The sequence below is a fragment of the Haloarcula amylovorans genome, from assembly GCF_004681185.1.
Taxonomy (GTDB): Archaea; Halobacteriota; Halobacteria; order Halobacteriales; family Haloarculaceae; genus Haloarcula; species Haloarcula amylovorans.
Window position 1 is genome coordinate 49,726 of the sequence record NZ_SRIF01000007.1, and the last position, 57,671, is coordinate 107,396.

The 57,671-nt window shown below is 54.2% G+C and carries 47 protein-coding genes and 7 pseudogenes (1 of these 54 running past the window's edge); 24 read left to right on the forward strand and 30 right to left on the reverse strand.

Going from position 1 to position 57,671, the window contains the following annotated elements:
• Positions 1-780 precede the first annotated feature (780 nt).
• From E4S61_RS19245 to E4S61_RS19265, 5 genes and pseudogenes are all read left to right on the forward strand, one after another.
• Positions 781-2,028 carry an orc1/cdc6 family replication initiation protein gene (locus tag E4S61_RS19245; RefSeq protein ID WP_135305567.1) on the forward strand — a complete coding sequence of 416 codons (1,248 nt, stop codon included), beginning with the start codon at positions 781-783 and terminating at the stop codon, positions 2,026-2,028.
• A 169-nt stretch (positions 2,029-2,197) separates the two neighbouring features.
• Positions 2,198-2,983 (forward strand): annotated as a pseudogene (locus E4S61_RS26810) (DUF6036 family nucleotidyltransferase).
• A 213-nt stretch (positions 2,984-3,196) separates the two neighbouring features.
• Positions 3,197-3,460, forward strand: coding sequence for a hypothetical protein (locus E4S61_RS19255; RefSeq protein WP_135305568.1), 264 nt, complete (start codon positions 3,197-3,199; stop codon positions 3,458-3,460).
• 1,163 nt (positions 3,461-4,623) lie between these two features.
• Positions 4,624-4,917 carry a PTS sugar transporter subunit IIB gene (locus E4S61_RS19260; RefSeq protein ID WP_135305569.1) on the forward strand — a complete coding sequence of 98 codons (294 nt, stop codon included), beginning with the start codon at positions 4,624-4,626 and terminating at the stop codon, positions 4,915-4,917.
• Between the two features lie 12 nt (positions 4,918-4,929).
• On the forward strand, positions 4,930-5,307 hold the full coding sequence (locus E4S61_RS19265) for a hypothetical protein (protein WP_135305570.1): 378 nt from the start codon (positions 4,930-4,932) through the stop codon (positions 5,305-5,307).
• 16 nt (positions 5,308-5,323) lie between these two features.
• Here E4S61_RS19265 and E4S61_RS19270 read toward each other — a convergent pair whose 3' ends face one another.
• Both E4S61_RS19270 and E4S61_RS19275 read right to left on the reverse strand, forming a co-directional pair.
• A complete protein-coding gene (locus E4S61_RS19270) occupies positions 5,324-5,767 on the reverse strand; it encodes a PTS sugar transporter subunit IIA (RefSeq protein ID WP_135305571.1) in 444 nt (147 codons plus the stop codon).
• Between the two features lie 3 nt (positions 5,768-5,770).
• Positions 5,771-6,043 (reverse strand): HPr family phosphocarrier protein, encoded by a 273-nt coding sequence (locus E4S61_RS19275; protein ID WP_135305572.1) that lies wholly within the window; start codon positions 6,041-6,043, stop codon positions 5,771-5,773.
• A 98-nt stretch (positions 6,044-6,141) separates the two neighbouring features.
• Between E4S61_RS19275 and E4S61_RS19280 the strand changes: the two genes are divergently transcribed.
• On the forward strand, positions 6,142-6,822 hold the full coding sequence (locus E4S61_RS19280; protein ID WP_209309564.1) for a class II aldolase/adducin family protein: 681 nt from the start codon (positions 6,142-6,144) through the stop codon (positions 6,820-6,822).
• Between the two features lie 33 nt (positions 6,823-6,855).
• Here the strand turns inward: E4S61_RS19280 and ptsP are convergent, their stop codons facing one another.
• From ptsP to E4S61_RS19295, 3 genes are all read right to left on the reverse strand, one after another.
• Positions 6,856-8,565, reverse strand: a complete 1,710-nt coding sequence (gene ptsP, locus E4S61_RS19285; protein WP_135305573.1) for a phosphoenolpyruvate--protein phosphotransferase — start codon at positions 8,563-8,565, stop codon at positions 6,856-6,858.
• Positions 8,566-8,718: 153 nt separating this feature from the next.
• The gene (locus E4S61_RS19290; RefSeq protein WP_135305574.1) at positions 8,719-10,188 is read right to left on the reverse strand and encodes a PTS transporter subunit IIC; all 1,470 of its coding nucleotides are present in this window, start codon (positions 10,186-10,188) and stop codon (positions 8,719-8,721) included.
• A 145-nt stretch (positions 10,189-10,333) separates the two neighbouring features.
• On the reverse strand, positions 10,334-11,650 hold the full coding sequence (locus E4S61_RS19295) for a beta-ketoacyl-[acyl-carrier-protein] synthase family protein (protein WP_135305575.1): 1,317 nt from the start codon (positions 11,648-11,650) through the stop codon (positions 10,334-10,336).
• A 500-nt stretch (positions 11,651-12,150) separates the two neighbouring features.
• On the opposite strand from E4S61_RS19295, the gene E4S61_RS19300 reads away from it, so the two are divergent.
• From E4S61_RS19300 to pdxA, 3 genes are all read left to right on the forward strand, one after another.
• Complete coding sequence (locus E4S61_RS19300; protein ID WP_135305576.1) at positions 12,151-12,915, forward strand: IclR family transcriptional regulator; 765 nt, start codon at positions 12,151-12,153, stop codon at positions 12,913-12,915.
• Between the two features lie 352 nt (positions 12,916-13,267).
• Positions 13,268-14,515 carry a four-carbon acid sugar kinase family protein gene (locus E4S61_RS19305; protein ID WP_135305577.1) on the forward strand — a complete coding sequence of 416 codons (1,248 nt, stop codon included), beginning with the start codon at positions 13,268-13,270 and terminating at the stop codon, positions 14,513-14,515.
• 65 nt (positions 14,516-14,580) lie between these two features.
• The gene (gene pdxA / locus E4S61_RS19310; protein ID WP_135305578.1) at positions 14,581-15,585 is read left to right on the forward strand and encodes a 4-hydroxythreonine-4-phosphate dehydrogenase PdxA; all 1,005 of its coding nucleotides are present in this window, start codon (positions 14,581-14,583) and stop codon (positions 15,583-15,585) included.
• A gap of 8 nt (positions 15,586-15,593) precedes the next feature.
• Here the strand turns inward: pdxA and E4S61_RS19315 are convergent, their stop codons facing one another.
• Complete coding sequence (locus E4S61_RS19315) at positions 15,594-16,376, reverse strand: SDR family NAD(P)-dependent oxidoreductase (RefSeq protein WP_135305579.1); 783 nt, start codon at positions 16,374-16,376, stop codon at positions 15,594-15,596.
• A 117-nt stretch (positions 16,377-16,493) separates the two neighbouring features.
• On the reverse strand, positions 16,494-17,195 hold the full coding sequence (locus tag E4S61_RS19320; RefSeq protein ID WP_135305580.1) for a cyclase family protein: 702 nt from the start codon (positions 17,193-17,195) through the stop codon (positions 16,494-16,496).
• A 665-nt stretch (positions 17,196-17,860) separates the two neighbouring features.
• On the opposite strand from E4S61_RS19320, the gene E4S61_RS26575 reads away from it, so the two are divergent.
• From E4S61_RS26575 to E4S61_RS19330, 3 genes are all read left to right on the forward strand, one after another.
• Positions 17,861-17,995 (forward strand): hypothetical protein, encoded by a 135-nt coding sequence (locus E4S61_RS26575; protein ID WP_280663820.1) that lies wholly within the window; start codon positions 17,861-17,863, stop codon positions 17,993-17,995.
• A 20-nt stretch (positions 17,996-18,015) separates the two neighbouring features.
• Entirely contained in the window at positions 18,016-18,150 is a 135-nt protein-coding gene (locus tag E4S61_RS27015; protein WP_449405170.1) for a hypothetical protein, read from the forward strand.
• A gap of 228 nt (positions 18,151-18,378) precedes the next feature.
• Positions 18,379-19,335: an ArdC-like ssDNA-binding domain-containing protein gene (locus E4S61_RS19330; protein ID WP_245180865.1), complete on the forward strand. Its 957-nt coding sequence runs from the start codon at positions 18,379-18,381 to the stop codon at positions 19,333-19,335.
• A 751-nt stretch (positions 19,336-20,086) separates the two neighbouring features.
• Here the strand turns inward: E4S61_RS19330 and E4S61_RS19335 are convergent.
• From E4S61_RS19335 to ppsA, 4 genes are all read right to left on the reverse strand, one after another.
• Positions 20,087-20,647, reverse strand: coding sequence for a TATA-box-binding protein (locus E4S61_RS19335; RefSeq protein ID WP_135305660.1), 561 nt, complete (start codon positions 20,645-20,647; stop codon positions 20,087-20,089).
• A gap of 76 nt (positions 20,648-20,723) precedes the next feature.
• A complete protein-coding gene (locus E4S61_RS19340) occupies positions 20,724-20,888 on the reverse strand; it encodes a DUF1931 domain-containing protein (protein ID WP_135305581.1) in 165 nt (54 codons plus the stop codon).
• Positions 20,889-20,943: 55 nt separating this feature from the next.
• A complete protein-coding gene (locus E4S61_RS19345; protein WP_135305582.1) occupies positions 20,944-22,905 on the reverse strand; it encodes an archaea-specific SMC-related protein in 1,962 nt (653 codons plus the stop codon).
• 100 nt (positions 22,906-23,005) lie between these two features.
• Entirely contained in the window at positions 23,006-25,297 is a 2,292-nt protein-coding gene (ppsA, locus tag E4S61_RS19350; RefSeq protein ID WP_135305583.1) for a pyruvate, water dikinase, read from the reverse strand.
• Positions 25,298-28,068: 2,771 nt separating this feature from the next.
• On the opposite strand from ppsA, the gene moaA reads away from it, so the two are divergent.
• Together moaA and E4S61_RS19360 are read left to right on the forward strand one after the other, a co-directional pair.
• The gene (moaA, locus tag E4S61_RS19355; RefSeq protein WP_135305584.1) at positions 28,069-29,022 is read left to right on the forward strand and encodes a GTP 3',8-cyclase MoaA; all 954 of its coding nucleotides are present in this window, start codon (positions 28,069-28,071) and stop codon (positions 29,020-29,022) included.
• Positions 29,023-29,234: 212 nt separating this feature from the next.
• Positions 29,235-29,998, forward strand: a pseudogene (locus E4S61_RS19360) (IS5 family transposase).
• Between the two features lie 230 nt (positions 29,999-30,228).
• On the opposite strand, the gene E4S61_RS19365 reads toward E4S61_RS19360, so the two are convergent.
• The 11 genes and pseudogenes from E4S61_RS19365 to E4S61_RS26315 all read right to left on the reverse strand — a co-directional run bounded on the left by E4S61_RS19365 (position 30,229) and on the right by E4S61_RS26315 (position 41,272).
• Positions 30,229-30,654, reverse strand: coding sequence for an EamA family transporter (locus E4S61_RS19365; RefSeq protein WP_135305585.1), 426 nt, complete (start codon positions 30,652-30,654; stop codon positions 30,229-30,231).
• Positions 30,655-30,891: 237 nt separating this feature from the next.
• Positions 30,892-31,185 carry a molybdopterin-dependent oxidoreductase gene (locus E4S61_RS26815; protein WP_135305586.1) on the reverse strand — a complete coding sequence of 98 codons (294 nt, stop codon included), beginning with the start codon at positions 31,183-31,185 and terminating at the stop codon, positions 30,892-30,894.
• Positions 31,186-31,264: 79 nt separating this feature from the next.
• Entirely contained in the window at positions 31,265-31,999 is a 735-nt protein-coding gene (locus E4S61_RS19375; protein WP_135305587.1) for a DUF1641 domain-containing protein, read from the reverse strand.
• A gap of 2 nt (positions 32,000-32,001) precedes the next feature.
• Positions 32,002-34,293, reverse strand: coding sequence for a formate dehydrogenase subunit alpha (fdhF, locus tag E4S61_RS19380; RefSeq protein WP_135305588.1), 2,292 nt, complete (start codon positions 34,291-34,293; stop codon positions 32,002-32,004).
• On the reverse strand, positions 34,290-35,240 hold the full coding sequence (locus E4S61_RS19385) for a 2Fe-2S iron-sulfur cluster-binding protein (RefSeq protein ID WP_135305589.1): 951 nt from the start codon (positions 35,238-35,240) through the stop codon (positions 34,290-34,292). The genes fdhF and E4S61_RS19385 overlap by 4 nt, the downstream gene beginning before the upstream one ends.
• Before the next feature lies 1 nt (position 35,241).
• Entirely contained in the window at positions 35,242-36,732 is a 1,491-nt protein-coding gene (locus E4S61_RS19390; protein WP_135305590.1) for an NADH-ubiquinone oxidoreductase-F iron-sulfur binding region domain-containing protein, read from the reverse strand.
• Between the two features lie 471 nt (positions 36,733-37,203).
• The gene (locus E4S61_RS19400) at positions 37,204-37,860 is read right to left on the reverse strand and encodes a helix-turn-helix domain-containing protein (RefSeq protein WP_135305661.1); all 657 of its coding nucleotides are present in this window, start codon (positions 37,858-37,860) and stop codon (positions 37,204-37,206) included.
• Between the two features lie 167 nt (positions 37,861-38,027).
• The gene (locus E4S61_RS26820; protein WP_135305591.1) at positions 38,028-38,342 is read right to left on the reverse strand and encodes a dihydropteroate synthase; all 315 of its coding nucleotides are present in this window, start codon (positions 38,340-38,342) and stop codon (positions 38,028-38,030) included.
• A gap of 386 nt (positions 38,343-38,728) precedes the next feature.
• Positions 38,729-39,046 (reverse strand): glutamate ligase domain-containing protein, encoded by a 318-nt coding sequence (locus E4S61_RS26825; RefSeq protein WP_394346462.1) that lies wholly within the window; start codon positions 39,044-39,046, stop codon positions 38,729-38,731.
• A gap of 559 nt (positions 39,047-39,605) precedes the next feature.
• Complete coding sequence (locus E4S61_RS19410) at positions 39,606-40,583, reverse strand: formyltetrahydrofolate deformylase (RefSeq protein WP_135305592.1); 978 nt, start codon at positions 40,581-40,583, stop codon at positions 39,606-39,608.
• A 227-nt stretch (positions 40,584-40,810) separates the two neighbouring features.
• A pseudogene (locus tag E4S61_RS26315) lies at positions 40,811-41,272 on the reverse strand (GTP cyclohydrolase I).
• A gap of 544 nt (positions 41,273-41,816) precedes the next feature.
• Between E4S61_RS26315 and E4S61_RS19425 the strand changes: the two are divergent.
• Positions 41,817-42,011 carry a hypothetical protein gene (locus E4S61_RS19425; RefSeq protein WP_135305595.1) on the forward strand — a complete coding sequence of 65 codons (195 nt, stop codon included), beginning with the start codon at positions 41,817-41,819 and terminating at the stop codon, positions 42,009-42,011.
• Between the two features lie 517 nt (positions 42,012-42,528).
• Here the strand turns inward: E4S61_RS19425 and E4S61_RS19430 are convergent.
• A complete protein-coding gene (locus E4S61_RS19430; RefSeq protein WP_135305596.1) occupies positions 42,529-44,121 on the reverse strand; it encodes a BCCT family transporter in 1,593 nt (530 codons plus the stop codon).
• 869 nt (positions 44,122-44,990) lie between these two features.
• Between E4S61_RS19430 and E4S61_RS19435 the strand changes: the two genes are divergently transcribed.
• From E4S61_RS19435 to E4S61_RS25635, 4 genes are all read left to right on the forward strand, one after another.
• Positions 44,991-46,259, forward strand: a complete 1,269-nt coding sequence (locus E4S61_RS19435; protein ID WP_135305597.1) for a hypothetical protein — start codon at positions 44,991-44,993, stop codon at positions 46,257-46,259.
• 230 nt (positions 46,260-46,489) lie between these two features.
• Positions 46,490-47,626: an aromatic ring-hydroxylating oxygenase subunit alpha gene (locus tag E4S61_RS19440; protein WP_135305598.1), complete on the forward strand. Its 1,137-nt coding sequence runs from the start codon at positions 46,490-46,492 to the stop codon at positions 47,624-47,626.
• Between the two features lie 280 nt (positions 47,627-47,906).
• On the forward strand, positions 47,907-49,064 hold the full coding sequence (locus E4S61_RS19445; RefSeq protein WP_135305662.1) for a glutathione-independent formaldehyde dehydrogenase: 1,158 nt from the start codon (positions 47,907-47,909) through the stop codon (positions 49,062-49,064).
• Positions 49,065-49,133: 69 nt separating this feature from the next.
• Positions 49,134-49,286: a hypothetical protein gene (locus tag E4S61_RS25635; protein ID WP_167768585.1), complete on the forward strand. Its 153-nt coding sequence runs from the start codon at positions 49,134-49,136 to the stop codon at positions 49,284-49,286.
• Between the two features lie 10 nt (positions 49,287-49,296).
• Here the strand turns inward: E4S61_RS25635 and E4S61_RS19450 are convergent, their stop codons facing one another.
• The 3 genes and pseudogenes from E4S61_RS19450 to E4S61_RS26830 all read right to left on the reverse strand — a co-directional run bounded on the left by E4S61_RS19450 (position 49,297) and on the right by E4S61_RS26830 (position 52,106).
• On the reverse strand, positions 49,297-50,418 hold the full coding sequence (locus E4S61_RS19450; RefSeq protein ID WP_135305599.1) for a CobW family GTP-binding protein: 1,122 nt from the start codon (positions 50,416-50,418) through the stop codon (positions 49,297-49,299).
• A 137-nt stretch (positions 50,419-50,555) separates the two neighbouring features.
• Positions 50,556-50,841 (reverse strand): annotated as a pseudogene (locus tag E4S61_RS19455) (winged helix-turn-helix domain-containing protein); the annotation flags it as partial.
• 96 nt (positions 50,842-50,937) lie between these two features.
• A pseudogene (locus E4S61_RS26830) lies at positions 50,938-52,106 on the reverse strand (anion permease).
• Positions 52,107-53,484: 1,378 nt separating this feature from the next.
• Between E4S61_RS26830 and E4S61_RS19465 the strand changes: the two are divergent.
• Positions 53,485-53,586: pseudogene (locus tag E4S61_RS19465) on the forward strand (IS6 family transposase); the annotation flags it as partial.
• A gap of 25 nt (positions 53,587-53,611) precedes the next feature.
• Here E4S61_RS19465 and E4S61_RS25980 read toward each other — a convergent pair.
• Entirely contained in the window at positions 53,612-53,938 is a 327-nt protein-coding gene (locus E4S61_RS25980) for a hypothetical protein (RefSeq protein ID WP_209309565.1), read from the reverse strand.
• 323 nt (positions 53,939-54,261) lie between these two features.
• Positions 54,262-54,591, reverse strand: coding sequence for a hypothetical protein (locus E4S61_RS19475; RefSeq protein ID WP_135305600.1), 330 nt, complete (start codon positions 54,589-54,591; stop codon positions 54,262-54,264).
• A gap of 660 nt (positions 54,592-55,251) precedes the next feature.
• Between E4S61_RS19475 and rdfA the strand changes: the two genes are divergently transcribed.
• Positions 55,252-55,866, forward strand: a complete 615-nt coding sequence (rdfA, locus tag E4S61_RS19480; RefSeq protein ID WP_135305601.1) for a rod-determining factor RdfA — start codon at positions 55,252-55,254, stop codon at positions 55,864-55,866.
• Positions 55,867-55,948: 82 nt separating this feature from the next.
• On the opposite strand, the gene E4S61_RS19485 is transcribed toward rdfA, so the two are convergent.
• Positions 55,949-56,131: a hypothetical protein gene (locus E4S61_RS19485; RefSeq protein WP_135305602.1), complete on the reverse strand. Its 183-nt coding sequence runs from the start codon at positions 56,129-56,131 to the stop codon at positions 55,949-55,951.
• A gap of 125 nt (positions 56,132-56,256) precedes the next feature.
• Between E4S61_RS19485 and E4S61_RS25640 the strand changes: the two genes are divergently transcribed.
• The 3 genes and pseudogenes from E4S61_RS25640 to E4S61_RS26615 form a co-directional block, all read left to right on the forward strand.
• On the forward strand, positions 56,257-56,430 hold the full coding sequence (locus tag E4S61_RS25640; protein WP_167768586.1) for a hypothetical protein: 174 nt from the start codon (positions 56,257-56,259) through the stop codon (positions 56,428-56,430).
• A gap of 215 nt (positions 56,431-56,645) precedes the next feature.
• Positions 56,646-57,140 carry a dihydrofolate reductase gene (locus E4S61_RS19490; RefSeq protein WP_135305603.1) on the forward strand — a complete coding sequence of 165 codons (495 nt, stop codon included), beginning with the start codon at positions 56,646-56,648 and terminating at the stop codon, positions 57,138-57,140.
• A gap of 115 nt (positions 57,141-57,255) precedes the next feature.
• A pseudogene (locus E4S61_RS26615) lies at positions 57,256-57,463 on the forward strand (aminomethyl transferase family protein); the annotation flags it as partial.
• On the opposite strand, the gene E4S61_RS25645 reads toward E4S61_RS26615, so the two are convergent.
• A protein-coding gene (locus E4S61_RS25645) for a hypothetical protein (RefSeq protein WP_167768581.1) crosses the window boundary here: on the reverse strand, positions 57,408-57,671 show its 3' portion. It continues 6 nt past the right edge of the window; 264 of the gene's 270 nt are visible here — the last part of the coding sequence; its start codon lies beyond the right edge, outside the window — the gene reads right to left on this strand; the stop codon is at positions 57,408-57,410. The pseudogene E4S61_RS26615 and the gene E4S61_RS25645 overlap by 56 nt on opposite strands.

Consider the following 57,671-nt stretch of genomic DNA (forward strand, 5'->3'; position numbering starts at 1 on the left):
GTGGATTGCGGGTCCACCACTCGAAGTTGCTGAGTGGGACATTTACGACTGTTAGATTTCACCGGTCTAGAGACTCTAGCAACTGTATTCATTCTAGTGGCTGTTGCTGTTGTTATTCTCTGTTTGTTCCTAGTTTACTAGTCTAGTAACTAGTACGGACACACCTAGTTCCGAGTTAGTACAACCCTCTTAGCCAGTCACCCTGTCAACATTCCCCCAACTAACTCGGAATCAGGTGTGTGTCTCTAGGCATTCGTCTCTAGGATTCGATATACAGAGGATGAGACTCAGTCTTCACTCGTGACATCCTACTCTACTAACTCGGAATCTGGTGTGTGGGTGCAAATCCCCTCGGGACCAGTCCGAGGTCTTCACCGCGACACCGAGAACTCGGTCTGATTCGTCGCACTGTGCTTACTCGTTCCACTCTACGGATATCCGAACCCTCTCAAAACTATCTCTCCCTAGTGATTGAGCTTGGTCAAACTCTATTCGGATTATTTCACTCTAACTCTCACTTTGAAAACTAACTCGGAATCGGGTGTGTCTTTGTTTCGTCGACTGTGCCAGTGTCAATGGATTTCCAACAACTATTTGCATCAATGTGGGAATCGCTCTCAACTACCGTCCTGACACCTCTAACTCGGAAATAGGTGGGTCTACACTGGATTCAAAGTTATCCTCTCTTCCTTTCTCACGGTCGAATTCACTGTGTAGAGACCATCTCTAACTCGGAGTCAAGTCCCAAGGCTTTTGATGTGGTTTGGTGAAACAACCCTCATGGACGGTAACGAGAGCGGTGACCTGGAGGAGCCTGATGAACTCTTCCAGACCGTCGATGAAACCGGAGGGGACGATATTTTTGCGAATCGTGAACTTCTCAATATCGACCACGTCCCCGACGAGAATCGAATCGTCGGCCGGGACAAACACATCACGGAACTCGCGAACGAGGTCGGCCCTGCGGTGACTGGCTCTCCCCCCAACTCTGTCATTCTGTATGGAAAAACCGGCTCTGGGAAGTCACTCGTCGCAAACCACGTCATGGAACGTGCTCGGAATGAAGCTGACCGACGGGGAAAGCGGTTAGCGACGGTAACAGTTGACTGTGCGCAGGCGAAGGGGGAAGCCGACACGATCCAGACGATCGCCGAATCGATCAACAAACCATCCTCTGGTGTGAAGGTACCGACACGAGGGATTTCTACAAACGAGTATTATAACCGTCTCTGGAATATCCTCAACCAAGAGTACGACGCAGCACTCATCACACTTGACGAGGTGGATCGGCTCGGCGACGATAACGTGTTGATGCTTCTTTCCAGGGCTCGCGAAGCCGGGAAAGTCGACGTCCCTATCGGCATCATTTCCATCTCGAACAAGGTGAATTTCCGCGAGCAGATGACTGAACGGGTCAAGAGTAGCCTCGGTCATAATGAAACCATCTTCGACCCGTACGATGGCGAGCAGCTCCGGGAAATCCTCGAAAACCGCAAGGATGCATTCCACGACGGGGTCCTCAATCCCGGAGTCATCCCGAAAACGGCTGCGTTGGCAGCCCAACGGCACGGTGACGCTCGGAAAGCGATTCGTCTCCTCCGTCACGCAGGTGACTACGCCAAAAACAATAACATCGGTGAAGTAACAGAAGATCACCTTGAACTTGCCCAAGAACAAGCCGAAGTCGAACGGCTGAAAGAACTAATCGCCGGGCTTCCACCACACAGTAAGTACATCCTTTACGCGCTCGCAAATCTCACTAACAACGCCGAAGACAATGTCTGGTTCCGGACGACTGTTATTTACGATATCTACAAGAAGGTCTGTAACGTCGAAGGGACAGACACGCTCACGACTGATACAATTCGAGGGTTGCTCAGTGAGCTCGCATTCCTTGAGGTGACGGAATCGAACCAAGAACACGGTGGGATGGGCAAGGGGACCTACAAGGAGCATCGTCTCCTCTGGGAACCCAATGTCGTCTTCAAGATGGATCCTGATCCAGCGCATGTCGACATTGACCAGTAGCTCACTATCGTCCACACCCCCGTTATCGAAGTGAAAACACCAGTGAGGATGTTTATCAACTTAAATCTCAGACCGGTAGCTGGGCTACTCATCTGGACTGACAGGTTCCTTATATCTTGATTTGATTTTGTCGCCTTCCCGCCACTGCCAGTAGTAGTACCGGTTTTCGTTGATACAGACCGATAGCGCATACCTCCGTCTTCAGGCGGGGCTATCTAAACCGCTCACCGTCTACCTGATTGGTGGTGGCGCGATGTCGCTGCGCGACCTCAAGGGGGCGACGAAAGATATCGACCTGGTTGTCCCGGATGGCGACGCGTACGGCCAGCTGTGGGCCGTTCTGATGGACCTCGGGTATGCGGAGGTCCAGTCGTTGGATCCAGATTATCGGGCGCTGGGCGCGACCAGCTGCGTCGAGAACGACGATGGGTGTCGCCTCGACATCTTCAACCAGCAGGTCGCGAACAAGCTCGTGCTCACCGACGGGATGCAAGAGCGCAGCGAGCCGTTCCTCAGCACGGATCGACTGACGGTCCGGCTGGTCAGCAACGAGGATATCTTCCTGTTCAAACTAATCGCAGGCCGCGACGACGACATCGAGGACATGAATATGCTTGTGCAAGCCGGCCTCGATTACGACGTCGTCTGAGATGAACTCGAAACCCAGATCGAACGCCTGGGTGACGATCAGTTCGCCACGTTCGCGAACGAGGCCCTGGTCGAACTCGAGGAGCGGTACGGGGTGACCACGCCGATCGAAGACCGCGTCCAGGAGCTCACGAATAGGTACTACCGGGGGCTCGAAGTTCTCCAGGCACTCGACGAGCCGATGACCGTCGACAAACTGGCCGCTGAACTGGAGCTGGATACCGACGAGGTTCACGACCGGATCGCGTATCTCTCAACGTTCGACCGGGTCCGTCGAGATGGTGATACAATTCGTCCCGTGGAGTAGTACGGTTACGACTACGCACCATTCCCCGACGCCGAGGGCGTCTGCCAGTTCATGATCGCACCGAAGCTGCCGACCTGACCGCGTTCTTGATCGAAAAGCTCCGGACAGAGTGGTGTGTCGCTAACCAACACTCCGGTGGCTATCTCGTCGGCTGTTGGTTAGTCGGTTTTTCTGAACCCCTACTGGAGTGAGGGGGCGACCTCCCGTGACACGATGAACGAGACGATTCCAGATTACGAACGATTCGAGCGCCGCCAGCTAGCCACCGACCGCGACAGAGGAACGGATCCACTGTGTATCGACGAGTCGCTCGCACACGATCTCGTCGAGGACCTCCGTGCCGAGGGAGTAGTCGACGCTATCCCAGCGGAGCAGCTGCTCGCTCATTTGCCGTCGAGAGGAGTCTTCGAGTCGAATCAAGCGCTCGCGTACTTCCATATGGGGTTGGCAGTCGCAAGAGTACAGGACAAGGCGTAGATTCAGATTGACGATTCCTGCAGCTTGAGAAATGAGTACAGACCCGTGCTGAACGATTAGTGAATGCATGTGGCCAATTCTGAATAGAGAAATAGCAGATACGAACACAAAAATTCACTATATGGATTTATAAGCCGACGAATGATAGCAGATACATTGACATTCCTCTAAAAGTGCATACAGATGGGGCAATTAGGTAATATATACTAATGCATTTTCAAAATTTGCAGCAATATCTGGCATTCAATCCTTACATTGGCTGCTATTCGGCTATTTCCCCTCGATATAGATCTATAACCTCTGAAATACAAAAGCTAGCAGAGATCGCACCTCGCTTAAGTGAAAAGCTGAAACCACAGATAAGACAGAGAATGATGATTGGCAGTATAAGATGACTGTATTAGCTCTCTGTACGCTCGCCCTATTTTTCGGTATTTGCCGGCTTGCGCTTAGTTCAGTTGTTCCTGACCTCGCGACGGAGTTTCACACGTCCAATAAGTTGATCGGCGGGGCATTAACCGGGATGTGGGTAACATATGCCCTGACGCAATTCCCGAGCAGGATTCTCACCGATTTGGTGATAAATATCTTATTCTCATTTCGGTGGCGGGCACCGGTCTTCCGGCATTGCTTATCGTTGCTGCTCCAACGTTCGGTGTTTTTGTCTTAGGTGTCATCCTTTTACGAGCTGTCGCTGGACTTCACTATAGCGTCGCGACGGCGCTCATTACGCGGATATACGGCGGGATTGGGACCGCTATTGGGATCCATAATTCTGGGGCACTGCTTGCTGGTCTCTTAGCTTCAGTCGTTGTCTCATGGATTGCGGTCAGTTCGGTTGGCGGCCCGCGGTGGCGCTTGGGACGCTCGTTGCGATTCCGACTGCAGGATTAGTTGCGGCCGGAATTCGTCGTCTGAATCCCGCCAACCTGATCAGCCGATGCGCGACCAGGTCAACCGTGATGAGATCACAGAGATTCTCTCTCTTGTCCAGCGGTCGTTTTTACAGGCGTCATCGCAATCATCGTCGGATTCTCTTGATAGTGACTCACATCATTTCTTCCCGCGTTCTTCTTGCAATACCACGGCTACTCGCAGACGCTCGCAGGAATCCTTGGCGTTCTCCACAAAAGATAATAGGATGGAAATAGATGAGATGAACGATGCCGTACAAAGTACTAGCGGCCTGTGGTAGTGCATCCGCAACTTCCTCAGCTGCAAAGAGTAAACTCGAAGAGAACATGACCGACTACGGGTTCAATAAGAACGAAATCAGCATTTCTACCGCGCGAATCGGAGAGCTGCCGAGTCAGATCGATAATGCTGACGCCGTCGTCATCATGTCCGGTAATGCGCCTGACCTCGACAGCGACGTCCCCATCATAGACGGAGTGAACCTCATGACTGGATTCGGTGAAGATGAGGTATACGAAGAACTGGCCAACGAACTCAAATAGATCTCCAGTAGCATGGGACGCAAAGTTCGTTGTCACGTCACTGTCGAAGATCCGTCCTCGTTTCTAGCCGAGGTGAGACAGTGTTTTACCGACAACGAGTACGAACTCGATAGAGCAGGTAGCGATTCCGTCCTAATCTTCACTGCGGGTAGTCCGGCTTGGACCGTCGTCGGTACTCACAGTTGGAAGAAAACCAGCCGAACCGTCATCGTTTCGACCAGCACTGACGACAAGACAATAGCCGGAAACGTTGAATTTCTCTATGACGTCTCTTGGCTCTCAATCCACTACCGCCCGCAGGGAAAGGTGCTTACGGAGTTAGAGGAATTCCTCAGCTCGATGGGATACGGCGACCTCACGATTCACCATGAATACGAATCCGTAGTCTGAACTCTGAGTGAGCGAATCAGAGACAGGCATTTCTGATTTTAGCAACAATTTCGTCGCCGTTGCCGGCCTGAACCTCTTCGTAGAACGATTCCTCTTGGAAGAGAGGAACGAGGTTTGAGAGGAATTCCGAATAGCCATCAGTGTCTTTGACGACCAGTAGTAACACGAGTTCGGTGTCGACTGTTTCGTCGGGAGACTCCATACTGTTGAAGGCGACCGATGACTCTGGGAGGCCGACGATCAGCGCCTGCTCAGTGACTAAGTCTGCATCGGCATGTGGAATGGCGACACCGTAATCTAGCGGCGGGATGTAAATTCCAGTGGGGTATTCCACTTCCCGATCGAGGAGCGCTTCGCGATACGCATCCGTCACGTACTCGTTAGACTCTGCAACAGAGACAAGCGATTCGAGGGCTTCAGTCGAAGAATCGGCACCAAAATGAACGATGTCTGTTTCCATTTTCTAGGCCTCCGATTCGAGTTCGAAGTCATCACGAACGAGGGTTGCTAACCTCTCAACGGCTGCGTCTTCGTCGTCACCGTCTGCAGTAATGGTGATCTCATCACCCTCTTCAGCATTCAGTGAGAGAATCGCAACGCTGCTTTTTGCGTTAGCGGTTGCGCCATCAGCGTGGATCTCTATTGACGCGTCGTATTCCGATGCCGATTGGACGAACACAGACGCAGGTCGAGCATGCAATCCCTTTTCGTGCGTTAACGTGACAGTCTTTTCCATGGGTAGTAACGTCGTTACCCAGTTTTGTATCCTCCATAATATACGTGTTGCAACTCGTACGCGGATCGTCGCATTGGAATCACGAATTCTTATATAGAATGGACAAGTACCTGAATGACGTTATGGCGGAAGAGCTAGTCCTCGGTGAAGAGCGTGCTGCAGTTGCAAAGTTCGGCCGTGAAATGTTAGACAAGGGATTGACGGAAGGCGTTGGTGGCAATCTCAGTCAGCGAGGTGCGGATGGGAAAGTGGCAATCAGTCCATCCGGAATCCCCTATGGACGAATCGACGCAGAAGACGTCCCTATCGTCACAACGGACGCTGAACACGTCGAAGGTGAACTCGACCCGTCAAGTGAGACGCCGATGCACACAATGATCTACCGGGAACGCCCGGATGTCGGGGCGATAGTCCATACTCATTCGCCGTATGCGACGACGTTCGCTGCGCTGGGCGAGGAAATACCGGCCTCACACTACTTGGTGGAATTCGTTGGCACTGAGATTCCTGTTGCAAAGTTTGACCTGCCAGGATCTGAAGAGTTGGGGCAGCATGCTGTCGATGCGCTCGGCGATGAGTACAACGGATGTCTACTCCAAAACCACGGGGTCATCGCGGTCGGAGATACTGTCGAACACGCGCTCGAAACCGCGCAGATGATAGAGTACACTGCGCGAATTCACTATCAGGCACGCAACATCGGCGATCCGATAGTTCTAGATGACGAAGAAATCGAGGCCCTCATCGAAGGCCTCGATGAGTATCGAAACCTCAAGTAGTCCGGCAGTAGTCCGTAGCCCTATTTTCCGTTTTCAGGACCACTCGTCGATTAGCGACGCCACTTCCGTAGAACTCGACGCGGCGAGTGCGTCGTCTGCCAGCGACTCAGCAGCCTCGTCGTACAATCCGTCGACAACCGACTTCACTTCAGGAATCGTCACCGCACTCATGCTGAGTTCGTCGAGACCAAGACCGACAAGCAACGGCGCCATCTTGGGGTCGCCGGCCATCTCACCACACATTCCGACCCAACAATCGGTAGCGTGGGCCGCTTCGATAACTTGCTTGATAGCGCGCAGAACGGCGGGTGAGAGCGGGTCATGTAGCGACTCCACGCGCTCCTCTTCGCGCGAGGCAGCGGCGATGTACTGCGTGAGGTCGTTAGTACCGATACTAAAGAACTCGACACGGTCGGCCAGTTCGGGAGCAAGAAAGACAGCTGCCGGTGTCTCGATCATTACGCCGAACTCAGGAATCGCGTAGTCTATACCCTCTGCATCGAGTGTTTCTGCAACAGACTCGACGACCGCCAAGACCTCGTCTAATTCCTCTACCGAAGCGACGAGAGGAAACATTACTGCAAGGGCGTCTCCGTGTTCGGTCGCCGCGGCGCGTAGAAGCGCCCGTATTTGTGTCTTGAACAGCTCCGGGCGCGCGCCGGGAGCCAGTCGCACCCCACGGAGACCGAGGAAGGGATTCGTTCCGGCTTCGACATCGAGATAGGGGACGGGTTTGTCGCCACCCACGTCGAGTGTCCGAACGAGGACTCGCTGCCCATTGAACGTCGAAAGCGCTCGTTCGAAAGCTTCGAACTGTTCTTCCTCAGTGGGCGGAGCGTCACGTTCGAGGAAGAAAAACTCGGTACGGAACAGGCCGATCCCATCAGCACCAAAGTCGGCCGCACTCTCGACGGCCTGCAGCGAGCCGACGTTCGCGGCGACTTCGACCTGGTGATTGCCGATAGTTGAGACGCGGTCATCACGGACCTCTGCTGTTTCGTTTGCTTGTGCATTTTCGATAGCCTGTTCGTCCGGACTTCGAACGACTTCACCGTTGGTGCCGTCGACAAGTAGTGTCTCGTCATCAGCGATAGCGTCGAGACTATCGCCAGTGCCGACGACTGCCGGAATCCCCAGTGACCGAGCGACAATGGCGGCGTGTGACGTTCGACCGCCTTCAGCCGTGACGAAGCCTGCGACCTCATCGGGATCCAGCGCGACCGTTTCGCTCGGCGTGAGACGCTCTGCGATGATTACGACGCCGGGAGGGACATCACCGAGACCAGCATCTTCTTCATCAATCAGTTCTCGAAGGAGCCGATTTCGAACGTCACGTAGATCATCGGTTCGTTCGGCCATCCGGCCACCAGTCGCAGCGAGCTGTTCGATCGATTCCTCGAAGGCATCAGCGACCGCATGTTCAGCCAACGATCCCGACTTGATAGCGTCTCGTGTTGCGTCAACAATAGTCGGGTCGTCGAGAAACTGCTTGTGTGCTCCGAAGATATCCGCTTCTTCCTCACCGACCTGTTTGCGGGAGCGTTCGCGCTCAGCATCGAGCGCATCGTGGACTGCCTGCCGAGCGGTTTCGTATCGTTCGAGTTCTGCAGGAGGGTAGACTTCGTCTTCGTCGGCCTCTGGTGGAAGGGCTATACTGTCATCGTATCTCCACGCAGTACCAACGCCTGTCACTGGGGTCGCACCGGTACCACTGATACAGTGGTCGGAATCAGCGGTAGTCATGGCTGAACCCACCAGATGATACGGTTACACGACGGTGCCCGAAAAGAGGTGTCTCTGGTCATCTACGGATATCTCTATCGGAATCTCCAATAATAAAATGAGCGGATTCGGAGTCCTGTATACCTGAACAGCAAACTCGGAATCTGCTATCCGTTAGTCGTCGCTCGGGGTAGCGGCGGAGTCTGGTGTTTCGACCGTGCCCGAGTCGGTTTGCGCAACTTCTTCCGGCATGTTTCGCGTCCAGAAGTAACAGGCGAGAGCGAGCGCCGCCGTACCGAGTCCGAAGGCGACCGTCCGAATACCGACGCTTCCAGGTAGTGCAAGGGGTGAGGACGCACCCAGAATCCACCAGTGACCACCTTTTGCGAGTGCAGTCACGAACTCCGCACTGGTGTCGACATCCGATAGACTACCGCTGATTCGTCCCATTTCGGTCATGTAGGGCGCCAAGTATGACGCTGCATACGTGATGATCGTAGTCAGAAGCGCACCGTTAATCACCGTTCTGACGATATTCCCGTTACTGATCGCAGCAGCCCACATACAGGCGAACACTGGGATGCCCACGAGGTCCCCAAGCGGCATAATTTGGACGCCAGGAAGGAATGCCAGCATCACAGCGTACGGGGCGATGAGGAGTCCAGAGACGACTGAAGGCGTGTCAGCAAGGCCGATCGGACCAGCATCAATCCCAATGTGGATCTCGTCTGCGTTGAACCAATCGCTGTTCTCGAAGTAGTCGGACGCTTGATCTGCGATTGGCTGGATACCTTCAATGAGGAGGCCAACCATACGCGGCAACAGCGTCAGCAGCGCTGCGACGAGCATGGCCGTGCGGAAGATAACCAGCGGCGGTTCCATCGAAACCACGCCGATGAACAGGCCAACCATGAAGCCGATCACAATTGGCTCACCGAATACACCAAAGCGGTCTTCCAGTGATTCGGGGTTTACTTCGACGGACCCGATGACCGGGACCCGCCGAAGAACCTTGTCGATAGCAAATGCAAACGGGGCCTGTGCGACACTCTCAGTATGTGGAAGGCTTGTTCCCGGAACACCGAAATATTCCTGTCCGAGTTCGGCCGTCCAATCGGCAAGAAGTAGCGTGATGATTTCGGCGATGATTCCAGCTGCGATAGCTAATACCCAGCTCTCAGTGATGACGTAGACAATACCTGCGTTAAACGCCCAGTGCCAGAAGTTCCAGACGTCTGCATCGAATGTCCGCGTCAGCCCAGCAAAGAGCATAATTGCGTTGACGGCAAAGCCGATAGGAATCATCAGCACTGTTACACCCAATGCCCAGGTGAAACCGGAGATCGGAGCCCAGCCTACGTCAACACCCCGGAGGTTCAAGCCATATGCTTCAGAAAGTGCCTGAATCGTACTTCCGATCGGCCCGAGCGTGTAGCCAAGTACCGCGAAAATGCCGATGAATCCGACACCGACGAGCAGTGCCAACTTGAACGACTTGCGGGCTTTGACTCCGAAGAGGAGGCCGAACGCGAAGATTATCAGCGGCATCAGGAGCACTGGTCCCATCGCCGAGATCACTTCCTGTAACAACTGAGCAGCCCCGACTAAGCCACCCGACTGTAGCAGCATCAACTGGTCTATCATGATTATGCTTTCAGATTGAGGAACTGTGTGTTGATACTTAAAGTTTTCTCATGAAAGATTATTTCATCGAATTGGGTTAGAATATTCGAAGTGGTTCGTTGTACAAGCGACGGATATCCAGCTGTGAGAACACTTGCAACTCTCATCAACGCAGTTCAGATTCGATATTTCCCTCGGAATTAAACGAAAGTTGAGTCAGTTCTCCAATCTCTACATTGTCCCTCCCTCGAAGTTCGTCGGCCACTGGTTTCGAAACCTGCAATGTATCGGGTTCCATCGTATTCTGGATGCGAGCGATTCGGAGATTCTCTGGGTCAGGTGTGCCAGTCGTCGATGCCGCTAAGACAAACATCATTGCGTCAGATGGAATCAGAAACGGGATTTTCGCGCGGTTCGGTTCACCGCTCGTAGCGATGTTGACGTACATGTCCGTTAGCTCAATCGACTCAGCAACGTCCTCATGGGCGAAATCTGCGAGTCCGACCCCGAGTGCATTTCCGTGCGATGCGGGGGTTAGTGAGCGAACGTATACTCGTGTAATCGACGGTGAATCCGGTTCCGCTTGGTTATGAAAATTGACCCGGCCAATGACATTGGTATCGAGTCCGGTACCGCTGATATCTTTGCCGAACTCGTCGACGATAAGAAGATCGAGGTCGTCGACCGGCAGCGTCGGGAACAGTTCTTCAGAACGCTCCAATAATTCCGGTTCGTGAGTAAGAATTTCGTCTGCTGGGACCCCTTCAATGACACCCGCTCGCTCGTTCGCGTTTTCTAGCAGGGCCAACCCGCCTACAATATTCGTCTCTTCAAGCAGGATTTCTGCTCGTTCGGGAATTACGTTTTCGAATCCACGGTCGAGGGCTGCGTTGTGCATCACCTCCGCACCGCGGTGTTTCCCTAATCCGACGACTGCCATCTTACAAAGGCCACTCTCGACAGCGCCATTGTAGTCAGTATGTAATTTCACTCGATTTGCCAGCAGTACCGCGTCTGCATTGAGGGCGTCGACAGCAGCGAAGACCGGTTTACCGCGCTCGTCTTCGCCGACGGTGTTAACGTCCATAGAAGACCGGATTTCACAGCCGACCGACGTTTCGGTGATACCCAGAGAGTTGAGCATCTCTACTTGCCCTTCAGCGGTAGCCCCACCATGGCTCCCCATTGCGGGGATGATATACGGCTTGAAGCCTCGATCCGATAGTTCAGTAACCACCGCTTCAAGGAATGCCGGCATATCATGGATACCACGCGAGCCCGCAGTGATAGCAATCTCTGCCCCCATTGAGAGCGTATCGAGCGTGGAAATATCGTCTATCGCTTCCGTTGCTGCTGCCTCTAAGTTTCTGACTCGTGGGGGGTCTCGATGGCGCTTGACGTACGCGAACGGCGGAAAATCGTCTGGGCTGACGTCGTTGACCGCTCGTAAGGTATCTGATTGGGGAACCGACAACTCAACCATTACATTTACTGCATATTCCTAGTGGGTAATGAAAGTTAAGGAGATGACCTCCAACAGCAGTGGAACGACCGATGATCAGCAGGGTTGGTAGCGTAAACGTCTCTATCGTTCTTGGCGAATTGCATTCGGTACAACCACCTGATTTCGTCTGACGTCGATTTCTGTTTGATAATATCTAATGGCGAGGTTCCTTCACGCAGATAGACCTTCGTGATTCATTTGGAATGTTGCTTAAATGGACTGTGAATGCATATTTCGACACTATTACGGTGAGTATAGGTCAAGAAGACCACCGATACATCCTAGCAAACTAGGACTCTCGTGAAACGGTAGGGAACAGCCAACCAGTCAAATAACAGATGTACTGATGTTACATACTTCCGTTTGATAATATCTAATACTTTTCGTCAACACAACTGCCGATGCCACTGTTAGTAGAAGCAACACAGACTCAACTAGGACAGCGTTAGTTATATTGTCATGAGTAGATTAGCCGAAACATGGCCAACGGACCCCCCAAACGTCGCATCAATGCCGCCGAAAATACGTTCGCTATTATCGATTATATCCGAGAACACGGCAATACGACTCTCCCCGAACTCGCTGCCGAGCTCGACTTGACAAAAAGCACGGTGCATACGTATTTGGCAACGATGCTTGATCTGGGATATCTACGGCAAAACGATAATACGTACAGTCTTAGTCTGAAATTTCTCGATTTGGGAGAGGCAGTCCGTCGTGATACCGGGATTATCACAATTGTGCGAGAGGGACTTCGGGACATCGTCGAGCAAACGGATGACATTGCGTGGTTCATCGTCGAAGAGGCTGGAGAGGCTGTGTTCGTAGAGAAGGCGCTCGGAGAGAACGCCGTCCAACCATACGGTAGTGTGGGGAAACGGACGACTCTTCACGACATCGCTGGGGGAAAGGCGATCCTCGCCCATCTACCTGAAGATAGAGTCAGAGAGATACTCGATGAACAGGGGCTAACGAAACGAACCGAGAAAACGATCGACGACCGAGAAGACTTCTTTGATAATCTCCAGCAGATCCGAGAACAGGGATACGCAACGAACGACGGTGAAAACGTCGAGGGCTGGCGGGCCATTTCGAGCCCGATTCTGTACGAAGACGAAGTCGTTGGTGCAATTGCTACTTCCGGCCCAGCACATCGGCTCCGAGCTGAGCGATTCAACGAACAGATTCCGGAGATAGTCATGGCCACGGCGAATGAAATCCAATTGCAGATGCTTTCTCGATAGCTGGTAAGAGACGTTAGCGCGGCGATTGTGGGATAGTAAGTTGGCTCTGTCTGGGTTGGAGCAAGTTCCGGAGCAAATCTAGGTGACTGCGAAAGACCTATTTCTCTCAGTGAAGTCCACCCAGTATGTCACTCAGTAGGATCCACACAGAGAATTTCACCCTGTGCCGTTCGTTCCGGGCTCTCGAGAAACTTCCAATCGTTTGTCGTATCGACGCTTTCCTGCCTTCTGGACGACTCGAACACCGGCACCACTTCCACGATGTTTCATCCGGTGTCCAGGAAGGGTTACAGACTAGTCGTCATCTGGGTGTGATCCCAATTTCATCACTGATTCGGTGGTTCCAGAACTGATGTACGAGGCGCTCGTAATCGCCGACGATATGACAGGGGCAACGGATACTGGACAGCAGTTCGCTACCAGAGGCTACACTACGAAAGTTACAGCCCAATCACAGTCTAACGACACTATCTCGAATCTCGGACAATCGACTGAGGTTCTCGTCGTAGATACGGATTCGCGAACAAGTGAGGAGAGCACGGCATACGATGCTGTCTCCAGTGTTATTGACTGTTGTCCGGCAGCGACCATCTATAAGAAAGTAGATTCGACGCTCCGTGGAAATGTCCTTCCAGAGATTGAGGCTGTTCTTGATCAGACGAGTTCGGACATCGTTGTCATTGCGCCAGCGTTTCCAGCCAACGACCGAGTCACAGTCGGCGGCTATCACCTCGTCGACGAGAGACCGATTACATCTGCTATGGACTATCAAGCCCGCGAGTCGCCACCCACAACGTCACACATTCCGACGCTTCTGAGGGAATCGGCTTACCCTGTTACACATATTCCAATCGAGATCATCGATGAGGGAGCCGACGCTACCGCGGCAGAGCTTGACGCTATTTCGACCGAATCGCCGACACTAGCTGTCTGTGATGCCCTCTCGGCAAGGCACCTCGATGTAATCGCTACTGCTGCTGAACGAGTGGGTACGGACAGCTACGTTGGAAGTGCTGGCCTGGCAGCACACGTCGAACTCTCCAACGCGCCGACAACACAGAATCGAGTACTCGGAGTCGTTGGGAGTACGAATGAGCGGACGCTCTCACAATTGTCGGCGCTCCCTGACGACTGGGTTACCTATCTCGATTTGAAACGGGCGCTTAGTGCACCGGAAGCAGCTGGACGTGAGACCGGACAACATGCGGAACGGGCGATGCAATCGTCTAATATCGCTGTTATCGCGTCCATCGATCCAACTAACGATATCGACGCGTACCGACTAGGAAGCGAGCTTGGATACGACGAGATGGCTGTTCGGAGTCGAATCGGAACTGCACTGACGACAGCTGCCGAAGAATGTTGGCAGACGACATCCCCCACTGGGCTCTTTGCTACCGGTGGAACGGTCGCCAAACAAATACTGGACAGGCTTGATATCGATACTATTGAACTAACTGGTCAAGAGGTCGAGGCGGGGATTCCAGTCGCTCAATTCGACAATGCGGCACAAGAGACTGTCCGTCTTGTAACCAAAGCTGGCGGATTCGGTGACGCTGGGACGATACTGAATTGTTTGGACTCCCTCCGGCGCATTTAGTGGCAACCCTAGGACGAGTTCTGACTACCGGAACAAATTTACGTACCCCTTGCAGATAATTTCGCATGTTGACTGAAAAGCCGCTTGTAGCGGTGACAATGGGCGACCCTGCCGGAATTGGAAGCGAAGTAATCGTGAAAGGTTACACAGATGCTTGTCAGTTCGCACGACCGGTCGTCATCGGTGACGCGTCTGTCGTCGAGCGTGCAATAGACATCTGTAATAGCGATCTCACTGTCGAGGTAGTTGAGACTCTCGATAACCCGAGTGTATCCACCGATGCGATTTCAGTCGTTGATCTAAGGCTCATAGACTCAGTAGAACATGGGGAACTCCGGGAGGAATACGGGACTGCGAGTCTGGCGTACGTCGAGCGCGCTATCGAGGCGGCACAGGCTGGAACCGTCGACGCCATCGCAACGGCACCGATAAATAAGCAGGCGACTCGGATGGCTGGCAGCGAGTACGCTGGCCACACCGGTATGCTCGCAGATTATACGGATACGGACTCTTATGCGATGATGCTAGTTGAAGACGCCCTCCGAGTCAGCCACGTGAGCACGCACGTCTCACTTCGAGAGGCGGTCGATCAGGCAACGACTGAGAACGTTCTCGATACTATTCGTGTTACCGACGAAGCACTCCGTCAGCTTGGTATCGACGAACCAACGATAGCAGTTGCCGGTCTGAACCCCCATGCCAGTGACGGCGGGCTACTTGGGTCCGAAGACGACGAAGAGATTCGGCCTGCTATCGAGCGAGCGACCGACGCAGGAATCGATGCAGTTGGGCCTGAATCTCCCGATGCGGTATTCAAAGCCGGTGCACAAGGTGCGCACGACTGTGTCGTCGCGATGTATCACGACCAGGGCCATATCCCAATCAAGATGCTTGGACTGACTTCCGAGAGTACTGTCAGTGGGGTGAACGTGACTATTGGGCTTCCCATTATCCGGACGAGCGTCGACCACGGTACCGCTTTCGATATCGCTGGGCAGGGTATCGCGGCTGAATCCAGTCTCGTTGATGCTGTCGAGATGGCTGCAGAACTCGCCGAGAACGGAGAGTAGGCCGACGGTCAGATAATCTGCCAGCCGCCGTCAACCATGATGATCTCGCCAGAGATGTACGCCGCATCGTCACTGGCAAGGAAAAGAGCCGTTCCAGCGACATCTTTTGGATATCCGGCACGGGAGAGGGGAATCGGCTTGATGAAGTCTTCATCCTGTGCGGCTTCTGGTGCCTCTTCAGACCAGTCCTCAATAAACTCCGTCGCTATCTGACCCGGACCGATACCGTTTACTCGAATATCGTGTTCCGCGAGTTCGAGTGCAGCACCTCGTGTAATCATCTTCACTGCGCCCTTCGTCGCATCATACTGTATCTGCTCTTTCTGCGCGTCCCAGGAACTGATAGACGCCGTGTTGATTATCGATCCCGAGACATCTCGGTCAACCATATCCTCTGCGGCGGCTTGACAGCCAAAGAAGACGCCACGGGCGTTAACACCGAATATCTTGTCGAACTCAGACTGAGTAACAGAGAACAGATCACCACCAACGAACAGCCCGGCATTGTTGACCATTACATCTACACCGCCGTATTCCCGTGCTTCTTCGACCACCGCGACGAGGTCATCTGGATTTGAAACATCCGTTTCGACGTATTCTGCATCGCCACCGTCCTTGCGGATTCGTTCGTGAGTCGGCAACTCAGCGTCTTTCGGTTCGCTATCGATATCCGCGTTCAATACCGTTGCTCCTGCCTCGCCGAAACGCCGAGCAATTTCCCGACCGATTCCCGACGTACCACCGGTAACGATAACAGTCTTACCATCGAAATCTGCAGTATAATCTGGCATAGCCAATATCGGATTTTTACTCCACGGTATTATAGTTCGTGTTTGTTCGGCCAATACAGTAAGTCATCGCTCTATAGGCTGAACGTGATGAGTGCTTGGAGATTGTCTCAACGAGGCTTATAACATGGCGAACGCACGAACGGAGCCCCCGCCAGTCCCCTGATAGTTGAGGGGAGTATAACAGAAGAACGCACGGCGGGAATCCTGTCCGTCGAGAACTGTGTCAAGATTCCGTAATTCCTCTATCGGGATAATATCATTTTCGAGGAGCGGGAGATGGGATTCGTCAGGTTGCACATCCGTTGCTGGACCATGTGCAGGGGCCTCGTCAACCCACCCACCGACACTCGCTGTGTCAATCCCTACAGCTTTGGGGGATTGTGACGCTAGATACTCTGCCGCCTCTCCAGTGAGAAACGGGAACTCAAAGAGATACTCTGGTGTTCGTCCGTAGTGTTCATCCCATCCAGTGTGAAGCATAACAACGTCTCCAGATTGAATCTCGGACTCATACTGTTCAATTTCAGACTTCGTGATTCCGTTCTCTGGTTCCTTGGGCGCAAGATCAAGGACGACCCCTTCACCCATGAATTTCTCGATAGAAAAATCGTCGAGTGTTCTCCCTTCTGGAATAAAGTGTCGTGGTGCATCGACATGAGTGGCGGTATGTGAAGCCATTTCAATACGCTCCATGGTAAACCCATCCCGTGCGGCCCAGTCAGTCTGCTCGCACCGAACTGGCTCGAACGTTGGCCATGTCGGGATACTCTCGTCAATCGGATTACTCAAATCGACAATTTGGTCAGGTGACTCAAACATCGCTCAGTGCTGGCGGTTCCAACTGCATAAATTTTTCTTGGTAGCATTGTTTGAGGCTGGTCAATTTCTAATCCTCTCCATCTGACGATTGATGGTCCTATTCGCATATTTGAGAGATATGAGCAACCTTTCGAATAAAACCGCCTTATCTAAATCTATCAATAGATCCTATTGGGAAATATGTGGCCACAAGATATACTCTGGACACAAAAATCTCGATATAGATTTACTATCCCTCCCAATACAACCCTTTTGCAGATAAATCTCTGTTGTAATATGCAATATCTTTTCAACAAACGGATATTAAATGTATATGGGGGGTAAAATCCCGGAAATAATGCTGTGATAGAAATGTATTGACTACTGAAGGACAACTTGTGTGCTTACATCCTTATCGGCGCCCCTTCTGCAGTGCGTCATCAAGATCCTTCCAGAGGCTCAACTGCTAGCTCATTCGCTGTCAAGAATCGTTTTTAATCGGAGCAAGTTTCACGTACTTCTACGTGGGCTGGGCGGCTGCAAGCGAGTAGCCTCACTGCAATTTCTCTCACAGAAGACGTGCCGTCTCAGTATGTTAATTAAACGAAATGTTTATATTCATGGCGATTAATCACAACAGATTGGTGGGTGAGAGTGTCTCACGGGGTGTGTTAGGAGGATCGAAGATGGACAGGGTCCTCGATATGTTCGCAAAGTGCCAGCGGCGCTTGATTCTGTTCGCCCTCCCAGAGGGAGCGACGAAACACGAGTCTGACTTCGTGTTTCGTGGTGCAGGCAGTCAGATGACCCGCACTCACTGATCCATACCCACCTCCCAAAGCTGGCTGAGGCGGGCTATATCGAGTGGCACCGAGAAACTGGCGAGGTCTCGAAGGGGCCCCGGTACGACGAGATCGAGCCACTTCTCGATTTGATCGAAAACCACGTAGACGAATTGCCTCCTAACTGGCCCTAACCTGTCTTCAAGAAGGATCGAGCAGCGATTGTTTCTTGCCCTACAGCGGGTTCTGATCCTTCCTCTAACAATGCGTCCAGCTAGTCTCTCGATTACTTGTAGTCAGCACTGAGCGTTCGCTGTTCAGTAGCACCGCAGTCTCTCACCGCTAATACGCGCAACAGCGTGGATTTTCTGCCCCCCAGGGAGTGCGGGGGCGCACCCGAGAGTGCGTCCCAATACAGACCAATGGCGACGATGCAAACCGACCTTCCCGACGCAGCGACATCTAGCCAGCAAACCACGCACTCCTTCGACGATTCGGACACCCGAGCCGACGATATGCGCGACCAACTCGATACGTGGGTTGAAGACTTCGCCGAGCTGACTGACGAGGCCCAGGCCAGCGAACAGTTCCAGCAGTGGCTGGAGGTCCAGTCGATGTTCCACGATTACTCGGCCCGGAACACGCTGCTCATCCAGTTGCAGTGCCCCAACGCAACCAAGGTCGCTGGGTACAATACGTGGCAAGCAGAGTTCGACCGACACGTCCAGCAGGGCGAAGACGCCATCTGGATTTGGGCACCCATCATCACCAACAAGTGCCCTGAGTGTGGCAACTCACCCTCGTATCACGCAAATACGGACTGTGAGTACGACAAGACCGACCCCGACGAGTGGTCACGCGGGCTAGTCGGCTTTCGGCCGACCAGCGTGTTCGATATCTCTCAGACCGAGGGGGAGCCGCTGCCCGACCTCGAAACCGAAGCCTATGGTGATGCAGATGGCCTCGTCGAAGACCTGTTGGCTGCAACCGACGCTATCGGTGTTGATGCGACTATCGTTGCTTCCGATGAGTGGAAGCATGGGTCGGCACGCGGGGTGTGTGAACGGCGGAGTCCGACGACGACGAACCCGGTCGTAGAGGTGATCGACCTCGAGAACAGAGCAGATCTTGCGAGCACGCTCATTCACGAATTTGCCCATGCAGCCATGCACTTCGAGCGTGAACCCGGTGAGGAGAAATCCCGCTTGGAGGTCAAGGCAGAGGCGGTGGCCTACATCGTCAGACCCACTAAAGAGAACAGTAATAAGCGACAGCTGGAGAAGCGACCGAAACCGGGGGTTGCTGAGTGCGGTGAGCAGTACCGCCCGAATACGGGTATGGAAAGTTCGGCGCTGATTAGAGGGCGAGTCATTCGCTGAGGTCGGTTTGATACTCATATTGGGGTTTGCTACTGATTGCTCTGGTTGGCTGGCGATACTACTGGTTACCCTGATTACCCCCACGAGCGGGCCGCGTCACACGCACCCAGTCACCGCGGAGGCGATCTCGTCTAAACCGGTGTCAGATTTATTTGAATTTTGATGTCGTAGCTATCGTGAAACCAACTCCAATCTCAGTGAGATTCACAAGTGGGTAGATAAAAAATGTATCGAGTGGTATTGGTTCAAGTCTATATTAGCTCTACCCCCCTTTAGGGGGTAGAGCAAATACGGATATTCCCCGATGACCAGAAAGCCGTGGTTCGTAGACGCGACACTAGTTTCATTTAGATTACTCTCTTAGCAATCAGTCCGCTTTAGAATGTATTTTTATCCTATAATTCTCCCACACACCAAGCCGCTCTCACTACTAGTGAAGTCTAACTCAAGACGTGATTTTGTCTGCCTCTGATAGGCGAGAGGCTTATAATGAATAGCGACCAGCAGCAGGCAACCGTCGAATACTAATGAGACAGTCATTAACTGGCGGACTGGTCTCTACAACACATCCTGAGACGGGCCCGCCACTCCGCTGAACGGATGTCAGAAGCTGTGAGTGGATAAATTAGCGCATAATAGTACCCCAGTTACGAATAGTAGTGAAATGAAGCGAGTAGCAGTCGCTGTAAGCGTCGCACGCGAAACTCTATTTCCCCGCTATCATACACAGCGACCATTTTATCGCAGAAACTCACTCCAGTAACCCGAGATCAGTGAGTCGATCTTCGATTACCGAGAGTGCGTCTTCGGCATCGGTCAACTGCTTGCCACCCGTAATGACGAGTTTCCCGCTGCCGAACAGCAGTGCCACGACATCCGGGTCATCGAGTCGATAGACAAGTCCCGGGAACTGTTCTGGTTCATACTCGATGTGCTCAAGGCCGAGTCCGATTGCAATCGCATTCAAATTTAGATTCGCGCCCAGATCAGCGCTCGAGACGATATTCTGGATATCGATCGCTGGTGAGTCGTCAACCTCGACGCCCAAGCTACGGAGTTCATCAAAGACCTCTCCGAGGGCAGTCTCAACATCGTCTACGCTTTTCGCCCCGGTACACACCACTTTTCCCGAGCGGAAAATTAGCGCCACGGCCTTGGGATCGTGCATCCGATAGACCAATCCGGGGAAATTTTCCGGATCGTAGTCACTTCCATCGAGATCCATGGCGAGTGATTCGAGAGCCAGTTCCTGACCAATGTCGCTCGACGCGACGACATTTTCTACCGCAATTGACGCTGCTGAGAGACTCATTGTAGTACCGTGCTCCCACACACCTCTTAAAACAGGGCCTGATCCAGCGCGGACGAGACAAAATTTCGAGTGTGCCTTAGAGGTCGCGTGCCTGGACCGTCTTTCGGTCGTTAGCTTCAGCACGCTCGGCAGCGTCTTCGAGTAGTTCAGCGACCTCCGCATCAAGTGTCTCATAGAAATCCGCCGAGACATTGTGCTCCGACAGTGCATCCTTCACCGCTGCTTTGACAATGAGAGACATTCCAGTAGGGTCTATTCGAGTCCCCTATATAAGAGTTTGAGCTGTGAGTTGCTGTTCAGATAGCAGTAACCCGATTCACGTTGTCGTCCAGCGCCTGCGCGTCTTCCGGGAGCAGGGCAACCACGAGATACTCGGCATAGTCCTCGAAGTACTCGACGAGTTGGGCGATCCGGGCCGAATCGATCGCTTCCAGTGAATCCAACAGCATGAACGGGACCGTCTCGTAGAGGTCGTGAACGAGATAGCCAGCGAGCGCGAAGATGAGTCCTGTCACCTCGCGCTCACTCTCGCTGAGATGCGCAACCGTATCTTCGTAGGCCGCCCCGTTTTCCGTCGTTCGGACAATGTGGAGATCGAACGCCGTCTTATCGACTTTCCGGCGGCCCTCACGCACGGTCTGTTCGACACGTTCGATCCAGATCCGGTCGAGGTTCTCGTAGTCTAGAATCTCGAGCATCGCGTCCATGTGTTCGTTGAACTCATCGACGGCGTCGGCTTCGATCTGGTCGATCTTCGTCCGCTCGTCGGTCAGCTGTTCGAGTAACTCGTCGCGTTCCTCTCGGAGGTCGTCGGCTCGGTCGAGCATGTCTTCAATCTCTTCGATTTCCTCGGTGATTTCCTCTAGATCAGATTCTAGACTGTCGATCGCGAACTCCAGCTGGTTGGCTTCTTTGTGGAGCGACAGCACCTCTTCGAAGTCATCCGACTCGAGATCGTCGACGTCGGCTTCGAGCGATTCGACGTCATCGGTCAGTTCTTCACGTTGGGATTTGAGCGAGTCGAGTTGCGCGTCGCGGCTCTCAATTTCATCCTCGATATCGGTGAGCTTACGCTCGATTTGCTCACGCTCGTTTTGCTGCTGTTTGGCTTCGCGCTGGGTGGCCTTCAGCTCTTCCAGCTCGGACTTGACATCGTTGAGCTCCTGTACTAGATCTTGACGGCGCTCCTGAAGACGCTCAACAGTGTTCTCGATTTGCTCACGTTCGACCGTCGACCCACACGTCCAACAGGTAACCGAATCATCGTCATTACCAAGCAATTCGTCAGTCGGCGACCCAGATGACTCGGATTGCTCAGAATCGTCGAGCGTTTCGAGAACCTCGTAGTCCTCATCTTCCAATCGCTCTTCGTTGTACTGGATAAGACTCTGAAGATCCGAGATCTGGGAGTTCAGTGTTTGCCGTTTCTCGCGGAGCTGTTCGATTTCGGTTTCAAGGTGCTGGTGATCGCCCATCGGCGTCTCGGGCAGGTCCTCGAGTTCGTCTTCAAGATCACTTCGCTCCTGTTTGAGTGAGGAGATGCTCTCGTTTTGTGTCTCGATCTGGCGACGCGTTGATTCGAGGTCTGAGCGTGTCGAGCGAAGGTCGTCAAGCTTCGCTTCTAACTCTTCCTGATCCTCCCGACTCGACTCGATATCACGGTTACTTTCATCTAGCTCAGCTTCTTTTTCCTCGAGTTCGTCCTTCTTCTCCTGTATCTGTTCTTGTATCTGGTTTCTTCGTTGTTCCAGTTTCGGTATATCCGTTTTTCTGTCTTCGATAGTAGCTAGTTCGTCATTGATGTCGTCTTTTTCACCCTCTAATTCGCGTATTCTATTTTTAATGTCGTCGATGTCCACGGGACGCATGATGATTTCGCGAAGGTCGTCACCTTGGGCAACAGACTGGCGTGCTTCGTTAGTCTCCAGCAGGAATGCGAAGAGATCGGCGACCTCGGGGTCGTCAAGGTAGCCGTCACCATCGAACGCGACTGCATCACCGGCACGAGTGAGTGTCCGTTCGTAGGTCTCGCCATGGATGTTCAATTGGATGCGTCCTTCATCGGCATCGCCTTTGAGTGTCGCCTGATTGCTTCCCATAGCCGCCATGATAGATTGGAGGAATGACGTCCGGTTGGTCGCGTTCTTACCGGTCAGGACAGTTACGCCGGGTGGAATCGAAACCTGGGTACTGTCGATACCGCCGATGTTCTGGACGGTGAATTCTGCTGTCTGTGAAACCTGTTCCGAGGTGGGCATACATCACGGAATGAGTTCCATCTATTAAAATCCTATATCGGGAGCTGGAGTGTGGGTAGATAGAATCGCACCCACTAATCTCGTAGCCCGCTGAAGGGACTCAGTCTCGAACGGATTCGAGGATGAGCCGTTGTTCAACGCGCTTGGCCTCGCGCTGGGCGTCGTGGACGGCGTCGACGTTGACGCTGATGGAGGTGATACCTGTATCGACCAGTTCCTGAATCATGCGGGGCTTCGAGGCCGCCTGTCCGCAGATACTTGTCGCGACGTCGTACTCCCGGCACGTCTCGATAACGTCGTGGAGCAACCGCATCACCGCCGGGTGGAGTTCATCGTAGCGGTCGGCGACAGTCCCGTTGTTGCGGTCGACGGCGAGCGTGTACTGCGTAAGATCGTTCGTCCCGAAGGAGACGAAGTCCAATCCCGTCTCACACAGTTCTTCGATGCAGAGGGCGCTAGCCGGCGTCTCAACCATCACCCCCCAGTCGCGCTTTTCGGGGTTGATACCGGCTTCCCGCATCAACGATTTCGCCCGCTGAACGTCCTCAGCGTCGTTCACGAGCGGGAGTATCAATTCGAGGCTGTCGTAGCCCATCTCGTAGAGTTTCTTGAACGCACGCAACTGGAGTGTGAACGTCTCCGGCTCGTTTAACGAGCGGCGGATACCGCGGTAGCCGAGCATCGGATTGTGTTCGCGAGGTTCGTCGTCGCCACCCTCCAGTTGACGGAACTCGTCGGTTGGTGCGTCGAGCGTGCGAATGCGCACCGGTCGGGGGTAGAACTCCTCGGCCACTGTTCGCATCGAGTCGGTCAGGGTGTTTATAAACGCTTCTTCGCTATGATCTTCGACGTACTGCTGTGGGGTCTTATTCGTCGAGAGCACCATGTGCTCCATGCGGAGTAACCCCACGCCGTCGGCCCCGGTCGCTGCCGCCCGTTCCGCGGCCTCGGGGATGGAGACGTTGACTTTGATGTCAGTCGCTGTCATGGGCTTGCTACCCTGTCTCCCTGCTCGCGGCACCATTGACGAATCGCTGTCAGCGTCGCCGTTGTCGGTGGGCGTGCGGTGGCCGTCGGCGACGACACCGCGGTTGCCATCGATGGAGACGACCTGATCGTCGATAAGAGTCTGAGTCGCGGTCTCCGAGCCGATAACCGCGGGCACGCCTAACTCGCGTGAGACGATTGCGGCGTGGCTCGTCATCCCGCCTTCGTCGGTGACGAGCGCGCTCGCTCGCTTCATCGCCGGGACCATATCGGGCGTGGTCATCTCCGTGACGATGATGTCGCCCTGATTGACCTTGTCGAGCTGGTCTAATGTCCCGACGATGCGAACCGACCCGGTTGCTGTCCCCGGACTTGCGCCGAGGCCGTCGACGAGGACGCTCCCATCGGGTGAGCTGTCATCGCTGTCGCCACCACTGTTCTGCGTGGCAGCCCCATTGGTCTGCTCGTCGATGGTCGTGATGGGTCGGGACTGCAGGAGAAAGACGCCGCCATCGTCGATAGCCCACTCGACGTCTTGCGGTTGGTCATAATGATTTTCGACGAGTTCACCCAGTCGATGGAGGCTGTCGAGTTCTTCATCGTCAAGAACGCGCTCGGTTTGTTTCTCGTCGGGAACTGACTTCTCGACGGTCTCACCGGTTTCGTTGTCCTTGACGTGCATCGTCTTTTTGGTGGCGACAGTCACTGTCTCGACAGACTCCGCCTCTCGGTCGTAGGTATAGTTGTCGGGTGAGACAGCGCCTGAGACGACGGCTTCGCCCAGACCCCACGCGGCTTCGACGGTTATCTCGGGCTCGCCGGTCGAGGGGTGGCTCGTGAACATCACGCCGGATTTCTCGGCATCAACCATGCGCTGGACGACGACGGCGATGTCGACGGCTTCGTGGTCGAAGCCCTGTTCGTCGCGGTAGTAGATCGCCCGCTGGGTGAACAGTGACGCCCAGCACCGTTTGACCTTTTCAAGGAGATCCGCGCGGGAGACGTTGAGGAACGTTTCTTGTTGCCCGGCAAAGGAGGCGTCGGGCAAGTCTTCCGCCGTGGCCGACGAACGCACTGCAACAAAGGGATTGTTCTGGAAGTCATCGTAGGCGTCGAGGATGTCAGATGCGACACTCTCGGGAAGGTCGGTGCCGAGGATGAGTTCCCGCGCTCGCTGTTCGGCAGTGGCAAGGGCTGTCGAATCTTCACCGTCAACGTCAGTAGCTTCGAACAGTTCCATGGCGATGCCGGCTTCTTCGATGAACGTGCGGTAGGTGTCTGCAGTGACGACGAACGCCGAAGGGACGGGGAGGCCAGCGTCTCGGAGTTCGCCGAGGGAGGCTCCCTTTCCGCCAGCGGTATCGACATCGCTCGTGCTGATTGCGCTCAGCCAGGCTACGGGCATGTACGCGTCTGTTGTTCATACCGTCATATATAATCAGTGGGTCTATTATCGTGTCGCTTGGAGTTTCTATTGTTGATTTACTGTCTCGTCCTCACGTCGATGCCTGCTAGTCGAGCGTGTGTCGTCGGGCCTGCTGTCGAACGACGTACGACGCTGCGATGAGGCCGAGAGCTGCGAGAGAGTACTGGACCTCAGTCGAGCCGAGACCCAACATGGTCAAGCTGAGGGTGAGGAAGGCGACGACGGCGGGGACGCGGAACGAGGGCTTGACGCTGGTCGGATAAACCGGAGATCCAAGAACTAGAACAGGTTGATACCTGGAATCCGGTCCAGACAATGGAGAGACGAGCTGGTAGAAGGGGAGCGAAACGTCACGAGGACGCCGCTTGCGGCCATCACAAACGCGACTCCGACCCACGAAACTCAGTCTAGTCGGTTGTCCGAGCAAACGTCGCCAGGAGCGTCTCGTTCTCCCTAAGAACAAAGAGGATACGCCGCGCTCAGCGAACTGACAGGCATCGTGGTGAAGATAGCCGTGACGGCGCCGATCACGAAGAGGTAGTTAAGTACGGGATACTGACCGTCTCGCGACGACGCCCAGCGGCATCCGAAGCACCAGCGCATCGTCGGTGAACGCCGTCGCTGGAACGACGCCGTGCAGCGCCGCGACGACCAGCATGTATAGCACCGTGGTGATACCGGGTGAGAGCAGTATCGCTTGCGGCGCAGTCCACGAGGGGCTCTCTATCTCTTCGACTGTCGCAGGAACGACCGTCCACGCTCCGTATTCACTCGTCGCTATCTGGACAGCGGCGAGAATCGACCCGGTGCTGCCCCTGAATAACAGGCGGTACCGGACGGGTCGGCACAGGCGGGACCGGCCGCGGTGAACACTACCAACACGGCCAGTAGCACAGTCGAAAAGACGGAGTTCGTTTGGCTCATAATGTTAACGCTGAGGAAGTTGAATATCCCGGCAAGGACGATGGCCACAAAGGCGGATAAGACTGTGTGGCCGGCCTAGCGGAATGAGCTGTAAGAGGGACTGAACGACAGCGAGCGCGGAGCCGGGTCGAATACGCAGCCGACGCCTTCAACGTGACTAGCGAACAACCGAATGTGTTCTGCTAGTCCCAGTGCATCGAAGGGGGAAACGGCGGGCGCACCCGCCTTCAAGAACGCTAGCATGAACTCGGTGTGATAGAGCGCGATAGCGTCCATCAGCATGCTGGCGAGGAGTCACGTGAACACGGCAAATGGGCCAGTCAGCTGGCCCATCGATCCTGAGAAAACGAAGATTGCCGACCCGATCATCCCACCGATACGCAGCAGGATGCAGTCGAGAAGGCTGAGGTCACGCGCGAATCCGTAAGCCGATTGTGTTGTCACCGACGGACAATCGACTCCCCGCACGGATTGGGTGTTGCTCTACAGGCCGATGTTGCGGTTTCTCTGTGTACTAGTATATTGGAACAAATGGCCAAGACTCTCGTCGTTTAGCAGCCGTGCGGTTCTTGGAAACGAACCATCGAACTATCTGTAGGGCTCATCGTCCGAACGAGATCAGCCGTCGCAGCAGCGCGATTTGGATAATAGATGTACTTTTGTTATCAAACCGCGCCGTATTTTGGTTCTCACGAACGAGCGGTCCGAGAGTACTAGTTGTGACCCTACTTCAGGAACGGCTCACTTCAGAATCAAAGCTGTCGATTTCGAACTCTATCTGGTTGGTGGAGCGAGAGCACTTCCTCAAAGTTACCCAATTCGAGTGGTCGTCACCGCGGGCGACAGACTGGCATGCTTCGTTAGTCTCAAGCAGAAGTACGAAGGTCTGCGACTTCATAGCTGTCAAGATAATTGTCGCTATCGAAAGATATCGCACCACTTGCAGGGATGAGCGTCCGTTCGTGGGTCTCGCCATGGAGGTTCGATTGAACGCGCCTCTCGTCAGCGTCGCCTTTGAATGTCGTTTGATTGCTTCCCGTTGCAGCCGTGATTGATTAGAGAAAATATAACCGATTAGTAGCATTTCTGTTAGTCAGGACTGTCACACCGGGCGGAATCAAAACCCAAGTACTATCGGAATTGTCACTTTCAGTTTCGAGGGTGTCGACGACGAGCGGGTGCGTTGTAAACTCGCAGAACCACCCGAGTAAAGCGGCGAGTCAAACAACGTGACATCTTCAACTGAGACGATATCTGGATTCTTCTGTCCGTCTGCTACGAGACAAGCAACCCGAGTGGACCCGTTCACCTCGAGAACGTGCCATCGCAAGTAATCCATAGCACTCAACTATTCCAAAATATACCTGATTGATTCAACCCACGGATACCACATGGACGCTGTCTTAGAATCTTACCTCCGTATCGGGTTAGACACGTTCGACGCGGAGGACGCAATATTTCTTCATGCACTCGCCTCGAAGGGAAATTCAGCAATTGATATCATTCACAAAGTCGACTACGTCACGCTTCATACTCTGATGTCGACACCCCGTTAGAGGAGACCAGCGCACGGAATTAATAGCGAGAAAACAGTAGACGACGTTCAGTAACAGGAGATGATTGAGAATATATGATAATTTAACATTAAGGTTTGCAATATAAGTGTTTGTCACGCTCGATTCGTTTGAAAAACCGCCCCTCGCTTCCGATGACCGTCGTGGTGACGTTCAAAACGACGGCGACCTGCGCGCAATTCATGTATACTAGACTCTGCCGAGGTACGTTGCCGGTATCTTTATTCAGTTACGTACTCACCCGTTAATACGATGCTCGCTGATGACTTTGGTCGAGCAGTCACGGGTGTCCGCATATCCCTTACCGACCGATGCAATTTCGATTGTGTCTACTGTCACAACGAGGGACTGGGTGACACGCGCGGGCCAATGGAACCGGCGGCCGACGAGATGTCGGCTGATGATGTCGTCCGGTTTCTTGAAGTCGCGCGAGAGTTCGATGTGCAAGCAGTGAAATTCACCGGCGGCGAGCCGATGTTGCGGCAAGATTTAGCGGAGATCATCCATCGGATACCTGACGAGATGGAGGCGTCCTTGACCACGAACGGGACATTCCTTCCGGAACGCGCAGGGTCGCTCGTCGACGCGGGACTCGAACGCGTGAACGTCTCGCAGGACGCCCTCAGTCCAGAGGCGTTCAAAGAGATCACGCAGAGCGGAGCGTATGACCGGGTAATGGAGGGTGTCGAGGCGGCACTTTCGGCAGGGCTCGCGCCGGTCAAACTCAACATGGTCGTGTTCGAACATACGGCGGGGTACGTCCCCGAGATGGTAGATCACGTCGCGGAAAACGACGGTTTGCAGCTACAGCTGATAGAGTATATGCCAGAACTCGTCGGCAACCCGGAGTGGGCAATCGACATCGAGCGTGTCCATGACTGGCTTCGTGAGCGAGCGGATTCAGTCACCACCCGAGAGATGCACTCGCGGCGCCGCTACCAAGTAGGCGATGGTCTCGTCGAGATTGTCGATCCCGTCGGCAACGAGACGTTCTGCCAGAACTGCCACCGGATTCGCGTCACCCACGAAGGGTACGTCAAGGGGTGTCTCAACCGCAACGACGATCTCCGGTCGATGGGGGAGATGAACAAACCGGAAATCCGCAAGACGGTCCGCGAAACGGTCAACAATCGCGTTCCCTACTACGGCGAGTACTTCGTCCAGAACGACGCAGGCGACTGGGTGATGAACGAAAAATACGTCTGAGGCTCGTCGTATCCGACAAGCGGGTGAGACACCAAGTGTGAAAGCGTAAAGCCGTAGTTTCCGGAAGAATCTCACGCACTCGAAATTACAGAACCAAGGGCCTTGTTTAGACGCTGTAGAGAATGACTTACTCCAGTGAACTAACTGACCTTTGAGTCAGACCCCAATAGTATGTTGTCTCGTCTCTCGTCCTTTCAGATTGACTCGTAACGTTGGCGAAACGCGCTGTCTCTGGCACCTTAACCAGCGGTCAATAAGGGTGACAGCGGCTACGCTGACTGGGCAATTGTTGTGATCCACGGTCTCCGCGAATACCTTGACCTTCCATATAGACGGCTCCTCGATGTGCTTTACGAGATACACAGGATCATCAAATCTTTAACCGAGCAAGCTGCTGGACTTCACGACCGTGTGCTCACGGAAGCAGCAGCTCAAGATGGCGGTCTGGTGAACTTTCCTACGACTCTCCGCTGATCTTCACGATACCGGAGACGTGCAGGCTATCGATGCGACCGGCTTTGACCGCCATTCGGCCAGCCCTCACTACGCAAATCGACCAAATTATACCTTCAGTTGGGTCAAGACGACAGCATTGGTAGACCGCGAAACCAGTACCGTATTGTATATTCATTGTTCGATGAAGCAACCGCACGACACTCAAGTCAGGGGTAGATACTCACGCGGAATCTCAGTCGATTACAGACCATTGACAAAGAGTATATGACTGGGACGGTCTGCGTGAAGAGCTTCGGTGGCCGACGTTCGGCCAGTGATTAAACACCGGAGGTTCAATCCGCTCAATATGGCGCACAACGCTCGCTATGACGATGACACAATCACCGGGATCCAGGTTGAGGCCGTCTTCTTTGCGCTCAAGCAGCGGTACGGTGATACGCTCCGGGCTCGAATATGGTTCGGACAGTTCCGAGAACTCGTTCTGAAAGCGACGGTGAGAAATGTCGAGCTTGCTCTCTAACGTCGGTCAGTACAGGGGATTTACATAGGCGGCGCAAACTCTCCTGTACAGAAATATGGCATTATCTACGCACAAGATAGAGATCGATGTGTAGTGCATTGAGATGAAGTTCTCCTCGTCACCAGAAATAATAACGCGTAGAAGGCATGTCTTGCTCTTCCGTATTGAAGCGGTGATTTAATTTCCAAATATAATAGATATAATTTATAGAATATATTAATGCATATATTCTATTGAGTGATTAAGACTATACTGAGACCTGCGAACGCGATTCCAGTAAACTTTGTTATCGTAATATTGTCTCCGAGAACGACTATACCGATGATAGCCGCTACGACGAAGTACATGGCACCGAGAGTAGAGACCATTGTCGTGGACCCTTGGGAGAATCCGATGTACATCGAAATGAGGCCGATTCCAGCGAATAATCCAGCCGCGCCAGCAAGCATCCCTCCTCTCATAGTAACGGCGAGCGATGCATCTGACACGACGATAAATCCAAGTGAAAGAAGACCCGCTACGAGATACGAGATTGCGGCGGCAGTCCTCGGGTCAATGGACTCCGATGCAGCGTTGCCTATGATTATCCAAATCCCCCATGACAGCATTGTAATTAAGCCGAAGAAAATCCCTGAATCTATTTCAGTAAATTCCATCAGTGGGACTTCGCGTCGCTATCTGGATAAAAAGTCATCCTCATTATGACTGGTGTTTAAATACTCGCTGCTAAAGAATGTGGTTCCGCGTCTAAACAAGGCCGAACCAAGTACTCTATAAACGAGCTTTGCACTCGGTGAGAGATCATCAAGCGAATTGGTCATCGCTGGGTGGCCGAGTCGGGTTTTATCACCCGAGCCGTTTCAGTATGACAAATTCGTGCTCGATTGTTGACGTTATTTGTCCCAATAGAGCGAGCGAGCGAGCTTCTGAAGGTGGAAGTTCTCTTCGTTGGTACAACGCGGTGCTCCTAGAAACGCCCATTTGTCCGGGCCCTGCTCGCTGATAATTTTTTGAGATCTAGTAATAACACAGGTGAGGGCAGTCTCCCATGAGACAGGGACAAGGTCACCGTTGTGTCTGACAAGCGGCGACGTGAGTCTTTCGTCGGCGTCGAGGGAATCGAACGCTCGAAGTCTCTTTTCGCAGAGTCGGCTGTTTGGATTTGCGGAGCCTGCCACGCCACGCACCTGATCCCCATCGTGTTAGCCGACTCTGAGAAAGCACAGAACGGGCAAACTGTTCCGTCTGGCCCACCCTCCTCGTTACTCATCGTCGCCGTATTCGACTACCTAATGCCGTCAGAAGCTCAGTGATGAATCCGAGACCTGCACGAGCGTCCCGTGACCGAAGTTGACTGACCAGCCCCAGAATACCAACCGATTCGGATTCGCGCTGGGCTTCTCCGACTGCCGAGAGCACTGTGTTCAAACCCTCTGCAGTGTTGTCATCTATCTCTAGTGTTGAGAGAGTGGTCGTCAGCGCGACCAGTTCCTCAAGGTGGTTTTCACGCTGTAACTTGAGGACAATATCGAGGGCATCGACCATCTCTCCCCCCCCTTCCTCCAGTATTGTAGCCAAGTCTCTAATCTCTTCGGTGGAGAGTGACTCTGAGAAAGCGGTCGCTATCGTAACGAGATCGTCAAGGTCGCCAGTTCGTTGAAGGGTGACTACAGTCTCAAGTGCATCCGCGAGTTCGTTCGCATTCGCTCCGATGTCAGTGGCGAGTTCGGCCATCTCTTGGGTCGAGATCCCGTCTGCTGCCTCGAGAAGGTTGGACGACGATGCCGTGAGATGCTCTATCTCGTCTTCGTTGGCCGTGGCGAGCATCAGTATCGCCGTCTCGAGCGCGTCTTCCAGTTCATCCGTTCGATCGACGGCCCCCGCGAGCGCCTCGTCGTGGCGCTCGACGACTTCACGGAGCGCTGCTTCACCCTCGTCAGTTTCCGGCGACCGTTCTCCGTTAGTGGCGTCGTTCGGATAGACGTCTGTGGGGTTGGCCATCGTCAGTCGCCTCCTTCGAGCGCCTCGGAGCGTTCGGCTGCTTCACGAGTGTTGTTCTGTTCTCGCATAGCTGTGTCGTCTGCGGGAGTAAGCCGGACCGCGGAGACCTTGAACTCGGGAGTTGCCGCCGAAGAATCGAGGCGGGTTTCGTCGGTGAGTTGGTTGACAGCGCTCTCGGCGAAGTGAATCGGTGCGAAGAGCGTCTCCGGCCCAACGCGGTCGGTCACCTGTGCGGGAACGGTGATCTCGCCCCGCCTGGATTCGACGGTCACCATGTCGCCGCTCTCGATGCCGTACGCTTCGGCCGTCGCTGGATTGACCTCGACGAAGTCGCTCGGCGTGTACTCCATGATCCCCTCCTCGCGGTGAGTCATCGTCCCCGTGTGGTACTGATAGAGGACACGACCGGTCGTCAGCGTAAATGGATACTCCTCGTCGGGTGTCTCGGCGGGTTCGCTGTAGCCGACTGCCTGCAGATGAGCCTTCCCGTCGTCCGTGTTGAACTCGTCTTCGTACAACCGCTCCGTCCCCGGGTGATTCTCGTCCCAACAGGGCCACTGGAGACCGCCCTCTTTCTCGACTCGATCGTGAGTCACACCACCATACAGCGGCGTCAGCGAATTCACTTCCTCCATGATCTCGGCCGTCGAGTCGTAGTCCCAGTCTCGTCCCATCCGGTTTGCGAGGTCTTGCAGAATCTGCCAGTCGGGACGGGAGTCGCCTTTCGGTTCCATCACCTGGTTGACCTTCTGCACAGTCCGATCGGTGTTCGTGAACGTCCCCGTCTTCTCGACGAACGAACAGGCCGGGAGGACGACGTCGGCGTACTTCGCGGTCTCAGTGACGAAGAGGTCCTGCACCACGAGGAACTCCAAGTTCTCCAGCACCTCTTCGGCGTGATTTACCCCCGGTTCGGAGAGGGCGGAGTTCTCGCCGATGATGTACATGCCACGGAGGTCACCCTTGTCGGCCTCGAGGAACATCTGTGTCGTGTAGTACCCGTACTCCGGCGAAATGTCGCAGTCCCACGCGTCTTCGAACTTCGCTCGGACTTCGTCGTCGGCGATGCCCTGGTACCCCGGGAAATTGTCGGGAAGCGGCCCCATGTCGCCACCGCCGCCCTGAACGTTGTTCTGGCCTCGGAACGGTGAGACACCCGCGCCGGGCTTGCCGAGGTTCCCGGTCACTGCTGCGAGGTTTGCCATCGCCATGACGTTCTCCGTTCCGTGGGAATGTTCAGTCAGTCCGAGAGTCCATCCGAACACGCAGGTGTCCGCTGCTGCGATCGTCTCGGCAGCCGATGCGATTTCTTCGGGCGGGACGCCGGTTACTTCACGGACGCGCTTGGGCGTGAACTCTCGCACCGCCTCCGAGACCGCTTCGAAGCCAGTCGTTCGTTCTTCGACGAACGACTCGTCGTAGAGGTCGTTTTCGACGATGTAGCGAGTGATTCCGTTTATCCAGACCGCATCGTAGCCCGGGTTGACACGGCTATACTGTGTCGCGTACTCGGCAATCTGGACCTCACGGGGGTCGAAGACAAGCAGGTCCGCACCGTCGCGGACGTTCTGTTTGATGCGCGTCCCAATGACGGGATGCGCCTCAGTGGTGTTCGACCCGGTAATGAGATAACAGTCGGTCGATTCGATGTCGTCCATGTTCACCGAGGCAGCGCCGTAGCCATACGTCCGGGCGAGGCCGGCGACTGTCGAGGAGTGACAGAGGCGGTTGCAGTTGTCGATGCTGTTGGTACCCAGCACCTGGCGGGCGAACTTGCCCATCAGGTAATTGTCCTCGTTGGTCGCTTTCGAAGAGGCGATGACCGACAGCGACTCGCCTCCGTGTTCGTCCCTAATCTGGGTGAATCCCTCGGCGACGCGTCTGAGGGCTTCGTCCCACGTCGCGGTCCTGAACTCCCCGCTTTTGTCGCGGACGAGCGGTGACGTCAGTCGGTCGTCTGAGTTGACGAAGTCGTACCCGAACTTGCCTTTTACGCAGGTGGAGATACCGTTGACCGGCGCGTCCTCTTCGGCCGTCGGGCGCGCAGCGAGAATCTCCTCGCCGTCGGAGTAGAGATCGAACCGACAGCCGACTGCGCAGTAGCCACAGGTGGTGTCAGCAACGTTCAGCTCTTCGAGTCGCTTGTCGCCGACCGATTGGGCTATCTCGAACAGTTTTCCTTCCGGCAGTGTTTCTGCGGCGACGCCTTCAGCGAAGTGCTCGACGCTCTGGATCGCTTGATCTTTGGCCTGTTGCATATACCCCGCTACCCCATCCATTTCATCGTTGGTCATGGCCAATCACCGCTATTCGAATCGTCCGTCCAGATGTCTGTCTCGGTTGTGACCTCATCGCCGCTCGTAGACGTATCGCTCTTGGGCTTTTCGTCGCGTTTCTTCGGTGTCATCGGACCGGTGGATGTTCCGGAGCTTTCGTGGGCCTTGCCGATACTGTTTTTCTGCGTAAACCCGGGTAGCGGAAGCGTTGTAGCGTCCTCGATGCCCTTCTCGACAAGTGAACCAGTCGGACAGACAGTTGCACAGTGGCCACAGGAGACACACGTCGAATCGTCCATGGTTTCGGCGTCACTCTGAAAACCGATGCGCGTGTCTTTTCCGGATCCCTCCATCCGGAGAACACCCTCGACCTGCACATCGTTGCAGGCGTCGACACAACGGTTACAGAGGATGCATTTGTTACGATCGATCTGGATAAACGATGAGGAATCGTCAAGCGGTTCGTATTCGTCTCGGTCGTCAAGAACACCGTAGCGTGGCTCTTCAACCTCCTGTTCGATTGCTGCGTCCTGCAGTTCACAACGACCGTTCTTCCCACAGGTGGTACATCGGAGGTTGTGGTCCGAGAGGACTAGGTCGAGATTCACGTCTCGCGCTTCCGAAGCGGCGTCCGCATCAGTTCGGACAGTCAGGCCGTCCTCCGGTGGGAAGCTACAGGCCGGCACGACGCCGTGGGCGTCCGTTTCGACCATACAGGTGCGACACTCGCTGCGTGGACCGATCTCTTCTCGGCCGTAGTGACACAGCGCGGGGACAGATTCCTCAGTATTGACGGCCTCTATGGCATCGATAAGGGTCGATTCTGGTGGAATCGTCACCGCTGTCCCGTCGACGGTTACAGTGACAGATTCCTCGCTTCTGACCAGCGGGTCAGTCGCTGTCCCAGGGGCAATTTCTTCTGTCAACGGCGGTGCATCCATCGTTGCTTGGTTTTCCGAACTCATGTTATGAGACCTCCATCGCTTCGACACAACTGCCGGCCGGGCACTGCCCGTCCGCGTGCGCCTGAAACTCCACCTCGAACGCTTCGATGGCCGTTCGGGCCGGACGGGCGGCCTGAACGCCGAACGAACAGATACTCGACGTCTCCATGACGCGAACCAGTTCCTCGATGCGGCCGGGGGCATATTCGCCGTCGTAGACGTCGCGGAGTAGTTCCGTCAACTGCGTCGTTCCCTCTCGACATGGCACACATCGACCGCAGTTCTCTTCAGACGCGAACCGAGCCAGCCGCCCGACAAATTCGACGATACATCGGTCCGCAGATAGAACTCGTATAGTACCGTCCGTCCCAAGTTCTGCCTCTGATAGCGAGTCAGGGTCGACGGCAACATCAAGATCTTGTGTGAGTCCACCGAACCGACCGCCGACGCAAGCTGCTTTGAACGATCCCTCTACCGCAACGGCGGAGACCGCTTCAGATATTGTCCCCGACTCGGGAAGCTCAATTGTCGCTGGCGCGGCGACATCACCCATTAGTGTCAATACGCGGGTGGCTGGTAGCTCTTCTCGACGGAGCGCTACCGAGAGATTCGCCAGTGTTCGGGGCGTATGAACCAACGTCGGACGCCCATGGAGCCCCACATCTTCTAGATGTGGCGGTCGGAGTCGAGCCTCCAGTCGATGGTTCCCTTCGATCGACTCGATAGCCATCGTCGGTTCGGCCGCCCGGTAGTCCGCAGGACCTGTGACTACGTCCAGAGGGACCTCCAAGTTTGGATGATTGTCTACTGCTGTTTGAAGTGTCTCAACGGGTCGTTCATCGTCGGTCGACGCATACACGACAACTCGGTCGATATCGGCGGCACGGACGACGGCGGCCGCCCCGTCCAGTACCTCGAAGGGAGCGCTTGCTAGCAGCACCGTGTCCCCGTTGGTCCCATGTGCATTCACAACGAGCGTCGTCTCCTCGTCAGCACTGCGGACGGTTTGCCACGCGTCCGCTACAACATCGTTGTGACAGCTGTCTCCCCAGCCCCTGCCACGGAGCTGTCGCCCAACCTCCAACACTGCCGCGGGGTCTACGTCGAGAAAGCCACCGGCCAATTCGTGGTCCGACGGATTCGTCGGTCGTCGCCACCCGCAGCCGCTGAGTACGTTTCTCACCCCCGCATCCAGTCCGGGTAACTCAGGAATTGGAAGCCGGGTCGTCTCGGGGTCGTGTTCGGCGACGGCGTCTGGAGTACCCTGTGTCTCGTCGTCAGTCTCGTCAATCTGTTCGGTAATTTCGTCAGCTCGTTCGGGCGAACACTGTGTATGGAACGCGGTTCGGCCGCTATGGGTCACCATGACGAGCGGTTCGATCGCTTGTACACCTGTCGTTCCGACTTTCGTGACGACACTATCCGTAGCGGTATTCGCTCCTGAGAGGACCTGCTGGGGGTCCCTAGCAGCTACTCGTACGACTGTCTCGTCATCAGTTATGATGTTCTTCATTTATTATAGTTTTAATTCTTTCGAACGATGCTGGAACGAGTACGGTAGCTAACTTCACTTAATGAGAATCTGTCTCGTACTCTGTACGAGCACGGTATATCTATGTATGAAAACGTAATACAGCCGGCTTTGCAGGTTTCCATATCACTTGGTTTGAAAGCCGTTTCCAGCGCTTCCGAATGGATACCGTTGTTCAGCTGTGGCAGACGCTTGGAGACCTCCGTCCACATACACTGTAATCGCTTCGACAACTTTGTCTCTCACCCACTCGTCACCAACCAATTCGTGATAGAAATAGTTAGTTATCCTATCAAAGGTTGAATCCATAGTGAGGCACATATAGCAACCATTGATGATTCAATATTGAGTCTTTATGAGTAATATGACACCTGTTTATGTATCCAAGGTCCGACTGCTCGCGAATTTTGGGTCACAAACAAATGCTCTACGGTGTGATATTGACGAAATTTGCTATTCTAGTTCGTCCTCGATTAGCGCTGCAGAGATCAGGTTTGTTATCCCGCGCCGAATTCGGCCACTCATCGCTGTCGAAGACAGGTCAAGTTCATCGGCGATACCACCTAACGACATCTCCCGGGGTTCACTAAAGTACCCATTTTCGTACGCTACCCGCAGTGCTTGTTCCTGCTCCTCTGTCAGCCCATATGACGGCCCGGTATCACTCTGCTGGTTATCGTATATCTCTATTATATCAATACTGAAACCTTCGTCCTTTGCATGCTCCCAGATAGTATTGAGAGCCTGTCTGCCGGGTAGTTGCAACTGGACGAGCCAGCCTCTATCTTTCGATTCCGCCTGCGTCATGAACCCATTGACTTCGGTCATCACACGACTTATAAGCTTAGTATCCTCATCATATTCAATGTAATAAATCCCAGTCCCATCGGCTGTGGATACGGGTTCAAAGTTGTTGACTGTCGGATCTCTCTCGAACATCGCTTCAAGGTCCTGGAAGTCATCATACTCTATCAGGAACGGAAAGATCTCGGAACTCGGGTCTGTATTGACCTGCGTTATCACCTTTATCTTCACGTCATCGAGTTGCCTCATCGTCGGCACGAAGGCGAGTCGCTCGTGTTCTATGTAGGCTTTTACTGATATTGGCATAGTTGCGTAGTTAGTTTGCCGTCCCGCCATTGGGCTAGTCGTTGCCGCGTTCTCTTCCCAATTCGTATGCTGTTCATAGCTGTATATCTTTGTAGAGTTATATGAGTGTGTTCCTGTACACCGCTATTCTGGGTCTCTTTGAATCTTGACGACGATAACCGCTGTCTCTAGCGGGTTCTTTCCAGTATAGCTATAAACAATATTGATAAGAGTGGCGACAGATTATGCAGTAATCTATGACTGATGATACCGGACGGAACTGCAAACTCGACAGTACCTATCCGACGGTCTCCGACGTCTGAGCTGGCGATGACGTGATTCGCTGACTGTGGCCGGTTGCCTTCGCTATCCCAAAGTCTCCCAACATCAATGATATCTGCGTCGGTAGCGATCATTGCACGCGCCCGCTGAATTGCGTCATCAACGTCCGTGTATTCTCTCCTGTTGTGGAAGCTGTCAGGAGTAACATTGAGAATGTCCATGAGTGCCGTGTCGTCGTCCCATGGACACCTGTTGTGGTTGTCCGTAGAGCTCGATTCCCATAGCTGGTCCGCAAGATCTGACAGCCCGAAACCGTCACCGTGTATTTCGCTACCAAGGGTTTTAATTTCTATTTTTACCCAAGTAATATAACTTGAGCCCGACTTTCAGGCGTATCTACGTTCGATGTCACTCAATGTGTGGTAGTCGATGTGCTCTGTCCCAGCGGTGAAATCGTTCCCAATGTCGTCACTGCCAAACCATGTCCGGGCAGCAGTCTATGCGTCCGTCTGCTTCGGTATCAAGAGTCGCGTCCAGCGGTCCCAGGCCTCAGCGACAACGTACAGCGAGCCGGTTATCAGTACGCAATCATTCTCACCCGTGTTTGCTAGAACCCGCTCGGTCGCTTCCAGCACGGAATCCGCGCGGGCGATGGATTCCACGTGACCACGGAACTTTTTTTGAGTGGTCCAATACGTTCGGCGCGGTCAATGTCGGGCTGGCAGAGATATACCGTGTCAGCGGTCGGCAATTCTCTGGCCATCTGCTGATGATCTTTCTCTTCCATCGTTCCGAACACGAGAGGAAGGTTATCGAACTCGTGTCGGTTGACGAGCGTCGAGAGTTTCGCGCAGGCATCAGGTTTTGTGATACGTCCCGTATATTCAACGGACTGGTCGACATGACCTCGAATCGTCCCGGCCAGTGGGAGTGCTGGGCCCTTTCTCGATTACCTGCTCATCAACAGTTGCGATTAGTCGTGCAAGCGTAGTCGCGACACCGGCGTTTGTGGCCTGATTCTGACCCAACAGCGGGATATTCGTCTCGACTGACCAGTCGGAGCCAGTAATCGAAACCAAACTCTCGACCATGGACTCGATCCCAGTTTCGACGGCCGTGGACGCGCACATATTTGAGCGGATGGTCAACGAGACATTCTGGGAGTCCAAAGACGCCACTTGAACAGAAACAGACACTGACCTCGTTCGTGAATGGGAGAGCATCATCTTTATTGTCTCTCTTATCCGCCTGGTTCTGTAGAAAGAGAATGTGATGTCCACTACGCTGGCGGGCGATTACCTACGCAACGTCAGAAGTGAAGCCAGGAAATACTCGTTGGCACTCTACGGACTTAGCAAGACACTTGTCGACGAATCCGGCCGGCAATGATACGTCGTGGCTACTCAGACTATCGGTCATAATCCTGTAAAGAATGTCGCCACGTGGGGGTGGCAAATCTCTTCACGAAGTTATAGCCAACAGTATCAGTCGTCGGCACTGGCAACTTCGTCCGCGACGCTATCGACGATTTCGTCGTAGTTGTCGACCGGGCCATTGGGGTTCTGGCGGTCGATTGCCTCAGGAGCACCGAGCTGGGCGTCAGTGTCCTCAGGGTTCCGGAGCTTCGTCCGACCGCGGTGGACGGTGATCTCGTCGTTGAGGTGGAGTTTGATCGCCTCGATGAGAGCTTCCGCTTCCAGCGGTTGGCCGAGTTGCTGGAGTTCCTCTTCGGTGGCGTCGTCGGGGACATTGAATGCCCGCTGCGAGACGATGGGCCCCTGGTCGAGATCGGTCGTCACGTAGTGGGCGGTGACACCAGCGATGCGGACGCCCTCTTCAATGGCCTGCATGTACGCGGAAGCTCCGGGGAACGACGGCAGCAGACTTGGGTGAACGTTGATGATCCTGTTGTCGTACCGGAAGACAACTTCCGGCGAAAGGATGCGGATGTACCGCGCCAGTGCGATGAGATCAATATCGTACTCGGCCAGCAGGTCGAGTAGCGCGTCCTCGTCGGGCACTCCGGACTCGTCGCCGATGTCGTGGAATGGGATTCCATACTCGGTCGCGAGTGGCTTGAGGTCACTGTGGTTACCGATAACCACATCGATATCGGCGCCGAGGTCGCCGTCGTCCCACTTTTCGAGGAGTGCTTCAAGACAGTGGCTCTCCTTCGTAACGAGGACGGCGAGGGATTGCCGCTCACTGACCGATGGGAACCGAACCCGCACGTCAACGCCGAACTCGTCACCGAGTTCATCGAGGTCCTTGCGGAGTTTGGCCTCAGTGGTGACCATCTCTGAGGTATCGACGTGCATGGTCATCCGGAAGGTTCCCTCCCGGACGGCTTGGTCGAGATCTTCGATGTTGATGCTCCGCTCGAAGAGGAACGAAGTGATTTCAGCGACGATTCCAGTGTCGTCCTCACCAACAACAGTAATCTCCGTAAGTCCGTCTGTCATACTATCAGCCCCAGTTTAGTGTCAGTTGTTGTCATCCGCATCATACTATTTGCTGTCGGTATATCGCAAAAGAATTCATGTGTATATGCGGCGGCCTTTAATTAGGGTCTTTGCTTACTCGACACTGAACCCAACGACTACTCTTGGATTAACCGCCACACTAGTCGCAATAACCGAGTAAGAACATAGAATGTCGAGGTTATCTCGGTTCGCTAGTGGCTACGGCTCTACCTGATCTTCTCGCGGAACTGCTCGCGACATTCGTTGGGAAAGGCGGTCATATACTCGCTGGTTGTCGTCGACGTCTCAACACCTTGCATGGCCCCACACTTATGCAGGGCTGTGATTTCGACCGCGATGCCGCTCGCGTTGAGTTTTGAAACCAAGCCGTCGGCGATATTTTGCATCAGTTCCTCTTGTGTTGTCAGCCAGCGGCGCTGTCAGAGAACGTATCGGACCAGTTGGGAGAGGTCGACCATCTGGTCGGCCGAGAGAGACGCCACGTGGGCTCGATTATGGAAAGGCAGCATATAGTGTTCACAGAGGCTGTATACGGGGATCCCGGTCTTGATTATTAAACTGCCGCTCTCGGCGGGGAACGTACACATCGTTGGCTTCTCTTTCTCACGTCGCCCTGCAGTTAGTGTTTCGAGCATTGAAGGGGCACGTCGGTGCCACGTGTCACGCACGCCGCCCGAATTCGAGGGTCACTGGTGCAACCACATCACCAGCAACGGTCAACAGCCGCGTCCCTGGGTCCGCTATGTTCGGATCGGACGCGTACAGGTTCGAGAGACTCCAATGGACCTGTCCGAAGGTCCTCGGGATGTAGACGACCGTCGGACAGCCGTACGCCCTTATGTCTACAGCACGGGTGGCTAGAGATGAGATTCGATCCGGTCTGCCCCCATCGCTTCAAGCGCTACTAACGGCGCGCCCGCATCGTGAGCTGTCGACGCGAAGACATGATGGGACGGTATGAGCGGGTCGACCCACCCGCAGGGACCAATCACTGCTCTCCGTCCGACTGCAAGCGGGTCGTTCGAGGGTATCGGCAGCGACGGGATACCGGCGTCGGCAAGAACAATGTGCGCACCCACTATTGGGAGCGCTCCCGATTCTAACGCAGTAGAACTTTCGCATGGACGGCGTCTCTGTCTCACCCCGAATGGCCGGTGACTTGTTGATGGTACCGGCGGCGTTCATTATCTGGTCAGACAGAGAACTGCGGGGATGGAGATGATAGTCACGAACGGAATCCGTGTTGACACTCCCGTACTCACGACAAAAGGCTTCAAAGAAGAAGAGATGGAAACCGTCGATGAATTCATCGTCGAGATACTCGAAAAACCTGAGAGCGATACCGTTCAGGGCCGTGTCGCCACTACGGTAGCGGCCCTCTGGGGGGAGTTCTCGATTTACGAGTAAAGCGACAGCGAACGAGTTCATACGAAACTTATCCATTCACAACAGCATACTCTTTCTCACACTGCCGGCTTTAACTTCGTGAAATTTCGACACTCCGAGAAGATAACATTCTTCAGGGGCTTACAGCAGGATATATAACCTATCCGTCATCGTTCACACGATCTGTCGGCTTTCAGTGATTCGATGGACGATATCAACCGTCTGCATCGGGTGAGCGGCGTCTAAATAGTGTGCCAACGCATTCGCCACGAGTTCGCGGAACTGGGGCTTCACGGCGCGGCATTCGGATAGTTCGTCTGTGACATCGCTCTACTCAAAAGGTCCGAATTTCATTGTCCTGCACTGGTCCCAATGATTTCTCGCTCCGTAGTGGGTAGTCCCTTGCGAGTAGCTATAATAAACACCACAAACTACTCTTTTGCCACGATAAGGAAAGCGAGCCGATAACATTCAGTCAGCCATACTACAACGGTTGACCACCACAACAAGTCAGTGAACGATCCGATTGGAACTACCGCTAGTCGTCGGTCTGTGATGAGGCGTCAGAGGCGTTCTTTGACCTGTATCCGTCCGCAAATACGGGATCTATCTTGCGACATGAGAGAAATAGTCCGACAATAGCGACGAGTGTGATCACTGCGAACGGGACGCCAGTGATTATCGAGGCCGCCTGAAGGGCGTCGACACCGCCAACGACCATCAATAGTGACGCGAGGGCACCGACGAGCGCACCCCAGATGACGCGGTTGATCGTCGAGGGACTCAGTTCCCCACCGGTTGTGAGCATTCCAAGTGCCATCGTTGAGGAGTCAGCCGAGGTGACGAAGAAAGTTAGTATCAGCAAGAGGAACATCGCGTTCAACACGTTTCCGAACGGCAGCGCACCGAATAACGGATATCCCGACCCGGCGACGCCAAACTCCGAGATAACACCGAGGATATCGGCTTGGCCGGTGCTCTGCAATTTGATGGCGGTAGCGCCGAGGGAACCGAACCACGGAATCGTCACTGCAGTTGACGCCAGAACGCCGGTTCCGACGACCTCTCTGATCGTCCGCCCGCGGGAGACGCGAGCAATGAACAGGCCAACGAACGGCGTCCAAGAGAACCACCAGGCCCAGTAAAAGATGGTCCAGCTGCCGACCCAACTGGAATCGCTTCCAGTGTTCATATAAAGGCTCATCTCGACAAAATGGTTCACGTACGCGCCAAAAGCCTCGGCTGTCGCGGTCATGATGTATACCGTTGGGCCGAGGATAAATGTCAAAGCTATAAATACGAAGAAAAGGGCCATGTTGAACTGCGAGATACGGCGAATACCTTTTTTAATGCCGAGGGCAACCGACAGGGTGAACGCGATTGTCAGTCCAGTGATTATCGCTACTGTGCCCGCATCACCGACGGTGATACCGGTCGTGTACTCAATTCCGGTCAGGAACTGGTCCCCGACGAAACCGAGCGTGGTCGCGATGCCACCCAGTGTGGCGAATACGGCGAGGATATCGACGAGTTTCGCCCAGATGCTATCAAGGTTATTGATACCGAGAAACGGAACTAAGACCGTCGAGACACGCATTGGCGCATCCCGTCGATACGTGTAGAACGCAATCGGGAGCGCCATGATAGCGTACGCAGCCCATGCCGAGATGCCCCAGTGGAAAAAGCTATACTGAATCGCACCAACGGCCGCTGCTGTTGTCTGGGATTCGGCACCGATAAACGGTGGGACCGTATCGTAGTGGAAGATCGCCTCTGCCGGGCCCCAGAAGACGATACCGGCAGCGATGCCAGCCGAGTATAACATCGCGAAGTACGACAGGAAGCTGTACTCCGGCTCTTCGTCTTCGTCGCCCAGCTTGATGTTCCCCCAGGGACCAAAGATAAGAAACAACGCCACGGCCACAATAGCGAACATCGCGATTAGATAGAGCCAGCCTAAGTTCTGCCACAAAAGCGTGTTGATATTCGAGACCGCAGACCCTGCTGTCTTCGGTAGCGTGATGAATAGCGTGACAGTGGCTAGCGCGGCAAGGAATCCAGCAACGAACACTGGAGTGTCTAGCTCGGTGACGAACCGATTCCAGATACCCGCTGATTCCGATTCCTTCATCTTTTCTTACCTCGGTCGGCCTGCATTCGTGAGCGCTCGTTCAATTTGGTTGGCCGCTTGTCGATGGGACTCCGTCGGGTCACTCCACTCCTCATTGGCTTGGTAACCTGTACCATATCGGTCATCAACGCTTCGGGTGGCCTGCTTTCAACTGTTAGCATGATTATATCACACATGCTCCGTTCCGTCTCTCACTAATAAAGGTTTGGTAGCGTTTGCACATAGTACCAGCCCAGTGATAAGAACTGCCTTCGCGCATGTTCAGAAAATGGTTTATCAAACTATTCCTAAGTGGCGTCCTCTTGATTGATTTCTTCGACGTTGTAGCACCCAAACGCGCCACGTGTATAGGGGACCGTATAGTCACCGTGAACAAGTTCTTCGCTATTGAGAAGCACATCGATTGTCTCGATAGATGGACTCACTCTGGTTCGTGGTGCCGCTAGTTCCCTGCAACGTTTGATCGGATCGACGCCGAAGTAGCCCCAGCCGAACTGCCCCCGTTGTCTCCAGATAAAACCCGCCTCCGTCGGTTTCGCGTGCGCAAGGATATCGCGTTGAACGTGTTTGCGACGGTGACGCGAACCGCTACTGGATTCGGATATTGGATGAAGCATCCTCAGCAGTATTGACGAACGATTCTTTGTCTGTAACGACCGTTATCTCGCTCATGGTGCGTAAGCGCCTCCACGACTTCCGGTCCCCGACAGTGTATCGGAGAAGGAACTAAGAAAATAAAAAAAGGTTGTGCGTATGATGGATTACATTATCGGGTAAGTGAGAGCGGAATTTCCAGATACCACTAAAACAAGATACTTCTCATCTAGAAACACTGTAGCTCCCGATTACGGCATGGCATGATCGACTAAGTGACTGATAACGATATGAGGTCACCTTATCCCATCGTACTTAAACACCCCCAATATTACACATTTATACTTACAACCTCCAGGCCGAGTTTGGAATACAGTACCATGGGAGTCAATGGCCCAATGGAAAGATTATCGGGAATTATCGCCCGGTGCGAATCAGACGGTAGAAGTATACGTCGAGTTGAGGCGGAACCGTTCGACCGAGAGACATGGGATGAGTTGCAGATCACCATCGATGTCTCCGTATCACTCTGTACGACGGAGGGGACGAGCGACAATATATCGCCACGGACTGTGTCGATACAGGACGACGGTGGGTTACAGGTCTCGGTTGCTCCGTCGGTCTTGCCGGAGATGTCCCAATATCTCCCCGAGGACGTCTCTGCAAACCGGGAGAGCGCACGAATCGGCGAGGACGGGTCCGTTCTGATGACCTACACGCTCACGATGGGCGCGGGGTCGGAAACCTTGGCGACCTCAACTGCGGATATTCAGCAGTCTGAGTCACAATCTATCCAAGAGACCAGCTCAGACCCTGACACGGCCGACTCGGCGGACTGTGAGAGTTCCGCGACTAACGATGCAGAAACAGACACACAGAGCCACAACCACCGGGCTGCTGCATTGGCACACGAGGAAGAAACGTGCAGCCGAAAAGAAATCCAGCGCAAACTCAAGGCCGCGCGTAGCGAGGATCTTCCGCCCTACGAGGACACCGAATACCTCCAGTGCCTTTACGAATCGTTCGACACGTTCGCGAAAATGGGTGAGGAACTAAAGATGGATGTCGCATCAGAGACGGTTCGTCGATACATGATTGACGCGGGTGTCCATGAGCCCTCAACCTACAATACTGAAACCGACGTGGAAGACCAATCAGCCGACGAAGAAGAGACGAATTCTGACGGGTCATCTGGGGCGGACTTCGACCCGACAGATGACGACACCGAGTCGGACTCAACGAGGGACGGGACCGTCGAGGCGGAAGACCCGATTGATACCGTCTCGAATAAACAGATCGTCGCAGACGGTATCGGTCTTCCTGACGATCTAACAATCGAAGAACTGGCTGACGCGATACAGTCGTCGATGACACTTTACGATGTCCAGCGGCAATTGGATCTCAGTCGAGATCGGGCGCAGGAACTGCTGAAACAGTTGAATCTGATCGATTTTGTTATGCAACGGGTCGCTGACAATCCGGAGAAGCAGGTCTCTCGCGAGAAGATAGCCGAGCGGATCCGTAGCAGCACTACCGGCAGCTGATAATCTCTCTACTCACAGACCTTCGGCCACTGACTCTCCGTCAGATAGCAACACTGGCCTCTTGTATCCAATTTTCCGAACAGTAGTGAACAGGACTCGTAGAAACAAGTCACTAGTCGTTATTCTGTCGCATTTATATCGGTAGCCTCCCCGATATTCTGGCTAGTTTATATTGATGTTTATTATCACGGGTGAACCGTTTTCTATAATCGATGTAATGATGAGAGTGTATGACACAGTGGGACGACTCCCAAGCGAAGGCGGTTAGCTCGGATATCACGGACAAATCGAACGCCCTCCCAGCCCGGTACTTCACCGATCCAGAGGTCTTTGAGATGGAGAAAGAGAAGATATTCGGCCAGTACTGGGTCTACGCCGGACACGCCAATTGCATCAAAGAGGCAGGGCAGTTCTTTACCCGGACGATCGGTAACCGACAGCTGATTATCGTCCGCGGACACGACGACGACGAGATCAAAGCGTTCGACAACGTCTGTGCCCACCGGGGCTCGAAGATGGTAGATGATACCCCGATGACTGACCCTGGCAGCGCGCGTCGTATCAAGTGCCCGTACCACCTCTGGACGTACGACCTCGAAGGCGAACTCCAGAGCACGCCGAAGTCCTTCGAGGAAGCCGGCCTGAATCCAGACCTTGAGGACAACGAGGTTCAGGAGTTCGATTGCGAGAAGAACGCTCTGAACGACGTTCACGTCGATACTATCGGGCCGCTCATCTTTGTTAACCTGTCCGACGATCCGATGCCGCTGGCCGAGCAGGCTGGGGTAATGAAAGAGCGGTTGGATGATCTACCACTGGGAGAGTATGAGCATGCCAGCCGCATAGTCTCGGAAGTCGAATGCAACTGGAAAGTGTTCAGTAGCAACTACTCTGAATGTGACCACTGTCAGGCCAACCATCAGGACTGGATTAAAGGTATTTCGCTCAACGAGTCCGAGCTAGAAGTTAACGACTATCACTGGGTTCTTCACTACACCCACGCTCAGGACGTCGAGGACGAGATGCGGATTCACGACGAACACGAAGCCCAGTTCCACTACTTCTGGCCAAACTTTACGGTCAACATGTACGGTACTGCCGACGGCTACGGTACCTACATCATTGATCCAATCGATACCAATCGGTTCCAACTCATTGCGGACTACTACTTCAAGGACTCGGACCTCTCAGAGGAAGAACGGGAGTTCATTCGGACGAGTAGACAGCTACAGGAAGAGGACTTTGAACTAGTCGAACGACAGTGGGACGGACTCAAGACTGGCGCGCTCTCACAGGCACAACTCGGCCCCAATGAGCACACTGTCCACAAGTTACACCAGCTAGCACAGGAAGCTTACAACTCGTAATCAGACGGACTCCTCAGCTCCCCAGCTTTTGTCCCACAAACCGGTCGTACCCCCCTTTTCCGGTTTCGCACCGAGTTTTTTTGGATCGTCTCCCTCCACATGAACCTACCTGACGTTGAGATAAACATAGCCATTGAATCCAGTTCAATATGCAGTATTGTGTATGGAATTTCCCCTTCTTTCGATTCTCTCGATACATATCCTAAGTGATAGAATACAGTTGAGCAACAATTATATATGCCATCCAAGAGGACTTCAACTGGAGTCATTGAACATGTCAATGGATGCTGTCGTCTACAGAGGCGAACGAGAAGTAGCAGTAGAAGAAGTGGACGAACCGGGGATAGAACACCCCAACGATGTCGTGATAGATATTACGACGACGTGTATCTGCGGATCCGACCTTCACATGTACGAAGGCCGGACAGCCGCAGAGCCGGGGATCGTCTTCGGGCACGAGAACATGGGTATCGTCACGGAAGTCGGAGATGCCGTCTCGGACCTGGAGGAAGGCGACCGCGTCGTCGCGCCGTTCAACGTCGCCTGCGGGTTCTGTGAGAACTGCGAGGACGGCTACACCGGATTCTGTACGAATGTCAATCCGGGCTTCGCCGGCGGTGCGTACGGCTACGTCGCGATGGGGCCCTATAAAGGCGGACAGGCAGAGCAACTCCGCATCCCCTATGCTGATTTCAACGCGTTGAAACTACCGGAGGGCGACGAACACGAGGACTCGTTCGCGTTGCTCGCGGACATCTTCCCGACCGGCTGGCACGGCACGGAGCTCGCTAATCTCCAGTCCGGCGAATCAGTCGCCATCTACGGTGCCGGTCCGGTTGGTTTGATGGCCGCCTATAGCGCCAAACTCAAGGGTGCCGCGGAGATCTACGTCGTTGATCGTGTTCCGAGTCGCCTCGAATTGGCTGAGGAGCACTGTGACGCCACCGCGATTAACTTCGAGGAAGGTGATCCGGTCGAGCAGATTAAGGATATCCACGGTGGTGGCGTCGACAAGGGTGTCGACGCTGTTGGTTATCAGGCTATCGACCCGGGCAAGGAGGGCGACGGAGCCTATGATCCCGCGCGTGAGAACCCCGCTGTCGTCATCAATAACCTCATTCGAACGGTCCGACCAACGGGTGAACTCGGTATTCCGGGCCTCTACGTTCCGGAAGATCCCGGAGCACCCGACGATATGGCTGCAGAGGGACGTCTCGGTATCGACTTCGGTCTCCTCTTCGAGAAAGGACAGGCGCTCGGCACGGGCCAGTGTAATGTCAAGGAGTACAACCGTGAACTTCGCAACATGATTATCGAAGGCCGCGCAGACCCGAGCTGGGTCGTCTCGCACCGCGTCGATCTGGAGCAGGCCCCCGAGATGTATGAGAAATTTGACGAGCGCGAAGAGGGCGTCACTAAGGTCCTGCTAGAACCCTGACCACCGTATGATCTGACTACCTCCTGTTTTTGCGATACAGCTTTGTGGATCGGCTTATTACACACAAGTATGTGTCAATACTGTAGTTTCAAGTTTCACGACGGCTGGACGCAATTGTTAGACTACGACGACGTCTATCAGACGACCAGTAGCAACGGGACGGAATCGACTTACGGGTTCCACGAGACCTACGATGAACTCCGAGAAAAGACTCAGATATGAGTTGACGTGACTAAGCTGAGCCCCGGGGGAACGGGTCATCGTACTCGGCAGGTTGTCCGTCCGATGCCGCCAAACACTCGTCAAGTTCTGCGGTCAGAACGTCCACATCGAAGTCTCGGCCGATAAATACGAGTCGTGTCGCTGGGCTCTCATCCCCCCACTCACCGATTGGCCCCGCCTGGATCGACGGACCGGCCTGGCTCATTCCGATAACCGTCTCCGGCCGACTGGCTACCCAAGCGAAGCCTTTCGCGCGTATGATTTCGCCGTTCCAGTCGTCAAGCCACGCATCGAACTGCTCGGGATGGAAGGGGCGCTCGCGTCGATAGACGAAGGACTCAACTCCGTGTGCCTCGGCCGCCGAGCGCGCCTCATCATGTTCATGTCCGTGCTCCGTACCGCTCTCTGATTCGGAGTCTCTAGTCAGGGCTTGTTTCCAGCCTTGCTGTCGTTGTGCCTCGTCGAAATCAAAGAGCTGAGTGTCGAGAACGGTATCGGGGTCGACGTTGCTATATGTCGTTCTGTAAATCGATGCCCGGGGCTGCAGTTCGCGCACTGCGGCTTCTATAGCGGCCAGCGCATCATCGGGAACCATGTCGCATTTATTCAGTAATAATACCTCACAGAATTCGATCTGATCGACTAACACCTCTGTCAGCGGCCGCTCAGGGTTGGGCGCAGCATCTGGAAGCGACTCTTCGGAGTCGAACGCTTTCCAGAACCCATATGCGTCGATGACTGAGACCGTCGTATCAAGTCGGAACGTGTCTGGAAGGTTGTCGTCTTCTGTCCCCGACGTGAGCGCCTTGGCGATGGGAATCGGTTCGCTGATACCCGATGCCTCAACGACGAGATAATCGAACGAGCGCTCCTTTGCCAGACGCGTCGCTTGGGTAACGAGGTCGTCTTGGAGCTGACAGCAGATACACCCGTTCGAGAGGTCGACGACGGCCTCGTCCGCTTTGTCGGCGACCAACTCGGCATCGACGTTGATTTCACCCATGTCGTTGACGATGACGGCGATTCGTCTGTCTCCAGGTTTTTCCAGCAATCGGTTGACAAGCGTCGTCTTACCTGCACCTAACGGTCCGCTGAGAATGGTAATGGGAATCTCAGATGTCGATGTATCCATACCGTATGGCAACTCGTGACGAATCATAATGAAACCCTCGGCGACTAGTATGGAGTACTGCAACATCGTTAGAAATCCAAGCCATAAAGAAATATAAGACAGAATCTGGTAGTGTTTAGGTTGGCTCTCGTGCGTAAGAGATCAGCGGATCTCTTGGTTTGGTCGATACAGACTATATGACGTCCATTTCCGGCCGCTTTTTTAGCTCCTCATGGAACGTTTCTTGCTCATCAGCATCAGATTCAGCGGCTGTATGGTGAGGTTTTGATAGCACAATCCCGCTTCTTTGAGCAACCGCCGACAGATCGGTATTGAGTACTCGACATTGCACGTCTCGTCAAGAGACTGCTGGACGAGCGCCGTCATCCATGCCGACGCCCCAAAGACAACTTTCTCGGGAGATTCGTGGACTATTTCTTCGAATATTTTTGACGGATCCCTGAGAGTTTCTCATTTTCATAGATCCGTGAGTATCAGTATCTGCTGTTCGGTGAACTCGTCCCTAAATAAAGACTGCAGTCAAGCGAACGTTTGCAGAGCTGTAACTACACCATAGCTGCAGGGTCCTGACAGGCAGAGAGATAGAAGCCACGCTAGCGCCGTGTTGCGCATCTTTAGGAGGGTTACCGGTGCGGTCCAGCCATATACCCACTCCCGATAATTGCACTGACAATTATCTCGTTGAATGAGATAGGAACCCAAGGAAGATCTCTGTCTAGGCGATAATGAAGGGACAAGGGCTGCGATGGAGCGCTTCGGACCCAGTGCAGAGTAATCTTGCGAGAGCGTCTTTATCATCCGCGGCGTGCCTGTCCATGATCCAGTTAATAGCCCGACTCCGCCAAGCGCCAGTACACAGCCATCAGAATTGTCCACCCGTTCAGCAGCGATAGTAGCGAACCCACGGCAATCCCGACCTGGATCGCATGGGCTGAGAACGCTACGAGACAGCCGAGGAAACGACCTCGGTGTCTACCGCTGATATTGCGTGCGTCCGCCTGATAGTGAATCCGCTAACGCCAGCGATGAGGAACTAAACAGTCCCCTGGCTGGAAGAAGAAAGTGCACTCTGAGGGCTAATCAATAACTGTAGCACCATCGCGAGAGAGCGGCTTTCACCAGGCGGACCGAACATTTTGAACTGCATGGTGACAATGATCAAAACTGTTATGATCCCGAGTGCACTGACTACGATATCAGTCGAGATCCGGTGGGCGGTCAGTGCCCTGCAGTAACGTAAGTAGTGCTGCCGCCGACGAAAGGAATCAAGAGCCAGAGAGTGACGATTTGCTGGTAAATCTTCCCATGCCGGCACGCCGCCAAGGGCCAGTCCGACACTGGTCACTGCCCCGGTGACAGTGAATGGACGCGATGGGATAGCCGGTAAAGATTACTACTGCGACGAGTAGTGTAGCGGTGAATAGGCCGATAAACCGCGAGCGGCGACAGAGTGACACCAGTGATCAGGCCGCTACCGACAGTTTCGTAGACACGGGTTCTCTGCAAGACGGCGCCGGCGAATCCTAGCAAGCCAACGCAAACCCCTCACGCATCACCGAGATCGCGTTTGCGCCAACTGCTGGCGCAAATGGCGTCAATCCACTTGATTCGGCCCCAATCGTCCACGCCATGAACAGACTCCCAAACACTGCAAAGAGTAGCGTCGCTACTGCTGTCAGCGCTAACATGTAGTCAAACAACGACTGGCATTCAAAAATCGGTTCGCCTTTATTTCCGGTTTAAAAGCGAATATATGCCAGACAGTTTCTCGATCACCCGTGATTCGAATATACACTCTCTTGATGTTTTGTGGATGAATTTTATAGGATGTTTCGGAGGAACGTCTGCATATCAATGAGTAATCAGACATCCCACGATGGAGAGAGCCTACGATGAAGAACATAGTTATCGATATACAGCCAGTAGGAGGGTTTCGGGCCAAAAATCGATTCCAGAAGATTCTGGGTAACAGCTTCAGTGCCGCCCGAACAAAGTACTTGCCAGTTCAAAACATAACCCTATAGCTAGATGTCATTTCGAAGGAGGTGAGGTCGAAAGGCAATAGCGGTCCCGACCGGTATACTGAGTGGAATTAGATTACCGAGTTAACTATCAGATAGAGGTGGTTCCAGATATATTCACATTCTACTGTGCAATCGTCATACTTGCCAGCTACAACGCCGGTCAATTGAGTGGGTCCCCCTCATAGGAATAGAAGGTCAGGTGCGCGTCGAACCAGCGACTTCCAAGACCAGTCCATCGGGTCAAGCCCGAGTCTTCCAGATACAAACCACGTCATCATAGTCCTACTGACAATAGAGCGAATATACCACGTAGCCGACCAGCAGTTCTGGGTTGAGGTCAAGTAGACCTCCGTTTTACGGCTGGTATCAAATGATGCATCAGTAATCGGTGCAGCAGCTCACAGCGACATCAGCGTCGCCACGCGCCCAAGTGCGCATTGAGAGGGGGTGATTAGACGGTGGCTCATCTGTAGGAATTAACTACGCGAAATTTGCAGTTACCAAACAGAGTCGCTTTATTCACGGATGATAGCAGTCAGATACGTGGTGAACACGGGCGAAACTATGCAGCTGGGCTGTCACAGCTTTGTGAGGGTGAGACACTAGAGTCCACAGTACTTGCTACCATCTGCGATTAGACACCGAGCGCTTTCCAAGAGATATAACGTATCTCCACTCATGAAATAACACGAGTACATGCATTATCTCCATTTGTTTGACTTACCGGGAGACGGAACGGGTGCAGAAATGAGCTTGCACAACTGTAGTGACGCTCTCATCGAACTGCTTGAGGAACTCAGGGAGGGCACGAGTACGTCCTTGTCGGCGGCTACGCTGTATCAGCATTTAACGCGCGCTTCTCAACCATCAGGAGAGTGGTGGAACTACCGGCTCTACCACGAACGACTTCGCTGGAGTGATGTATCGCACATTACATCAATAAATTCTCAAACCGGCATGGGATTTACAAATCCTCGTATTGGTCCAAAGCTAGGTGGATGAGAGTGTCCACGCGGATCATTCAGCGTCGTGCTCGAGAATACTGACTACCCTGGCTCGTCACGACTTGAGCGGTCGGCTCGACTACCATACCCGGAACCACATCGAAAAGTGGTACCAAACCGTCACCGTGCCACTCAACAAAGGTTGTCACGAGGAGTGCTGCCTCACTACCGTGCGTTGAGAGGGTCACTGGCGGCCGTAGTTGGTTGTTGAGCGGTCTTGGACGTATCTGGCGGTGTGCGCTCGTCGACGTTAAGAAACACACGCGAACTAATCTCAGCATCGAAGCCGACGACGGTAAGCTGATCCGTCGTCGCGAACCCTGGTGGCTTGATATCGAACGCGACCGTGTCGAGGGCTGTCATCGGTACTCCCTCTCCAGGTTTCGCTAGAGTGTTTCCGTCAAGGACGCTATCCAGCGCAGCTTCAATCTCCTCGAGTCGCTCTTCATGCTCGTCGAGACGTGCCTCCTGTTCGAGATCGACGCTGGACACGCTGCAAGGAGGGGATCCTCTACGCTACGGAAAGAACGGTGTCAGAAAAACGGCCGCGACCCGGTATCCGCTCCAAACGTTGGGACGAGGCGCCGCAGACGTCGAAGATCCGAGTTACACACTGTCGAAATCAACTACGACGGACTCAACTCAAGCTATCAGGCCGTAGTTGCGCTCGTCAGCAAACTTCGGGGCCCGGCGAATTAGATCTCGAACACCGGTTATCCACAGGCGTCGGTCTACCTGTTCTACGAACTGAATCAGGTCGGCGGAACCGATCTGATAGTTCTCGACGAGATCGGCTACATTCAGACAATTCGCTTTTATAAATGAACTCGCGCGCAGGTTCGAACGGTGACGTAACCGACACCAAACTGGGCATCATTGGTATCTTGAACGACCGCAACTTCCGAAACCAGCTCTCCTTGGAGATCCGTTATAGTCTCTGGGAAAAGGAGGTGTCCTTCTCCGCATACGACGCTAGCGAACTGAACCTTGTCCTTTATCAGTACAAACAGGTTGTGTTTCAGGACGGTATACTCGGCGGCGGCATAACGTCTCCACGCTGGGCGGACGACCGCAAGGAACGGGGTGACGCCTGCATTTCCGGTTACTCTCCAGACCCACTGTTTATATACTTCCCCTGGGCCCATATTTATACCTCAATTCATACAAAATATAAAATTTATCTAAGTATGAACTTCGAATCGGTCTCCGTCCAGGAAATACGGACGACTACTCCCGGTGGGCAGCCATCTTCCTAACACTTTATGAAATCTATTTTTCATATCTATAGAGATAGTATTAAATGATATATTTTACCACGGTCGACGATATCGTCATACGCGTTTTCGGGGCAGGCAGCGACTAGCACGTCGAAGAATTGGCCGTCGATACCGCTGTCATGGTCACAGCGGTCTGTTCAACGGGACTCTCGGCGGTCAAGCCACTCGTAACCGTCACTCGTTACGGGGAGACCGCGTACTACGTCGCGTGCGACGCTGAAGGGACCAAGCGACTCATCTCGGCCGTCGATGAGTCCGGCAAGGTGACCGCGGCGACCCCAACGCCGTCGTCGATCACGATCCGGACACGACCCGGCTTCCCCTTCCGTCGGGGCTTTTGCTGGCTACCGGTGTCGGGAAGTTCTCGCTCGCTGCAGCTGGCTACGGCCCGCCAACCCCGACGACTACGAGGCAGCGACCGAAGACATTGACGCTGACGCGGACGTCGGTAACTGACCTCACCACCTGTTCCGGGGCGACTGCCACGAACACATCGTTAATGAACGACGACGTCGTAGTGATAACACGATGTCAGCGGAGTCGGGCACGACGTGTAAGGTCGACCGAGTTGCCAAGAAACGAGGGCTCACCGAGCTGGACGACGAGTTGCGCAAGCGCTGGGCTGACGGCGACAGTCTCCGTGACCTCGAACGGTACTGCAACGAGTCGATACTCCGGTCGGCCATGCACGCGGCGGGGATGAACACGTTAGATGGCGAAGCCGCCAACCTCTACCGACTCTTCACCGACGACGACGTCGGCCCTAGCAAGCGAATCGACGCGAAGTTCCGACTCCAGCGCAATGGGCTGGACCCCGAGACGCTGGCCGGCGACTTCGTGAGCTACCAGACCGTCCGCACCCACCTCAACGACTGTCTCGACGTGACGACGGCGCGCGACAGCACGCTATCGGTCGATAGCGCCCGGACCACCGTCCTCAAACTTGTCTCTCGCACCGAGTCCGTGACAAACCAGACCATCACTCGGCTCGCCGGACAGGGCTCGCTCACGATTCCGTCCCCCTCGGTCACGCTGAGTCTGCGAGTCGCCTGTTCGGAGTGTGGCGACGAGTACACCTTCACCGGACTGCTGGAACGTGGTGGGTGTTCCTGTCAGAACGACGCGGATGGAGTGGATCCCTAAGAGTCCGCGACGAACGACTGGGTCGAGATCGTGTCGGACCCTAGGGTGTCGAGAACCTGCTGCATCGTCTCGTTGAACGTGCTCACGATGCCCTGTTCGAGTTCGTCGATGCGGTCACGTGAGCGCGGAGTTCCGTGGCAACGGACTCCTGCTCCGCTTCGACGTCGTCTCGTTCGGCCAGGACGGCCTCGATGCCAGCTATCTCCGACCCGACGCTCTCTACCTCGCTGGCAAGTTGGCCCCGCTCGTACTTCAAGTCGCTCACCTCGTCGTAGTAAGCTGCTAACTGGTCGTCGTTGTCCGAGGCGACCTTGACCTCTCGCTGGAGTTCCTCGATTTCCGTTTCGAGTGCCCGTCGGTCCGCTTCCAGTTCTTCGAGTGTGTTCCGTCATGCCCGCAGACCTGGGAGTCGACCCTCCATACAACCAGTTCTGCGAGGAGGTCGTCGAGCGACTGCTTCTCGTCGCTCAGGCGGCGAATCTCCGCCTCGATTTCCTCGGTGTCCCGGTGGCATCAAGTAAGTATGACGGCATGTCGGTCGAATCGTTGCTGTCTATGGACTAGAGTATCAACACCGACACACTGGACGGTCTGTTCGAAACAGGGTCTTGGATAGCATCTGAAACAAATTTTCTAAAGTATCTATTAGAATATTATCTGTCGTGTCCCACTTCCGAGTTCGACATCTGTACGTCGCAGTATCTCCCGGACTGACATGCGCCTTCGAAGTCTACGGATGTAACACGTTTTGTGCCCGGCCGACGTCGTAGTGGGACGAGATGCGAATCACACTTGTCGCCGCCGTCGCCGCCAACGGCGTCATCGGGTCCGACGGCGACGTCCCTTGGTACTATCCGGCCGACCTAGAACACTTCAAGCAAACGACTATCGGCCATCCAGTGATTATGGGCCGCCGGACGTTCGAAATCGTGTCTAGGCAATTGGGATCACCGCTTCCGGAGCGTCAAAACGTCGTCCTCACGCACCATCCAGCGAGTCTACCGGACGACGTCGTTGCCGTGGAATCGACGGCAGACGCAATCAATGCGGCCGAGGAAGACGACATATCGACCGCCTACGTCGTCGGCGGTGGCACTATCTACGAACAGTTCCTCCCATGGGCAGACGCACTCGTTCTGACTGAACTGGACCGAGCAGTCAACGGCGACACGACGTTTCCGACAGTCCAGTGGGACAAGTGGTCCGAGATCGGACGTGAAACCTACGAGGCGTTCGATATCGTTTGGTACGAGCGTCAAAAGGAGTCTTCGTAAGAGCAACCTTCGAAGGTATCAATCCGGCATCTGACCGACTATTTCCACCAGTGTATAAAATTCAGAGGAGACCAGCGTCATTTTTTATGATTATCTCCAATCTTTGTCCACACGTATATCCGGGAACGACAGCCATCCCGACCACCCTAGCCTAGTGTAGACCAATCGAGTCGTACGGCGCCACGGAACTTACGGGAGACGGGCGACCCAACATCGAGATGTTGGTCTTTACGCGCGTGCAGAAGTCACCGTTCTTCCACAAGTCGTTCAACGAGGAGGACGCTTGGCGGTGCACTGTCTACAAGCGACAGGGACACCAGCGGCGTCGAGATGGTCGGCCGTTTCGACGACGGTGGGCACGGCATCAAACGCTACGGTGTCTGCCGGTTCCTCTTCACCGAGCAAGATGGCGTGGAGAATCGTCGCCTCGACGTTCATCGCCGCGTCGGGGAGCGTCGCCAGGTATCTGGCCTGTTGCAGTGCCCGTTGCTCGTTCTTGTCGACTGGAATGAGTGTCCTATATATCCCACT

Excerpts from the sequence above, each read along its gene's own strand:
- E4S61_RS19340 (WP_135305581.1), bottom strand. The coding sequence starts at position 20,888 with ATGTCTCTCATTGTCAAAGCAGCGGTGAAGGATGCACTGTCGGAGCAC.
- E4S61_RS19385 (WP_135305589.1), bottom strand. The coding sequence starts at position 35,240 with ATGAGTTCGGAAAACCAAGCAACGATGGATGCACCGCCGTTGACAGAA.
- E4S61_RS19445 (WP_135305662.1), top strand. The coding sequence starts at position 47,907 with ATGGATGCTGTCGTCTACAGAGGCGAACGAGAAGTAGCAGTAGAAGAA.
- E4S61_RS19440 (WP_135305598.1), top strand. The coding sequence starts at position 46,490 with ATGACACAGTGGGACGACTCCCAAGCGAAGGCGGTTAGCTCGGATATC.
- E4S61_RS19390 (WP_135305590.1), bottom strand. The coding sequence starts at position 36,732 with ATGAAGAACATCATAACTGATGACGAGACAGTCGTACGAGTAGCTGCT.
- E4S61_RS26820 (WP_135305591.1), bottom strand. The coding sequence starts at position 38,342 with ATGGACATTCTCAATGTTACTCCTGACAGCTTCCACAACAGGAGAGAA.
- E4S61_RS19345 (WP_135305582.1), bottom strand. The coding sequence starts at position 22,905 with ATGCCCACCTCGGAACAGGTTTCACAGACAGCAGAATTCACCGTCCAG.
- E4S61_RS19400 (WP_135305661.1), bottom strand. The coding sequence starts at position 37,860 with ATGCCAATATCAGTAAAAGCCTACATAGAACACGAGCGACTCGCCTTC.
- E4S61_RS19410 (WP_135305592.1), bottom strand. The coding sequence starts at position 40,583 with ATGACAGACGGACTTACGGAGATTACTGTTGTTGGTGAGGACGACACT.
- E4S61_RS19280 (WP_209309564.1), top strand. The coding sequence starts at position 6,142 with ATGGACAAGTACCTGAATGACGTTATGGCGGAAGAGCTAGTCCTCGGT.
- E4S61_RS19255 (WP_135305568.1), top strand. The coding sequence starts at position 3,197 with ATGAACGAGACGATTCCAGATTACGAACGATTCGAGCGCCGCCAGCTA.
- E4S61_RS19305 (WP_135305577.1), top strand. The coding sequence starts at position 13,268 with ATGTACGAGGCGCTCGTAATCGCCGACGATATGACAGGGGCAACGGAT.
- E4S61_RS19300 (WP_135305576.1), top strand. The coding sequence starts at position 12,151 with ATGGCCAACGGACCCCCCAAACGTCGCATCAATGCCGCCGAAAATACG.
- E4S61_RS19265 (WP_135305570.1), top strand. The coding sequence starts at position 4,930 with ATGGGACGCAAAGTTCGTTGTCACGTCACTGTCGAAGATCCGTCCTCG.
- E4S61_RS19365 (WP_135305585.1), bottom strand. The coding sequence starts at position 30,654 with ATGGAATTTACTGAAATAGATTCAGGGATTTTCTTCGGCTTAATTACA.
- E4S61_RS25635 (WP_167768585.1), top strand. The coding sequence starts at position 49,134 with ATGTGTCAATACTGTAGTTTCAAGTTTCACGACGGCTGGACGCAATTG.
- E4S61_RS25640 (WP_167768586.1), top strand. The coding sequence starts at position 56,257 with ATGCCCGCAGACCTGGGAGTCGACCCTCCATACAACCAGTTCTGCGAG.
- rdfA (WP_135305601.1), top strand. The coding sequence starts at position 55,252 with ATGTCAGCGGAGTCGGGCACGACGTGTAAGGTCGACCGAGTTGCCAAG.
- E4S61_RS19270 (WP_135305571.1), bottom strand. The coding sequence starts at position 5,767 with ATGGAAACAGACATCGTTCATTTTGGTGCCGATTCTTCGACTGAAGCC.
- E4S61_RS19260 (WP_135305569.1), top strand. The coding sequence starts at position 4,624 with ATGCCGTACAAAGTACTAGCGGCCTGTGGTAGTGCATCCGCAACTTCC.
- E4S61_RS19330 (WP_245180865.1), top strand. The coding sequence starts at position 18,379 with ATGGCGACGATGCAAACCGACCTTCCCGACGCAGCGACATCTAGCCAG.
- E4S61_RS19475 (WP_135305600.1), bottom strand. The coding sequence starts at position 54,591 with ATGGGCCCAGGGGAAGTATATAAACAGTGGGTCTGGAGAGTAACCGGA.
- E4S61_RS19245 (WP_135305567.1), top strand. The coding sequence starts at position 781 with ATGGACGGTAACGAGAGCGGTGACCTGGAGGAGCCTGATGAACTCTTC.
- E4S61_RS19335 (WP_135305660.1), bottom strand. The coding sequence starts at position 20,647 with ATGAGTCTCTCAGCAGCGTCAATTGCGGTAGAAAATGTCGTCGCGTCG.
- E4S61_RS19375 (WP_135305587.1), bottom strand. The coding sequence starts at position 31,999 with ATGGCCAACCCCACAGACGTCTATCCGAACGACGCCACTAACGGAGAA.
- E4S61_RS26575 (WP_280663820.1), top strand. The coding sequence starts at position 17,861 with ATGGACAGGGTCCTCGATATGTTCGCAAAGTGCCAGCGGCGCTTGATT.
- E4S61_RS19295 (WP_135305575.1), bottom strand. The coding sequence starts at position 11,650 with ATGGTTGAGTTGTCGGTTCCCCAATCAGATACCTTACGAGCGGTCAAC.
- E4S61_RS19320 (WP_135305580.1), bottom strand. The coding sequence starts at position 17,195 with ATGTTTGAGTCACCTGACCAAATTGTCGATTTGAGTAATCCGATTGAC.
- moaA (WP_135305584.1), top strand. The coding sequence starts at position 28,069 with ATGCTCGCTGATGACTTTGGTCGAGCAGTCACGGGTGTCCGCATATCC.
- fdhF (WP_135305588.1), bottom strand. The coding sequence starts at position 34,293 with ATGACCAACGATGAAATGGATGGGGTAGCGGGGTATATGCAACAGGCC.
- E4S61_RS19450 (WP_135305599.1), bottom strand. The coding sequence starts at position 50,418 with ATGGATACATCGACATCTGAGATTCCCATTACCATTCTCAGCGGACCG.
- E4S61_RS19275 (WP_135305572.1), bottom strand. The coding sequence starts at position 6,043 with ATGGAAAAGACTGTCACGTTAACGCACGAAAAGGGATTGCATGCTCGA.
- ptsP (WP_135305573.1), bottom strand. The coding sequence starts at position 8,565 with ATGACTACCGCTGATTCCGACCACTGTATCAGTGGTACCGGTGCGACC.
- E4S61_RS19425 (WP_135305595.1), top strand. The coding sequence starts at position 41,817 with ATGGAGATGATAGTCACGAACGGAATCCGTGTTGACACTCCCGTACTC.
- pdxA (WP_135305578.1), top strand. The coding sequence starts at position 14,581 with ATGTTGACTGAAAAGCCGCTTGTAGCGGTGACAATGGGCGACCCTGCC.
- E4S61_RS19290 (WP_135305574.1), bottom strand. The coding sequence starts at position 10,188 with ATGATAGACCAGTTGATGCTGCTACAGTCGGGTGGCTTAGTCGGGGCT.
- E4S61_RS19315 (WP_135305579.1), bottom strand. The coding sequence starts at position 16,376 with ATGCCAGATTATACTGCAGATTTCGATGGTAAGACTGTTATCGTTACC.
- ppsA (WP_135305583.1), bottom strand. The coding sequence starts at position 25,297 with ATGCCCGTAGCCTGGCTGAGCGCAATCAGCACGAGCGATGTCGATACC.
- E4S61_RS19490 (WP_135305603.1), top strand. The coding sequence starts at position 56,646 with ATGCGAATCACACTTGTCGCCGCCGTCGCCGCCAACGGCGTCATCGGG.
- E4S61_RS19430 (WP_135305596.1), bottom strand. The coding sequence starts at position 44,121 with ATGAAGGAATCGGAATCAGCGGGTATCTGGAATCGGTTCGTCACCGAG.